This is a genomic window from Pseudomonas sp. SAS7 (genome assembly GCF_052112345.1).
GTDB lineage: Bacteria > Pseudomonadota > Gammaproteobacteria > Pseudomonadales > Pseudomonadaceae > Aquipseudomonas > Aquipseudomonas putida_Q.
On record NZ_JBEGGO010000007.1, the window covers coordinates 1 to 57,671 of the forward strand.

The window sequence follows — 57,671 nt, forward strand, 5'->3', positions numbered from 1 at the left end:
TCGCGAAAGGGCTGCGCAGCAGCCCCAGGGTTGTGCCACATTCGATGCTTCTGGGGCTGCTGCGCAGCCCTTTCGCGACACAAGGCCGCTCCTACACTGATCGCGTCACCTTTATGTCTTTAGCCGCTGACACAATCAGCTGGTAATCAACCGCTCGCGCAGCTGGGTAATCTCGTCGCGCAGCTGCGCCGCAGCTTCGAACTCCAGGTCGCGGGCGAACTGCATCATCTTCTCTTCAAGCTGCTTGATACGCTTGGTGATCTCGCCCGGCGTACGCAGCTCGGCCTCGTAACGGGCGCTCTCTTCTGCCGCCTTGGCCATGCCCTTGCGCTTTTTGCTGCGCGCGCCAGGCACGGTGGCGCCTTCCATGATGTCGGTGATGTCCTTGACCACGCCCTTGGGCACGATACCGTTGGCTTCGTTGAAGGCGACCTGCTTTTCACGGCGTCGCTCGGTTTCGTCAATCGCCCGCTGCATCGAGCCGGTGATGTTGTCGGCGTACAGGATCGCCCGGCCATTGAGGTTACGCGCAGCGCGGCCGATGGTCTGGATCAGCGAGCGCTCGGAGCGCAGGAAGCCCTCCTTGTCGGCATCGAGGATGGCTACCAGCGAAACCTCCGGCATGTCCAGGCCTTCGCGCAGCAGGTTGATGCCCACCAGCACGTCGAAGGTGCCCAGGCGCAGGTCGCGGATGATCTCTACCCGCTCCACCGTGTCGATGTCCGAGTGCAGGTAGCGCACCCGCACATCGTGGTCGGCCAGGTAATCAGAGAGGTCCTCGGCCATGCGCTTGGTCAGCGTAGTGGCCAGCACCCGCTCGCCCAGCGCCACGCGCTTGCGGATTTCCGACAGCAAGTCGTCCACCTGGGTCAGTGCCGGGCGTATCTCGACCTGCGGGTCTACCAGGCCGGTCGGGCGCACCACCTGCTCTACCACGCGCCCGGAATGCTCGGCTTCGTAGGGGCCCGGGGTAGCGGACACGAAGATGGTCTGCGGGCTGACATCCTCCCATTCGTCGAAGCGCATCGGCCGGTTGTCCAGTGCCGAGGGCATGCGGAAGCCGTATTCGACCAGTGTTTCCTTGCGTGAACGGTCGCCCTTGTACATGGCCCCGACCTGCGGAACGCTGACGTGTGATTCGTCGATCACCAGCAGTGCATCGGCTGGCAGGTAGTCGTACAGGGTGGGCGGTGGCGCACCGGCCGGGCGGCCGGACAGGTAGCGCGAGTAGTTCTCGATGCCGTTGCAGTAACCCAGCTCCATGATCATTTCCAGATCGAAACGGGTGCGCTGCTCCAGGCGCTGCGCTTCCACCAGCTTGTTGGCCTTGTGCAGGTACTCCAAGCGCTCCTTCAACTCTTCCTTGATGCCCTCCACGGCCTCCAGCAGGGTTTCCCGCGGGGTAACGTAGTGGCTCTTGGGGTAGAAGGTGAAACGTGGCAACTTGCGGAAAACCTCGCCGGTGAGCGGGTCGAAGGCGGCGATGTTCTCCACCTCGTCATCGAACAGTTCGATGCGGATGGCTTCAAGGTCGGACTCTGCCGGGAAGATATCGATCACATCACCGCGCACGCGGAAGGTGGCACGGGCAAAGTCCATTTCGTTGCGGGTGTACTGCAGGTCGGCCAGCCGGCGCAGCAGTGCGCGCTGGTCGAGCTTGTCGCCGCGGTCCACATGCAGGACCATTTTCAGGTAGGACTCGGGGCTGCCCAGGCCATAGATGCACGACACGGTGGTGACGATGATTGCATCACGCCGCTCAAGCAGCGCCTTGGTCGCCGACAGGCGCATCTGCTCGATGTGGTCGTTGATCGAGGCGTCCTTCTCGATGAAGGTGTCCGACGACGGCACGTAGGCCTCGGGCTGGTAGTAGTCGTAGTAGGAAACGAAATACTCCACCGCGTTGTTGGGGAAGAAGGCCTTGAACTCGCCGTACAACTGCGCGGCCAGGGTCTTGTTCGGTGCCAGCACCAGCGTCGGACGCTGCACCTGGGCGATGACGTTGGCGATGCTGAAGGTCTTGCCCGAGCCAGTTACGCCGAGCAGCGTCTGGTGCGACAGCCCCGCCTCGATGCCTTCGACCATCTGGCGGATGGCCTCGGGCTGGTCGCCGGCCGGCTGAAAACGGGTGACGAGCTGGAACTCGGACATGTTTGACCTCGCGGTGTTGCAGCAACTGTAAATTTAGCCAGTAGTCTATACCCAAATGCGGTTATCCGGGGGCGCTTTCAAGGCCAGGCTGTGAGCGCCTGTTACAGTGGACCCGGCATTTAGACCAATGGTCGAAAAATATTTGCGCAAATAGCTGGAAAAGCTGTGCCAGAGTGTCGCAGTGACCGGGCGGTATCACTATACTGACTCCCCGTTTGTGCACCGCTTCAGTGCATTCGGCTGGAGCGTGTACGTCCTATCACTCTCCAATCAGAGCCAAGGTAACAATGAGCCTGTTTTCCGCTGTCGAGCTGGCACCCCGCGACCCTATCCTGGGCCTCAACGAAGCATTCAACGCCGACCCACGTACCGACAAGGTCAATCTGGGCGTTGGCGTGTACTGCAATGAGGAAGGCCGCATTCCGCTGCTGCGCGCCGTGATCGAAGCCGAAACCCAGCGTGCCGCCCAGCACGCCTCGCGCGGCTACCTGCCGATCGACGGCATCGCCACTTACGACCAGGCCGTGCAAAAACTGATCTTCGGCGCCGAGTCGCCACTGCTGGCCGCTGGCCGCGTGGTCACCGTGCAGGCCGTTGGCGGCACCGGCGCGCTGAAGATCGGCGCCGACTTCCTCAAGCGCCTGTCGCCCAATGCCGTGGTTGCCATCAGCGACCCGAGCTGGGAAAACCACCGCGCGCTGTTCGAGACCGCCGGTTTCCCGGTCCAGAACTACCGCTACTACGACGCGCCGAGCAACGACGTCAACCGTGCCGGCATGCTCGAAGACCTGAACAACCTGCCGTCCGGCTCGATCGTCGTGCTGCATGCCTGCTGCCACAACCCGACTGGCGTCGACCTGGGCCTGGACGACTGGAAAAACGTCCTGGAAGTGGTCAAGGCCAAGGGCCATGTGCCGTTCCTCGACATGGCCTACCAGGGCTTTGGTGACGGCATCGCCGAAGACGCCTTCGCCGTGCGCCTGTTCGCCGAATCGGGCCTGGAGTTCTTCGTTTCCAGCTCGTTCTCCAAGTCGTTCTCACTGTACGGCGAGCGCGTTGGCGCACTGTCGATCGTCACCGCCTCGAAGGACGAGAGCACGCGCGTGCTGTCGCAGGTCAAGCGCGTAATCCGCACCACCTACTCCAACCCGCCGACCCACGGTGCAACCATCGTCGCTACCGTGCTGAACAGCGATGAACTGCGCCAGATGTGGGAAGCCGAGCTGGGCGAGATGCGCCAGCGCATCCACGGCATGCGCCAGCAAATGGTCAGCCTGCTGGCTGAATATGGCGCCAAGCGCGACTTCAGCTTCGTTGGCCGCCAGGCGGGCATGTTCTCCTACTCGGGCCTGACCGTTGAACAAGTGGCGCGCCTGAAGAACGAGTTTGGCATCTACGCGCTGGACACCGGCCGCATCGCGGTTGCCGCGCTGAACCAGAGCAACATCCACGTGGTGACCAAGGCCATCGTCGAAGTGCTGTAACCTGTTGATTTACCTGGGAGAGGCTTGACTTCTTCCAGGCAATCAGTAAGATACGCGCAGATTCCGCGATAGCTCAGTCGGTAGAGCAAATGACTGTTAATCATTGGGTCCCTGGTTCGAGTCCAGGTCGCGGAGCCAAACATTGAAAAGCCCCCGGGTGCGCAAGCAACCGGGGGCTTTTTCATTGCATCGGATTTACTGGCCCAGCGGCTCGGTCACTGGCTTGCCCTCGTCCACCAGGCTCCAGACCAGCAGCTTGGCGGGCTGGGTCTTGCTGGCGTTGCGTGACACGCTGTGCACGGTGCCAGGCGCTTCGTACCAATACTCACCGGCCTTGTAGGTCTTTTCCTGATCATTGTTGAGCTTCGACACCACTGCCCCCTCCAGAACATAGGCCATCACTGCGCCGGGGTGCTGATGCGCCGGCGATGCCTCGCCAGGGGCATAGCTCACCGTAAGCATGACAGCCGTTTTGCCCGGGGCGTTCGAGGGTTGTTGCTGCTGCAGGACTTTGACCTGGTCAGCAACGTCGCCGTGGGCCCAGGCGGGGGTTTGGGCGGCGAGCAGGGCAAAAAGGACGATGGCCAAGGGTTTCATGGTGGGCTTCTCCTGGATGGCTAATGCCAGCAGGTTAGGCCTTCGTTGGCTGAAGACAAATGGCCAATTCGAGGTAAAAGCAGGGGGCCGATTTTACCTGTGCCGCCCTCTTCGCGGGCACGCCCGCTCCCACAAGTTCATTCGCCACAGGTGCTGTACCTGTGGGAGTGGGCATGCCCGCGAAGAGGCCGGTACAGGCAACCAAGAGCTCAGCTGCTACGCCCAATCGGGTAGAACACGCCCTGGCTCCACACCCCCAGCCATTCCTCGCCGTCAATCTCACGCGGCACCGCCAGCTCTACCAACTGATAGAACACATTGCGGTGAATCAGCGCCTCAAGGTTGCTGCGCATCAGCACATAGGGCGATGGTTCTTGCGTCACCGGGTCGATGACCACACGCAGGGGGTTGTCCGGCCCGGCGTCAACCTGGTCCTCGACATTGCTGGTGAAGCGCAGCACCTGCTGCTCCCCCTCCCCCAGCACCTCCAGCGCCACTGCCACGAATGGCGCATCGTCGACGCGGATGCCAACCTTTTCTACCGGGGTAATCAGGAAGTAGTCATCGCCATCGCGGCGAATGATCGTGGAAAACAACCGCACCATCGGCTTGCGCCCGATCGGCGTGCCCAGGTAATACCAGGTGCCATCGCGGGCAATGCGCATGTCGATGTCACCGCAAAAATCCGGGTTCCACAGATGCACCGGCGGCAGGCCCTTGGCCTTGGGGATCTGTGCCAGAAGATCATTGGCCTTGCCGGAATCACTCATCACGCCTGCCTCATTCGCTCATACCCAGAAGGCTACGAGCGTACTCGCGCATCGGCGCACCAAGCAAATCCGCCGGGGTGTTGTCGTGGAACGTCAACAAACCGCCACGGCTCTTGATGCGTGCGGTGTCGATCAGGTAGCGGGTATTGGTTTCGATCAACATCATCTGCACCACGCCAGTGTCCCAGCCCAGCCGATCCACGGCCTGTTCGTCATACCACTCATCGCCATTGCCGATGCGATCGTCGGTACGGGCGAAGCGGGTGTACAGGACGTAGTCGGCACCCACCGAACGCGCCTGGGCAATGGCCTCTTCCAGGCCCAGCGGGCCTTGGGCGCGGCGCACCATCGGGAAATACTCGACAAAGCTCTTGAATGCCTCGTCAGCCACCGCGTTCTGCCGTGGCACCGGCCCCTTGCCCGGCGGCACGAATGCACCCTGGCCGATGAAGATGAACGAGTCGGGCTGCAGGCGGATCGACAGGGTACGCCGGGTATCGCTGTGGTCCAGCAGACCGGCATCGCTCATGTGGTAGCGAACGCCCTCGCCCATATCGCTGACATTCATGCAGCCGCCCAGCGCCATCAGCGCCAGCAGCAAGACCAGGCTACGCATCTTTCCTCCAGTGGCCGGCGACGAAAAACCGGCGAATAGCCGGCGGATGCAGCTTTTGCGCCAGCTTCAGCCGCCAATCACCTTCATCACCATCACGTCCCCGGAAAACGCCAGGTCCTGTTTGTCCGCCAGCGCCTTGACCAACAGGCGCTGCAGGGCCGGCAGGGCCTGATGACGCGGCTTTTCCAGCAGGTCACCGACGAAGTGGCGATTGCCCGAAGACAGGCAGCCATGCAACCAGCCGGTGGAGGACAGGCGCAAGCGCGAGCAGGTACGGCAAAACGGTACGCTCTCGTTGGCGATGATGCCGAAGTGGCCAATGCCCGGGATTTCATAGCGCAGGGCTGTGGCGTCCAGCGGCGCATCGACCTGGACATAGGCATGCTTGCCGCCGATCAGCGCCAGCAACTGGTCGAGCCCGACGAACTGCTGCACAAAGGCATTGTGCTCACGGGCCAGGTGGCCCATGCGCATGAGTTCGATGAAGCGCAACTCGAAGCCGCGCTCCAGGCAGTAATCCAGCAGCGGCAATACCTGGTCGAGGTTGTGCCCGCGCATTGGCACCATGTTCACCTTGATTCGCATGCCCAGTGCACTGGCCTGCTCCATCCCCGCCAACACACTGGCCAGGTCACCGCCCCGGGCAATGCGGCGGAAGGCGTGGGGGTCGAGAGTGTCGAGGGAAACATTCAGGCGTCGGATACCCGCCGCTTGCAGCTGGGGCAACTTGCGCGCCAACAGCTGGCCATTGGTGGTCAGCGAAATATCGTCGAGGTCGAGCTTGGCCACGGCGGCCAGAAAGGCATCCAGGCGCGGACTGACCAGCGGCTCACCCCCTGTGATGCGCAAGCGCTCGATACCGGCCGCTTCGATAAGGTAGGCCACGCCGCGGGCCAGAGCATCTGCCGAGAGTTCGTCTTGCGCCGCCACCAGGCGTTTGCCGTCTGGCACGCAGTAGGTGCAGGCATAGTTGCAAGCAGCCGTCAGGCTGACACGCAGGTTGCGAAAGCGCCTGCCTTGACGATCGACAATCATGAATGACTCCGGCATGGATGATAAGGGGCAGGCGAAACCTGACTCATAAATCAGGTTTTTGCAAGCCCCCGCACCCTGCCGGCTTCAGCGTTAAATGACGGAACGCTTCAGTTGGTCGGTTCCGGGTCACGTTTGCGCTTGTTGCCCATGCGCACACCGATGTCCATCAGGAACTGGAAGAAGCCTTCCTGATCCTCCAGCACATTGCTCCAGAACGGCGAGTGGTACAGCGCCACGGCGCCGTGCACCAGCGCCCAGGCGGCGCAGTAATGGAAATACGGCGGTACGTCTTCGAGCTTGCCTTCGCTGATGCGGCCCTTGATCAGCTGAGTCAGGCGATCGAAGTTGGAGGCACGGATACTGTGCAGTTGCTCGACCATTTCCGGCACCTGGTTGCCCTTGACCACCTTCTCTTCCAAGCGGTCGAACAGCCGGTAACGTTGCGGGTCGCGCATGCGGAACTCGAAGTAGGCGCGTGACAGGGCTTCCTTGTCACGGTCGACGTCGGCCGAGTGCAACAGTTCGTTCAGGTCGCGCTCATAGTCGAGCATCAGGCGCAGGTAGATTTCCGCCTTGGACTTGAAATGCTTGTAGATCGTGCCTTTGCCGATACCCACGGCGTCGGCGATCATTTCGACGGTGACGCTGTCCTCACCCTGTTCGAGAAACAGCTTGAGCGCGGTGTCGAGGATTTCCTGTTCGCGACGGCGAAACTCACGGACCTTACGAGGTTCTTTCTGCATGGGAAGGACTGGATGACAATCGAAGCGGTTTATTATGCCTAACTTGCGAGAAATTGCACGGATCATCCACGCATGTCTGTGTTTCACCATGCTTACTGCCATGCGCTGCGGGAGGATTGAAACCTCGGCGTATTCCAAATTTGTTTAAAAAACGACCAATATAGGCTGGCACTGCGCCAAAGCTGACCAATACTTGAAGTGTTGGCGCGGCGCATCCCCCCCAAGTGGCGCGCCGATAAAGGTGCTCAGGGACCGCGTACCTTTGTTTTACTCCTAATGGTCTTAACCCGGATTCCCCCCCCAGAACCCGGGTTTTTTTTGTGTGTTTCCAGAAGAAGCCGGTCTCAAGTTTTGCAGCGCCTGTGAGATCCAGCGCCGCGCGGGCGGCGCTCGATCTCACAGGCGCTGAAAATGCTATGCCAGGCACTTTGCGGCCCTCACATAACTCCAGTCGCCGAGAATCAAGCCACCCGCGCCAACGGGAACAACCGCTTGAAGTTGGCAGTAGTCTGCTCAGCCAGTTGCTCATAACTGGCGCCCCGCAGCGAAGCCACATACTCCGCCACTTCCCGCACATACTGCGGCAAGTTCGGTTTGCCACGGTACGGAATGGGTGCCAGATACGGCGAATCGGTCTCGACCAGCAAACGATCGACCGGCACCTGCCGAGCCACTTCGCGCAGGGCATCGGCATTGCGGAAGGTGACGATGCCAGACAGCGATATGTAATACCCAAGGTCCAGCGCGGCCTTGGCCATCTCCCAATCTTCGGTAAAGCAATGCAGCACGCCGGCCTGCGGCAGGTTGGCCTCACGCAGCAGTGCCAGGGTATCGGCACGTGCCGCCCGGGTGTGCACGATGACCGGCTTGCCGGTCTGCCGCGAGGCTTCCAGGTGCAGGCGGAACGAAGCCTGCTGCAGCTCGGCAGCTTCCGGCTCATAGTGGTAGTCAAGCCCGGTTTCGCCAATCGCCACCACATGGGGGTGGGCCAGCTCGCGCAGCAGCCATTCCAGCGCAGGGGTTTCACCCGGTGCCAGGTCCAACGGGTGCACACCCACCGAGCAATCGACATCGGCGTACTGCTCGCTCAACGCCTTCACCGCGCCGGCGTTTTCGGCACTGACGCCAATACACAGAAAATGCCCGACCCCCCGCTCACGCGCCGCCTGCAAGGCAGCATCGAGGGAGCCCTGGTGGGCGCTCAGGTCAAGACGGTCAAGGTGGCAATGGGAATCTACGAGCATGGGATAACGGCACACATGAAAAAATGAAAATCAGCGGGTACCCGGCAGTTGCAGCCAGTGAGCCAGCAACGATTCGAGCAGCAGGGCGCGGTTGAGGTTGGCCTTGCCCAGCACCTTCTGGCGCTGCTCCAGGATCCAGGCCTGCACCTCCAGCACCTTGGCCTGGCGGCTCTTCTGCGCCAGGTATTGCACAACCTTGCGCATATCGGCCAAGCCTAAACCCTCCTCGTCCTGGGTCAACTGGTAGCGCAGGATCAGGTGCGCCCAGTCGCAGAACCAGTCGAACAGCAACAGCAGTGGCACGCCGTTCCAGGCATCGGCCAGCTGGCTGGGCGATTGCTGCTGCTTGATCAGCTTCTTCACCCCGTCAGTAACCAGCGCACGTTGCTCGCGCACACCTTGTGCCTGCAGGCTGACCGCCATCAATGGCGAACCGGCGGCCAGCGTCAGTAGCTCGTCACGCTCGGCCTCGCCACTGTCAGGCAACGCACCCGCCAGCCAGGCCTGGCTCTGGGCCAGGCTTGGCTGCGGGCACGCCACCTGCTGGCAGCGGCTCTTGATAGTCGGCAACAAGCGGCTGGGCTGGTGCGTGACCAGCAGCAGCACCGTATTGCCAGATGGCTCTTCGAGGCTTTTGAGCAGCGCGTTGGAGGCGTTGACGTTCATCGCCTCGACAGGCTCGATCAACACCACCTTGCGCCCACCCAATTGCGCGGTTTGCACCACGAACGCCACCAGCTCGCGCACCTGGTCGACCTTGATCGGCTTGTCGGCCTCTTCAGGCTCAAGCACAAAGTTGTCCGGGTGGCTGCCGGCCTTGAGCAACAGGCAGGACTTGCACCCGCCGCAGGCATCCAGCCCTTGGGGCTGCTGGCACAGCAGGCGGGCCATCAGCCGCTCGGCCATGGCCCGCTTGCCGATACCCTGCGGCCCGTGCAGCAGGTAGGCGTGCGCGTGCTGGCTGCGGCCGGCCAGTTGCTGCCAAAGGGCCTGCTGCCAGGGGTAGGCGTCAGCCACGGCAACGCTCCACAATCGCCGGCACCAGCAAGTCGATGGCGCGCTGCACGGCCTCCAGCGATTGTGCGGCATCGAGCAGGCTGTAGCGCTGAGGCTCACGGCGGGCGCGCTGCAGGTAAGCCTGGCGCACCGCTTCGAAGAACGCCTGGCCCTCCTGCTCGAAACGGTCCAGGCGACCGCGTGCCGCAGCGCGGGCCAGGCCCACCTCCACCGGCAGGTCGAAGACCAAAGTCAGGTCCGGGCGCAGGTCACCCTGGACGAATTGCTCCAGGGTAGCGATGCGCTCGACCGACAAACCGCGCCCACCGCCCTGGTAGGCATAAGTGGCGTCGGTGAAGCGGTCACACAGCACCACGGCGCCGCGGGCCAGCGCCGGGCGGATTACCTGTGCCAGGTGTTGGGCGCGCGCCGCGAACACCAGCAACAGCTCGGTGTCGGCCGCCATGCTTTCATCGGTGGGGGCCAGCAGCAGCTCGCGCACTTTTTCGGCCAGCGGCGTACCACCCGGCTCACGGGTCAGCACTACATCCAGGCCCTGCTCGCGCAAGCGCGCAGCCAGGTAGTCGCGGTTGGTGCTCTTGCCCGCGCCTTCGGGGCCTTCCAGCGTAATAAACAAGCCGCTCACAGGCAGTCCTTAATGTTGTTCGTCAGGCGTCGGCCGCTCGGCCGCTTGCGCGCCACCAGCAGGGGCATCCTGCGCAGGCGGCGCTTCGGGTGCTGGCTGTGCAGCCGGCTCGTCAGTCGCAGGCACCTGGGGCTGGGCGTCGTCAGTACCCGGCTGTGCCTCTTGCTGCGGCGCAGGGCTGGAGCGGTAGTCTGTACGACGCTTGAGCTGGAACTCGCGCACCGCCGAGTTGTGGTCGTCGAGGTCGTCGGAGAACACATGGCTGCCATCGCCGCGGGCGACGAAGTAAAGGCTGGTGCCATTGGACGGGTTGAGCGCCGCGTGAATCGCTTCGCGGCCGACCATGGCAATCGGCGTGGGTGGCAGCCCGGTCATGGTATAGGTGTTGTAGGGCGTCGGTTCGCGCAGGTCAGCGCGGGTAATCCTGCCGTTATAGCGCTCACCCATGCCGTAGATCACCGTCGGGTCGGTCTGCAGCATCATGCCCAGGCGCAGGCGCCGTACAAATACGCCGGCAATCTGCCCACGCTCCTGGGGGATACCGGTTTCCTTTTCCACCAGCGAGGCCATGATCAGCGCCTGGTACGGGTCGCGATACGGCAGGTCGGTGGTGCGCTCCGCCCACTCCTTTGCCAGCACTTCGTCCAGGCGCATGTAGGCCTGCTGCAGCAACTCGACATCGCTCATGCCACGCACGAAGCGGTAGGTGTCCGGGAAGAAGCGCCCTTCGGGGAACACGCCGGTATGGCCGAGCTTGTCCATCACTTCGGAATCCGACAGGCCGTCCAGGGTGTGCTTGATCTTTTCATGCTTGGCAACAGCCGAGCGCACCTGACGGAAGGTCCAGCCTTCGACCAGGGTGAGGTTGTACTGCACCACATCGGCCCGGCGCCAGGCGTCGAACAACTGCTCGACCGTCATACCAGGTGTGAGGCGGTATTCGCCGGTGTGCAGGGCGGTGCCAGCCATGTTGAAGCGCCAGTACAGGCGCAACCAGACGGCGTCGTCTAGCAACCCTTCTTGTTGCATGCGATAGAACATGCGGTTCGGGTTGGTGCCATTAGGCACGTCGAGCAGGCGCTCCTGCGTCACGTGCAAGGGCTGCTCCAGCACCGAGTTGACCTTCCAGGCTGACCAGCCAAGCGCCAGCCCGGCAAGTATCAAGCCCATTTCCAGCAGTAGCAGGAATTTACGTCTCACGAATTCAGGTTTCCAGTAACGTACGGGCAACGGCCTGCAGTTTACGGGTGAGCGGGCCAGGCGACCAGTTTAGCGCGGCTACGCCCCGCACGGGCCAGATGCCGTAAACACTATTGCAAACAAATACTTCATCTGCCTGCTCCAGCGCGTCAAACGGCAGGTCAGCGACCTGCGCCGGGATGCCCAGCAGCGCGGCCTGTTCCAGCAATGCAGCACGCATCACCCCGGCCACCCCACAACGGCTGAGGTCGGCAGTGAGCAGCACGCCATCGCGCACCAGGAACAGATTGCTGTACACGCCTTCGATCACCCTGCCCTGCCCGTCACGCATCAGGCCTTCGGCATGCTCGCTGTCCTGCCATTCGGCACGGGCCAGCACCTGCTCCAGGCGGTTGAGGTGTTTGAGGCCGGCCAGCAGCGGTTGCTCCCCAAGCCGGGTCTGGCACGGAAACAAGCGCACGCCGTGCTCGGCATGCTCCACAGGATAGCTGGGTAACGGGCTGCCCTGCAGGATTCGCCGCGGTACGGCACCGGCAACTGGCGCATAGCCACGCTGGCTGTCACCACGGGTAAGGATGAGTTTGGCTACACCTTCACCGAGCTGGCTGGCATAACGCAGGAGCTCGTCGCGCACCAGCGCCAGGTCGGCACTGATCGCCAGGCGCTGACAACCCAGCGCCAGGCGTGCGAGGTGGCCGTCCAGCAAGCTGGGCTGGCCGCCGCGCACGGCAATGGTCTCGAACAGGCCATCGCCGTAGGCCAGGCCGCGGTTCTGCAGGTTGACTGCAACCGCGGGCTGGCCATCGACCCAGCTGTGCATCAACCGGCGAACCGGCGGAACACCAGCGAGCCGTTGGTGCCGCCAAAGCCGAACGAGTTGGACAACACCACGTCTATCGGCATGCTGCGCGCCTGGTGCGGCACGAAGTCGAGGTCGCAGCCTTCGTCCGGCTCGTCCAGATTGATGGTGGGCGGGGCCATCTGGCTGTTGATCGCCAGCACGCTGAAGATCGCTTCCACCGCACCCGCAGCGCCCAGCAGATGGCCGGTCATCGACTTGGTCGAACTGACGGCCAGCTTGTAGGCATGCTGACCAAACACGCGCTTGATCGCGGCCACTTCGGCCACGTCGCCCGCAGGGGTCGAGGTACCGTGGGCGTTGATGTAGCTGACCTCTTCTGGCTGTATGCCGGCATCGCGCAGGGCGTTGGCCATGCAGCGGGCAGCGCCTTCACCGGTATCAGGTGGCGAAGTCATGTGGTAGGCGTCGCCGCTCATGCCAAAGCCGACCAGCTCGGCATAGATGGTCGCACCACGGGCCTTGGCGTGTTCCAGCTCTTCGAGTACCAGGGCACCGGCACCGTCCGACAATACAAAGCCATCACGGCCCTTGTCCCACGGGCGGCTGGCCCGGCTGGGCTCGTCGTTGCGCGTGGACAGCGCACGGGAGGCACCGAAGCCGCCCATGCCCAGGCCACAGGCAGCCATCTCTGCGCCACCTGCAATCATCACGTCAGCTTCACCGTAGGCGATATTGCGCGCGGCCATGCCGATGCAATGAGTGCCAGTGGTGCAGGCAGTGGCAATGGCGTAGTTCGGCCCCTGCAGCCCCAGATGGATCGACAGGAACCCGGAGATCATGTTGATGATCGAGCCCGGCACGAAGAACGGCGAAATGCGACGCGGCCCCGAATCGTGCAGCGTACGGCTGGTTTCCTCGATGTTGGTCAGGCCGCCGATCCCCGAGCCCATGGCCACGCCAATGCGCTCACGGTTGGCGTCGGTAACCTCCAGGCCGGCACTGCGCACCGCCTGGAAACCGGCCGCCAGGCCGTACTGGATGAACAGGTCAAGCTTGCGGGCCTCTTTGGCCGACAGGTATTGCTCGACCTCGAAGCCTTTCACCGAGCCGCCAAAACGGGTGGAGTAGGCAGACAGGTCCGTGTGTTTGATCGGACCAATGCCACTGCGGCCAGCCAGAATGCCCTGCCAGGTGCTCGGTACATCGGTACCCAGTGGTGACAGCATACCCATACCGGTGACCACGACGCGTCTACGCGACACAGTACTCTCCTTTTCTAATAACAGAGTCTCTTGCGATTACATTCAAGCGCAGGAATGGAATGGCAACAGGCTCTTGGTGCGCGGTGAACGAAGCGGCCTGGAAAATGCGAGGCGCTCGCAAAGAAAAAACCGCACGCCGGCGAAGGCAGTGCGGTTTTCCCCGACAAGAAACGTCGACTGAAGCGTCTTAGGCCGAGTGGGCTTGGACGTAGTCGATAGCAGCTTGAACGGTAGTGATTTTCTCGGCTTCTTCGTCAGGGATTTCGGTCTCGAATTCCTCTTCCAGAGCCATCACCAGTTCAACGGTGTCAAGCGAATCGGCACCCAGGTCATCGACGAAGGACTTGGTATTAGTCACTTCTTCTTCTTTGACGCCCAGTTGCTCGGCGACGATTTTCTTGACGCGTTCTTCGATGGTGCTCATACCTAGTTTTCACTCCTAATGGACATATGTCAGGCAGCTGGCCGGTGGCCAATTTTATAGAAAGACGTTCGCTTTTCAAGCTAAACGCACTTTCAGGCTAGACACCCTACCCACTGCCTGGAATCTGGTTGCAGCTTTATAACGGATTTTAGGCTCGCAGTATGACTCTTTTTTTACGAAATCCGTCACATTGAGTTGCGGTGTTACATGTACATCCCGCCGTTGACCGGCACGGTAGCACCGGTCACATAGGCTGCACCGTCGGACGCCAGGAACGAAACCACCTTGGCGATTTCATCGGCCTGGCCCAGGCGGCCCAGCGGAATCTGGGTTTGCAAGGCTTCACGCTGCGCTTCTGGCAGTTCGCGGGTCATGTCGGTGTCGATGAAGCCCGGCGTTACCGAGTTTACGGTGATCCCACGCGAGCCCACTTCACGCGCCAGGGCGCGGCTGAAGCCTTCCAGGCCAGCCTTGGCGGCGGCGTAGTTGGCCTGGCCAGCGTTACCCATGGCACCGACGACCGAGCCGATGCTGATGATACGACCCCAACGTGCCTTGGTCATGCCACGCAGCACGCCCTTGGACAGACGGTAGAGGCTGTTCAGGTTGGTGTCGATCACGTCGAACCACTCGTCGTCCTTCATGCGCAGCATGAGGTTGTCGCGGGTGATACCGGCGTTGTTGACCAGGATGGCCGGCGCGCCAAACTGTTCGGCGATGGCGCCCAGAACAGTTTCAACGGACTCGGCGCTGGTCACGTTCAGCTCCATGCCGGTACCGGTGATGCCGTGCTCTTTCAGCGTGGCGGCGATGCGCTCGGCGCCGGAGGCCGAAGTGGCGGTGCCGATCACGGTCGCGCCCTGGCGGCCCAGCTCGAGGGCGATGGCCTGGCCAATGCCACGGCTGGCGCCGGTGACCAGTGCAACTTTACCTTGCAGGCTCATGCAAGCTTCTCCAAATCAGGCCAGTGCCGCGCGGGTGGCGGCAACGGCGTCAGGGGTATTGAGGTTGTAGGTGGTCACGCCGTCGGCGCAACGCTTGTTCAGGCCAGCCAGGACCTTGCCCGGGCCGCACTCGACCAGGTTGACTGCACCGTTGGCAGCCAGGGTCTGCACGCACTCGACCCAGCGCACAGGCTGATACAGCTGTGCCAGCAGGTCATGCTTGAGGGCATCGAGGTCAGGGGCAATGGCAGCGGTGACGTTCTGTACCACCGGAATTTGTGGCGCCTTCCATTCGATGGCGTTCACGTTCTCGGCGAAACGCTCGGCGGCCGGTTTCATCAGGGCACAGTGCGACGGTACGCTGACCGCCAATGGCAGGGCGCGCTTGGCACCAGCCTCTTTGCACAGCTCCATGGCACGGTCCACCGCAGCCTTGTTGCCAGCAATCACCACCTGGCCCGGCGAGTTGAAGTTCACCGCGCTGACCACTTCATCTTCGGCCGCCCTGGCACAGATCTCGACCACCACGGCGTCATCCAGGCCGAGGATCGCGGCCATGGCGCCATGGCCGGCCGGGACGGCTTCCTGCATCAGCTGGCCGCGACGCTCGACCAAGCGCACGGCATCTTTCAGCGACAGGCTGCCTGCGGCAACCAGGGCGCTGTATTCACCAAGGCTGTGACCAGAAACGAAAGCCGGCTTGGCGCCGCCCTCCTCCAGCCACAGGCGCCACAGCGCGATGGAAGCGGTGAGGATCGCAGGCTGAGTCTTGTCGGTTTGATTGAGTTGTTCTTCCGGGCCTTCCTGGACCAGCTTCCACAGGTCGTAACCCAGAGCGTCGGAGGCCTCCTTGAAGGTCTCAACGATCACCGGCTTTTCGGCGCCCAGTTCCTTGAGCATGCCCAGCGACTGGGAACCTTGACCGGGAAAGACGAATGCGAGGGATGCAGACATTGAACAAGCCCTTATGATCTTGTCGTCGAATGGGGTGCGCCGAGCCGTGGGCTGGACGCAGAATCTGAAAACTTGGATGAATACGCAGACCAAGCGGTCACATTTAAGCACTTCATCGGCGAAATGCCTAAGGCAACAAATCTTCGAGGCGGCCATGCAGCCGCTGCGGCAGGTTTTCCTGAATTTCGATCAACGCCCGCTGGATGGCGCTCTGGAAGCCCTGCACGCCCGCCGAGCCATGGCTCTTGATGACGATACCCTGCAACCCCAGAAAGCTCGCACCGTTGTGCCGCGCCGGCGCCAGGTCGGCCTGCAGGCGCTTGAGCAACGGCATGGCCATGGCCCCGGCAACGCGGGCAAAAGCACCGCCCTTGAACAGTTTTTCGATGCGCGCACCGATCATCGTCGCCAGGCCCTCGCTGGACTTGAGCAGGATGTTGCCGACAAAACCGTCGCACACCACCACGTCCGCCTCACCCCTGTACAGGCCATCCCCCTCGACGAAACCGACATAGTTAAGGCCGCGAGCGTTCTGCAACAGCGTGGCCGCCAGCTTGACCTGCTGGTTACCCTTGATGTCCTCGGTGCCGATGTTAAGCAATGCCACACGCGGCCGATGCACACCCAGGGCCTGGGCGGCCACCGAGCCCATCACCGCGAACTGAAAGAGGTTCTCGGCGCTGCAATCGACATTGGCACCCAGGTCCAGCAGCTGGCAGTAACCCGCCTGGGTCGGGATCGCCGCCACCATGGCTGGCCGATCGATACCCGGCAAGGTCTTGAGCACGAAGCGAGATAGCGCCATCAGCGCCCCGGTGTTGCCGGCACTGACGCAGGCCTGGGCCTTGCCGTCACGCACCAGTTCGAGGGCGATGCGCATCGACGAGTCCGGTTTGCCGCGCAACGCCTGGGAGGGCCGCTCGTCCATACCGATCACCTCACTGGCGGCGACAATTTTCAGGCGCGCGCGATCCGCAGCCGCAAGGCCGCTGACAAGATCTTCTAGGAGGGAGGGTTGACCGACGAGGGTCAGGTGCAGCGAGGGGGTAGCCGAAAGGCAGGCAATGCTAGCCTGGACAATGCTGCGGGGACCGAAGTCCCCGCCCATTGCGTCGATCGCGATGATCTGAGCGGACAAGGATTACTCGTCAGCGCCCTTATCGATCACTTTACGACCACGGTATACGCCTTCTGGCGAAACGTGGTGGCGCAGGTGAATTTCACCGGTGGTTTTCTCTACCGACAGCGCGTTTTCCGACAGGGCGTCGTGCGAACGGCGCATGTCACGGGCAGAGCGGGATTTTTTGTTCTGCTGAACAGCCATAATTGATTAACTCCTAAACGTTTGGGTCACGCTTTAACTGCGCCAAAACACTGAACGGGTTGGACCGCGATACCTCGTCCTTGCTCGATTCGGGCTCGTCTGCGCCCGCCGGCTGCTGGCATTCTTCCGGATGGTGAGCAGGCACAATTGGCAAGGCGAGCAGAAGCTCCTCCTCGACCAATGCCTGCAGATCCAAAGGATCTTCGCCCAGTTCCAGCACGTCATAGCCTTTCGGCAACGACTGGGTATTCGCACCCTCCTTCACCACAGCGTATGTACATTCGCTGTAGATCGGCAGGGTGACCAGCTCAAGACAACGCTGGCAAACCATCTTGACCTCGACGTTCAGCTCGGTGTGGATAACCACTACGTGCTGTTCATCTCGTTCAAAATCGAACTTCGCCTGCACCGTACCGACATTGTCGGAAAGCGGGTCGCAGAGTCTTTCCAAATCAGCGAGTTGCAGCGAACCGTTAAGGGTTACGCCACGATCGGCTAATTTGCGCGGGTCAACGTGAGGTGGAATCGGGTCATTCAACATAGGCGCAGCATTCTAGGGATGCCCCCCGTCCCTGTCAAAGGAAATTCGGCGGCATCGTGCGTGATAGGATTGGTTCAACCGAAACGGAGTCTACCATGCTTCCTTTGTTACTGGCTTCCAGCTCTGCCTATCGCCGCGAACTGCTGACACGCCTGCGCCTGCCCTTCACCTGGGCAAGCCCCGACATAGACGAACAGCGACGGGATGACGAGCCCGCCGTGGAACTGGTGCGCCGGCTGGCGAGGCAAAAGGCCGAGGCATTGGCGGGCAGCCACCCCGGGCACCTGATTATCGGTTCGGACCAGGTTGCAGTACTGGGCGAACAGGTGCTGGGCAAACCACACACGTTCGAGCGGGCTTGCGAGCAACTGCTGGAGTGCAGCGGGCAGCAGGTGAGCTTTCTGACCGGATTGGCATTGCTCAATAGCGCGACCGGGCACTGCCAGGTGGACTGCGTGCCGTTTACGGTGACGCTTCGCGAATTGAGCCGGGAGCGGGTGGAGCGCTATGTGACGGCGGAACAGCCACTGGATTGCGCAGGGAGCTTCAAGGCAGAGGGCTTGGGTGTGAGTTTATTTCAGAGCACCCACGGGTGCGATGCGACCAGCCTGATCGGCCTGCCGCTGATTCGGTTGGTGGATATGCTGACCAAGGAAGGGGTTGTCATCCCTTGATATTTGGGGGCCGCGTTGCGGCCCATCGCGACACAAGGCCGCTCCTACAGGATCGCGCCGCGCCAAGCCTGACGCGCCCCCTGTAGGAGCGGCCTTGTGTCGCTATCGGGGCGCAAAGCGCCCCCAGCAGTTTCAGCGTAACTGAGGCCCCTGGAACCCCATCCACATCGCCAGGTGCTCAGCCACGCTGGCACCCACGCGCTTGGAGAAGCGATCGAAAGGCGACTCCTGAACAGTGAAGTCCACCAGCTCTTTCTCGCCGACAATCTCACGCGCCACATAGCTGGCACTGCCCAGTCCATCTACCAGCCCCAACGCCTTGGCCTGCTCGCCGGACCAGATCAGGCCGCTGAACAACTCAGGATGCTCCTTGTCCTTCAGCCGCTCGCCCCGCCCCTGCTTGACCATGGCAATGAACTGCTGGTGAGTGGTATCCAGCACACCCTGCCAGAACCGGGTTTCTTCGGGCTTTTCAGGCGAGAACGGATCGAGGAAGGCCTTGTGCTCGCCCGAGGTATAGGCACGCCGCTCAACCCCCAGCTTCTCCATGGTGCCGACAAAGCCATAACCGGCCGCCGTCACACCAATGGAACCCACCAGGCTGGCTTTATCGGCGTAGATCTCATCCGCTGCACTGGCAATGTAATAGGCACCAGAAGCGCCGAGATCCGCGATGACTGCATACAGCTTGATAGCCGGGTATTCAGCACGCAGGCGGCGGATTTCGTCGTACACGTAACCTGCCTGCACCGGGCTGCCGCCCGGGCTGTTGATGCGCATCACCACGGCCTTGGTCTTGCTGTCCTTGAACGCCTCGCGCAGGCTCTTGACGATGTTGTCGGCACTGGCGCCCTCCTGGTCGGCAATCACCCCGCGCACCTCGACCAGCGCGGTATGGCTGGCACTGCGCGATGCCGCCTTGTCCATGTCCATCAGCGGCGTGAACAAAGCCAGGAAGCCGAAGAGATAGATGAAAGTCAGCAGCTTGAAGAAGATCCCCCAGCGCCGCGCCCTGCGCTGCTCCTGCACACTGGCCAGCAAGGTCTTTTCCAGCAGCTGCCAGCTCTTGCGCTCTTCGCGCCCTTCGCGCTCCTCGGGTTCGGCCTCAGGGGCTTTCCATTCGTCTGCCATGCTTACCTACCTTGGAAGTGGAATTGCGGAACCAGCCAGCCACTCGCGCAGCTGGGAAAAGTGGTCGATGCATACCTGCGGACCAAACTCGGCCAGCGCCTGCAGCGACATAGCACCATAGCCCACCGCCACCGAATGCATGCCGGCATTGCTGGCCATCTGCAGGTCGAATGCCGAGTCTCCGACCATCAGCGCACGCCCCGGTTCGACACCGCAATGACCGAGAATTTCCTCGAGCATCAGCGGGTGCGGCTTGCCACGGGTCTCGTCGGCTGCGCGGGTGATGTCGAAGAACTGCTCCCAGCCATTGGCCTTGAGCACCCGGTCCAGCCCGCGACGCGCCTTGCCCGTGGCCACCGCCAGGCGGTAACCCTCGGCACGGAAGGCATCCAGCGACTCGACCACGCCCTCGAACAGCGGCGAAGGCTGCTGGTCCAGCGCCATGTAGATATCGGCATAGTGCTGACGGAAGCGCTCGACCTGCTCAGGCGCCAGGTGCGGGTACAGGGTATGGATCGCCTCACCCAGAGCCAGACCGATGATGCCCTTGACCGCGTCGTCGCTGCTGGGCGCCTCGCCGGCACGCTCGGCGGCGGCATTCATGGCCTCGACAATACGCCCGATGGAATCGGCCAGGGTACCGTCCCAGTCGAAGATCAGTAGCTCATAGCCTTTATTCATGGATCAGGACGCACTCAGACGTTCAATGGTTTTCGCCCAGACTTCATCCACAGGCGCTTCAAGCTTCAGCTCACCACCGTCCGGCAGCGGCACGGTCAGCGCATAGGCATGCAGGAACAGGCGCTTGCCCCCCAAATCACGAATTTCGCGACTGAAGTCTTCGTCACCGTACTTGCTGTCACCGGCAATCATGTGCCCGGCATGCAGGGTGTGCACGCGGATCTGGTGGGTACGGCCAGTGATCGGACGGGCCTCGACAATGGTGGCAAACTCGCCAAAACGGCGCAGCACCCGGAACAGGGTCAACGCTTCCTTGCCCTCTTCGTTCACTTCGACCATGCGCTCGCCGGAGCGCAGGTTGCTCTTGAGCAACGGGGCGTTTACCTGCTTCTTCGAGGTCGGCCAGTGGCCGCGCACCAGCGCCATGTAGCGCTTGTCGACACCATCGCCACGCAGGGCGGCATGCAGGTGGCGCAGCATGCTGCGCTTCTTGGCGATCATCAGCAGGCCGGAGGTGTCGCGGTCCAGGCGGTGTACCAGCTCCAGCTCCTTGGCGTCCGGGCGCAGCTGGCGCAGCGCTTCGATCACGCCAAAGCTCAGGCCGCTGCCGCCATGCACTGCAATGCCGGACGGCTTGTTCATCACGATCAGCGCCTTGTCTTCGTAGACAATGGCCGCCTCAAGCCGCTGCAGCAGGCCCTGGGCCACCGGCGCCGGCTCGTCACGCTCCGGCAGGCGGACGGGCGGTACCCGCACGATGTCGCCGGCCTGGATCTTGTACTCAGGCTTTACCCGACCTTTGTTCACCCGCACTTCGCCCTTGCGCAGGATGCGGTAGACCAAAGTCTTGGGCACGCCCTTGAGGGCCGTGATGAGGAAATTATCGATGCGTTGGCCGGCAAGCTCCGGCGCGACTTCGATCAGCTGTACGCCGGAAGTCGGAGGGGTATTGGTCGTCATTGCGGGATCATAACAATTTTTTATGGAATTGAAGCACTTAATCATTGCTGCTATAGTCGCGAACGCCGCCAAAAGCGGCAGGCCAGCGGCACCAGGCTTTCAGCCGGCCCTGACCAACGCAATTCTCCAGGACGCGAGGCCGTCCTACGGGGTTTTCGCCAGTTTACCGAATTGCCTGGAATCGCCACCAGCGCTGTGTAGAGAAGAGCGAAAAAAAACGACAAGCGCGGTGTTACACCTGCTTACCCGATTCTTTTCGCAGTACCTCTGCCCGCGAGTCGCTTCCACGCAACGCACGGCGAATGCTTCGGAAATACCTGCCTTGGACATGAATGGCGCCAGTGCAGTACCTGCAGTGGCGAAAAATGCAACCCGTTGCGGATTCAGCGCGCGGCAGCACCCGAATTATCAGGGATACGTGCAGGGTGGAGATGCACAGCCCTCGGACCGTGTAGCACCGCGTCCGGCCACCAGCCACTGACGGCTGGCGAGCGGATAAGGTCCTGAACAGATGCCCCCGGGCGTCCACGGCTGAAGGTTGATTCCTCCTCCTGACTGAGTGCACAAGGCCCGCTTGGTTGATTCGATATCCATTCGAAGCCACCGGGGCCTTGTTGGCACCGCAGCAAACAGGACGCGTCGTCGCGACAACGGCAGGCTGGGCAACCGGCTGGTGCCGAACGTCGCTCGACACGGGGGTGGCCCGGCCACCCTTTGCGCACCTTGGCACCGACCATGAGACGTCGTGTGTGCCGAACGCCGTTTCCGGCAGCCCGGAAACCGACGGTACAACATGAAAAGAATGCTGATTAACGCAACTCAACCCGAAGAGTTGCGTGTAGCCCTGGTGGACGGCCAACGCCTCTACGACCTGGACATCGAGTCCGGCGCACGTGAGCAGAAAAAGGCCAACATCTACAAAGGCAAGATCACCCGCATCGAACCCAGCCTCGAAGCCGCCTTCGTCGACTTCGGTTCCGAACGTCACGGCTTCCTGCCGCTGAAAGAAATCTCCCGCGAATACTTCAAGAAAGCCCCCGAAGGCCGGGTGAACATCAAGGAAGTGCTCAGCGAAGGCCAGGAAGTCATCGTCCAGGTCGAGAAGGAAGAGCGCGGCAACAAAGGCGCCGCCCTCACCACCTTCATCAGCCTGGCTGGCCGCTACCTGGTGCTGATGCCCAACAACCCGCGTGCTGGCGGCATCTCCCGCCGCATCGAAGGCGAAGAGCGCAACGAACTGCGCGAAGCCCTGAACGGCCTGACCGTGCCGGGCGACATGGGCCTGATCGTACGCACTGCCGGCCTTGGCCGCAGCAGCGAAGAAATGCAGTGGGACCTCGACTACCTGCTGCAGCTGTGGACCGCCATCAAGGAAGCGTCCCTGGACCGCGCCGCGCCATTCCTGATCTACCAGGAAAGCAACGTCATCATCCGCGCCATCCGCGACTACCTGCGCCAGGACATCGGTGAAGTGCTGATCGACAGCATCGACGCCCAGGAAGAAGCCCTGACTTTCATCCGCCAGGTGATGCCGCAGTACGCCAGCAAGGTAAAACTGTACGAAGACAGTGTACCGCTGTTCAACCGCTTCCAGATCGAAAGCCAGATCGAAACCGCCTTCCAGCGCGTGGTCGACCTGCCGTCCGGTGGCTCTATCGTGATCGACCCGACCGAAGCTCTGGTGTCCATCGACATCAACTCGGCGCGCGCCACCAAAGGCAGCGATATCGAAGAAACCGCCCTGCAGACCAACCTGGAAGCGGCCGAGGAAATCGCCCGCCAGCTGCGCCTGCGTGACATCGGCGGGCTGATCGTCATCGACTTCATCGACATGACCCCGGCGAAAAACCAGCGCGCCGTTGAAGAACGCGTGCGCGAATGCCTGGAAGCGGACCGTGCCCGCGTGCAGGTGGGCCGCATCTCGCGCTTCGGCCTGCTGGAAATGTCCCGTCAGCGCCTGCGCCCATCGCTGGGCGAAAGCAGCGGCATCGTCTGCCCACGCTGCTCCGGCACCGGCATCATCCGTGACGTCGAGTCGCTGTCGCTGGCCATCCTGCGCCTGATCGAAGAAGAAGCCCTGAAGGACCGCACCGCCGAAGTCCGCGCACAAGTACCGATCCCGGTGGCCGCGTTCCTGCTCAACGAGAAGCGCAACTCGATCACCAAGATCGAACTGCGCACCCGTGCCCGCATCATCATCCTGCCGAACGATCACCTGGAAACCCCGCACTTCGAAGTCCAGCGCCTGCGCGATGACAACCCGGAAGTGCTGAACAACCAGTCCAGCTACGAGATCGCCACCACCGAAGCCGAAGAGGCACCGCAGCAGACCGCCACCCGCACCCTGGTTCGCCAGGAAGCAGCGGTCAAGACCGCCCCGGCCCGTACCAACGCGCCAGTACCGGTTGCTGAAGAGCCTCAGGCTGCTGCCCCGGCCGCCCCGGCCCCGAGCGCCCCGGAGCCAAGCCTGTTCAAAGGCCTGGTGAAGTCGCTGGTCAGCCTCTTCGCCGGCAAGGACGAACCTGCCGCTGCTGCACCGGTCGTCGCCGAGAAACCGGCCGCCGAGCGCAGCCCGCGCAATGAGGAGCGCCGCAACGGCCGTCAACAGAGCCGCAACCGCAACGGCCGCCGCGACGAAGAGCGCAAGCCGCGTGAAGAACGTGCCGAGCGCGCCCCGCGCGAAGAGCGCCAGCCACGCGAGGAGCGTGCACCGCGCGAAGAGCGTGCGCCACGTGAAGAGCGTGCACCTCGTGAAGAACGCGCCCCACGCGAAGAACGCGCCCCGCGCCAGCCACGCGAAGACCGCCGCAGCAACCGCGGCGAAGAGCGCGTGCGCGAACTGCGTGAGCCGCTGGATGCCACCCCGCCAGCCGAACGCGAAGAGCGCCAGCCACGTGAAGAGCGTGTAGCCCGTGAAGAACGCGCCCCACGTGAAGAGCGTGCACCTCGCGAAGAACGTGCTCCGCGTGAAGAGCGCGCACCTCGCGAAGAACGCGCTCCGCGTGAAGAGCGTGCCCCACGCGAAGAACGTGCTCCTCGCGAAGAACGTGCTCCTCGCGAAGAGCGTGCGCCACGCGAAGAACGTGCCCCGCGCCCACCACGCGAAGAGCGCCAGCCACGCGTAGCCGAAGAAGCGGCCGAGCAGGCTGCCGAACTGACCGAAGAGCAACTGCCGAACGAAGAGCTGCTGCAAGACGAACAGGAAGGCACCGATGGCGAGCGTCCGCGCCGCCGCTCCCGTGGCCAGCGTCGTCGCAGCAACCGTCGTGAACGCCAGCGCAACGCCAATGGCGAGCTGATCGACGGTGGCGAAGAGGAAGAAGGCAGCGAAGAGCAGCCACAACAGCACCAGGCCACCGAGCTGGGTGCCGAACTGGCCGCCGGCCTGGCCGTGACCGCCGCTGTTGCCAGCAGCAACATCAGCGCCGACGCCGAAGCCCAGGCCAACCAGCAGGCCGAACTGGCCACCGCCGAAGTCGCTGCCACAGCAGAGATCGACAACAGCCAAGCCGCCCAGCCGGTCGAGAAGGCTGAAAAGGTGGAGCAGGTTGCAGCCGAAGCCAAGGCTGAAGAAGTTGCCGTAGCCCCTGTGGTGGAGCAGCCTGTCAGCGAGCCGGTTGTCGTGGCCGAGGTCACTGCCCAGCCTGTGGTCGAAGTCGCTCCGCAACCCGTGGTTGAAGAAGCGCCTGTTGCCGAGCCGGTGATCGTCGCCGAAGCCCCTGTTGAAACGCCTGCCGTCGAAGCGGGCGAAATCGAACAGGCTCCGGCCGTGGTTGAAAACGCTCCGGTTGCCGAACAGCCTGCACCGGTTGTCGAAGCCCTGCCAGAAGTAGTGGCCGAGCCTGCACCTGTGGTCGTCGAGCCCGCCCCGGTCGAAGCCCCGGTGGAGGCAGAAGCTGCCACCGTCATGCTGGCCAACGGCCGTGCGCCGAACGACCCGCGTGAAGTGCGCCGCCGCAAGCGTGAGGCCGAGGCCGCCGCCAAAGCCGCGCAGGAAGCTGCTGCAGCGACCGAGGAGCCAGCCCTGGCAGCCGCCGATGAGCACAAGCCTCATCACGGTTGATAGCCAAGGCTGAATGAAAAAGCCCCGCCAGTGCGAACTGGCGGGGCTTTTTCTTTTGTTCGTCGCTACTGCGGCATCGCCTATGAGATCGAGCGCCGCAACTCCAAAGTCGAACGCTCAGTAGAGGTTAGGCTCCATCTCCAGCACCACTCCGAAACGCTCCAGGATATCCGCCTGGATCTGCTGCGCCAGCGTATGCATCTGTGCCCCGCTCGCCTGACCGTAATTGACCAGCACCAGCGACTGCAAGCGATGCACGCCCGCATCACCGTCGCGATGCCCCTTCCAGCCCGCCTGCTCGATCAACCAGCCCGCCGCCAGCTTCACTTGGCCATTGGCCTGAGGATAAGCCACCACTGCCGGGTATTGCGCACGAATACGCTCAACCAGCTCAGCCGACACCACCGGGTTCTTGAAAAAGCTCCCGGCATTGCCGAGCTCAACCGGGTCTGGCAGCTTTTCGCGGCGAATGCTGCAAATGGCATCACTGATCGCCTGCGCAGTCGGCTCGGCCACGCCCTGCTCCGCCAAGCGCTGACGCACCGGGCCATAGTCCAGGTGGGCCTGCAAGGTACGGCTCAAGGCAAAACGCACGCGCAGGATCAACCAGCGCCCGGGGTTGCGCTTGAACAGGCTGTCGCGATAACCGAAAGCACATTCTGCCAAACCGAAGTCATGCAGTTCGCCCGTCTCGCGGTCCAGGGCGGTCAGGCCGGCAAACACGTCCTTGATCTCCACCCCATAGGCGCCCACGTTCTGCATCGGCGCGGCGCCCACGGTGCCGGGGATCAGGCTGAGGTTTTCCAGCCCGCAATAGCCCTGCGCCAGTGTCCACTGCACAAATCCATGCCACGGCTCACCGGCCTCGGCTTCGACCACGACTTGTTCACCATCGTCGCTGAGCACACGGCGGCCACGGCTGGCCATGTGCAGCACCAGCGCGTCGATATCGCGGGTGAGCAGCAGGTTGCTACCACCACCGATGACCAACACCGGCAGCCCGCGCTGCTGCGCCTGGCCCAGTGCCTGACGCACCTGCTGGTCATCCTGCGCCTGGCTGAAGTAACGCGCCTTCACGTCGATGCCGAAGGTGTTGTACGGCTTGAGCGATACCTGCTCCTGCCACTGCCCTGTCATAGCCGCCCCTTGATTTCCAGCACCAGCGCCTGGCAGGCCGCCTCGACCAGGTCGAGCACCTGCTCGAAGCCGTCAGCACCGCCGTAGTACGGGTCAGGTACCTCATCCAGCACCGAGCCATAGCGACGCAGGAACAGGTCGAGTTCGCCCACTGCGGTGTGCGGGCGCAGGGCGCGCAGATCGCGCAGGTTGCTCTCGTCCATGGCCAGGACCAGGTCGTACTCGGCAAAATGCGCCGCCTTGACCTGCTGGGCACGCTGCGCCGACAGGTCGTAACCGCGTGCCAGCGCAGCCTTGCAGGTGCGGCTGTCTGGCGCCTTGCCGACATGCCAGTCGCCGGTGCCGGCAGAAGCCACTTGCACCCGGTCGGCAAGCCCGGCGGCCTGTAATTGATGGCGCAGCACGCCTTCGGCGGTAGGCGAGCGGCAGATGTTGCCCAGGCAGACGAACAGGACGCGCATCAAGCCTCCAGCAAGCGCCTTACGCGCTCCAGGTCTTCAGGAGTATCAACGCCCACGGCAGGCGCCTCGATGGCGTCCTCGACGTGAATGCGCACGCCGTGCCACAAGGCACGCAGCTGCTCCAGCGCTTCGGTCTGTTCGAGCCCGCATGGGCCCCAACCGACAAAGTCCTGCAGGAAGCCGACGCGGTAGGCGTACATGCCGATATGGCGGCGATACGGCACGCCTTCTGGCAGCACGTTGCGGTCCCTGGCAAAAGCATCGCGGGCCCAGGGCAGAGGCGCGCGGCTGAACGTCAGGGCCAGGCCGTTCTTGTCGCTCACCACCTTGACTGCGTTGGGGTTGAACACGGTTTCCGGCTCATGAATCGGCTCGGCCAGGGTGGCGATGCCAGCTTCCGGGTGCGCAGCCAGGTTGGCCGCCACCTGGTCGATGATCACCGGCGGGATCAGCGGCTCGTCGCCCTGCACGTTGACCACGATGGCGTCAGCCGGCAAGCCCAGGTGCGCAGCCACTTCGGCCAGGCGGTCGGTGCCCGATTCATGGTCGGCACGGGTCATCAGCACTTCGGCGCCGAAAGCCTGGCAGGCTTCCAGGATACTGGCGTCGTCGGTGGCGATGACCACACGGCTGGCAGCACTTTTGCGCGCCTGCTCCCACACATGCTGCACCATCGGCTTGCCGGCAATCGCCAGCAACGGCTTGCCTGGCAGGCGTGTGGAGCGCAGCCGGGCGGGGATCACCACGGTGAAGTCCAGGCTCATTTGTCCAGACGCTCGTCGTCAGTCAGGGTGCGCGCCTCGCTTTCCAGCATGACCGGGATGCCGTCGCGGATCGGGTAGGCCAGGCCAGCGCCCTTGCTGATCAGCTCGGTCTTGTCGGCGCTGAGCTTGAGCGGGCCCTTGGTGATCGGGCAGGCCAGGATATCGAGCAGTTTGGTGTCCATTGGAGGCTTCCTTTAGGCCAGGTGGCCGAAAATTGAAAACGGGCTCAGGGCTTGCGCAGCAGACGCTGCAGCTGGTTGTCGAACCAGGCGCTGAAAGCCGGCGTGGGCTGCGCCTCGACGGCCAGGTACCACCAGTCGTCAGCGGCGAAGGCCCGGCATTTCACCGCATCCTTCTCGGTCATCACCAGCGGTAGCGGCGGGCTGAAGGCCAGGCTTTGGACACTGAACTGTGCATGGTCGGCGAAGGGGTGCGGCACCGGCTGCCAGTTTAGCCCCAGCAGGGTATTGAAGAAACGTTGCGGGTTGCCAATACCGGCCACCGCGTGCAGGCGCTGGCCTGCGGGGAAATGGTCGAGGGCACGGCGCTCGCCACTGCGCAGGTTGACCAGGGCGGACGGCTGCAGGCAGAAGCCAAAACCATCGGCGCGGTCGGCACTGGCACCGTTGAACAGCACCGCGTCAGCATCCTTCAGGCGTTCGGCGGGCTCGCGCAAAGGGCCGGCTGGCACGCAGCGGCCATTGCCCAGGCCGCGGGCGGCATCGATCAGCACCAGTTCGAGGTCGCGGGCCAGGCGGTAGTGCTGCATGCCGTCATCGCACAGGATCAGGTCGAGCGGTTCGCTGGCCAGCAACGCCTGCACAGCGCGGGAACGGTCGGGGTCGATCATCAGCGGTACGCCGGTGCGCTGCACGATCAGCAGCGGTTCATCGCCCGCCTGGTCGGCCGGCTGGTCGGCCTGCACCCGCCAGGGCAGCTGCGGCGGTTTGGCACCATAGCCACGGCTGACCACGCCCACCTTCAGCCCCTGCTGGCGGCAGTGCTCGATCAGCCAGAGAATCATCGGCGTCTTGCCGGTGCCGCCCACGGTGATGTTGCCCACCACGATGATTGGCACCGGCGCCCGGTAGCTGGCACTTTCGCCACTGAGAAAACGCGCCCGCTTGCGCGTGACCACGCGGCGGTACAACGCCTCCAGCGGGCGGAGCAGCACCAGCGCTGGGTGCCCGGCGTACCAGGCGGCGAGCAAACGGTCGGCGAAAGCCATCAAGGCGTGCCCTGGGCCGCCTCGACGGTGGTCATGCGCAACTGGCTGAAACCGAGCTTGCCGGCGGCGTCCATTGCGGTGACCACAGCCTGGTGCGGGGTCTTGCCGTCGGCGCTGATCGCCAGCGGCAGCTTGTTGTCGCCGCCCGACTCACGCTCGATCGCTTCGCTCAAGGTGGCTAGGTCGCTTTTGGGCAGGAGGTGGTTGTTCACCGAATACACGCCTTCGGCGCTGATGGTGATTTCCACCAGCTTGTCCTGGTCGGCCGGCGCCTTCTCGGCGCTGGCAGCTTCGGGCAGCTCGACGCGCAGCTGGGTCTCGCGGGTGAAGGTGGTGGTGACCACGAAGAACAGCAGCAGGACGAACACCACGTCAATCAACGACGCCAGGTTGATGTCGACGTTCTCCCGCTGGCGATTGCGCCGGAACTTCACGCCTTGCCTCCGGCCACTTCCACTTCACGGTCGCCCTGGATCACTTCCACCAGCTTGATCGCCTCTTGCTCCATGCCCACTACCAGCTCATCGATGCGGCGCAGCAGGAAGCGGTGGAAGAACACCGCCGGGATACCGACCATCAGGCCGGCCGCAGTGGTGACCAGGGCCTTGGAGATACCACCGGCCAGCACGGACGCATTGGCAGTCATCTGCGAGCCCATGAAGGCGCTGAAGATGTCGATCATGCCCAGCACGGTGCCCAGCAGGCCCAGCAGCGGGGCCATGGCGGCGATGGTGCCGAGCGTGCTGATGTAGCGCTCCAGTTCGTGAATGACGCGCGAGGCGGCTTCCTCGATGCACTCTTTCATGATTTCGCGGCCATGGCGCGAATTGGCCAGGCCTGCGGCAAGGATTTCGCCCAATGGCGAATCGGCGCGCAGGGCCTTGAGCTTGTCACTGGTCAGTTGCTTGTCCTTGATCCACATCCACACCTGGCCCAGCAGGTGCGGCGGGGTGACGCGACTGGCGCGCAGGGTCCACAGCCGCTCGACGACGATAGCCATGGCGGCGATGGAACTCAGAATGATCGGCAGCATCATCCAACCACCGGACTTGACCAATTCCCACACAGTAAACGCCCCTTCGCAAAAAGGCCGCCACTCTACCATAGGCGCGCCGAGGGCTCATCTGCCGGAGGTCAGGGAATTGGGGTGCAGGGCTGGGAGGCGTACACCGTTACAAGTGTGGTGCCTGGGCGATCGAGCGCCGCCCGCGCGGCGCTCGATCTCACAGGCGCTGAAAATGTCATGGCATGCACCTGCCTGCCTCCCTCTCACTCAGCTCGAACCCGCCAGAACCGCCACTGCCCCCTCATCCCCTCAACCTCTCCCTGCCGCCCCAACACCAACCGCAACGCCCCCTCCACCGCCGTGTCATGCACCGCCAGCCCATGCCGCTGATAACGCTCCATCACCTGAACATGCGGATGCCCGAAGCTGTTGTTGCGCCCTCGCGAAATCAATACCCCACGCGGCGCAGTAGCCCGGATGAACGCCTCGGTCGACGAACTGCGGCTGCCATGGTGCGGTGACTGCAACCAGTCGATACGCGGTGTTTCATGGTCCGCCAGCCAGGCGCGTTCGGCAGCAGCTTCCATATCCCCCGCCAGCAGCAAGCGCTCGCCCTGCGCCTCTACCAACAGCACACAGGAACGGTCATTGCTGCTCTGCCCGGCCGCCCAACGCCACAGCGAAAAACGCACGCCATCCCAGTCCCATTGTTCGCCACTGGCACAAGGCTGCAATGGCACATCATCCAGCGCTTCCCCGCCGATCAGCCGCCTGACCGGCAGACCACGCTGTATGGCCGCAGCACCACCCGCATGGTCGGCATGCGCATGGCTGATCACCATCGTGTCCAGGCTGCCCACCCCCAGCTTGCGCAACGTCGGTAGCACCACCCGCTCCCCCAGGTCGCTTTCGCCCCGGGCGGGCCCTGCGTCGTACAGCAGGCTGTGATGCCGGGTGCGCAACAGCACCGCCAGCCCTTGGCCAACGTCCAGTTGCCAGACCTCGACCTGCCCGTGGGGCACCGGCTCCCTGGGCACCCACAAGGCCAGCAGCATCACCCCGCCCAACCCGCGCAGCGGCACACCACGGGGCAGCAAAACCAACAGAGCGCCCAGGCTCACCAATAGCCAGGCCCATAATGGCAGGGCCGGCGCCACCCACGCCGGACGCTGCTGCGCCACCAGCGCCAGCAGCCGGAACAGCCCATCCAGCAGGCCACCCGCCAGCCATAGCAAAGCCTCCCCTACCCCGCCCAGTGGCAGCAGCAACGTACCCAGCAGTGCCAAAGGCAGCACCGCCACGCTCACCCAAGGCACTGCGACAAGATTGGCCAGCGGCGCACTCAGGCTCACCGGCAAGCCCGTGGCCAGCAACACCGGCAGCAGGCCGATGGCGATCACCCATTGCGCGCGCGTCCAGGCCTGCCAAGGCCGCCAGCCACCTAGCCGGGCACTGAAGCAATAGACAAGCGTGGCCACGGCCGTAAATGACAACCAGAACCCAGGCAGCAGCGCTGCCAGTGGTTCGACCAGCAGCACCGCGACCAGCGCCAGCAACAGCGGCAGCGTCGCACCGAGATGACGAAAGCGCAGCCGCCAGAGCAACACCACCGCCAGCATCAGGCAGGCGCGCTGCACCGGCACACCGGCACCGGCCAGCCAGCCGTAGGCCAGGGCCGCCGCCATGGCCAGGCCACACGCCCAGGGCAGCCACGGTAACCGAGCGGGCCACAGCCCCAAACGCGCCAGTCCGGCGACCAGGCCGTACAGCAAACCCGCCACCAGGCCGATATGCTGGCCAGAGATCACCAGCAGGTGCACCGTGCCGGTGGCCTGCAACGTCTGCCAGTCCTCCCGGGCCAGGCCTGTGCCGTCGCCAAGCACCAGTGCCACCAACGCTGCCTGCCGGCCATTGGCTTCAACCGCCAGCAAGCGCTGGCGCAGCACATCGCGCCAACCACCGGTTACCGGCGCCAGCAGCTGCCCGGCCTTTACCGTACCGGTGGCGCCCACCCGCCGCGCCAGCAGCTGCACCTCACGCTCGGGCCCATGTGGGTTGAGCAGCCCGGCCGGGCGCTGCAAGGTCACGGCCAGCCGCCACTGCTCACCGGCCCGCAGCGGCGGCCCTTCGAACCAGCTCAGTTGCAACCGTTGCGGCAGTTCGGCCCGCCGCGAGCGTGCCGCCTCCAGCTCGAAGCGCACGCCTTGCGCCGTGCGGGCGGGCAAACCGACCACCCGCCCCTCCAGCCACAAGGTCCGGCCATCCAGGCCAGCGGCCAGGCGATCATCCACGGCCTGCTGAGCAGACCAACATGCCCAACACAGGCCCAGCAAAAAACAGCCCAACGGCCAAACGCGGGTAAACAGAGTGACGACAGCGCACGCAGCAAGCGCTAGCAGCCATCCGACCGATGGCAATACGGGGAGAAAGCCCAGGCACAGCAGCCCGAGCGCGAGCGCAAACATCCCTGTGCGCATGAGGTAGAGCTCCAGAAGGTAAATCACCCCCTGAGGCATAGCTCAATTGCCGGCAAAGCTTGCTCAACAATTGTCACAAACTCTAAACGAGACAGCGCAGGATTAAGGGCATACTGCCCGGATCAACGCTCCGGGAGCCTACATGCCGCGCCGACTTTTCAAACGCTACATGCCGGACCCGACCAGCATTCGGGAACACAAGTCCTTACGCTTTTTCGGCAAGCTGCTGCACGACCCCAACCTCTGGCACCTGAACCGCCATTCGGTGGCACGGGCCATGGGCGTAGGCCTGTTCGCGGCGTTGATTCCCATCCCCATGCAGATGCTGCTGGCGGCGGCGCTGGCAATCCCGGTACGCGGCAACCTGCCGATCGCGGTCAGCCTGGTGTGGCTGACCAACCCGCTGACCATGCCGCCGGTGTTCTTCGTCACCTACATGACCGGCGCCTGGCTGATGCAGGTGCCGCCGCGAACATTGCCCGACGAACTGACCTTCGACTGGATCACCGACCAACTTGCCACCGTGTGGCAGCCGTTCCTGCTGGGGTCGGTGGTGTGCGGGGTGGTGCTGGGCATTGCCGCCTACTTCACCACCCTGCTGTACTGGCGCTGGTGGATTGGCCGGCAGTGGCGCCGGCGCAAGCTCAGATGTTCACAACAGGGCTCATGCCCGCATGCCGCGGCCGCTGACCAGCAGGCGGATGCACAACGTGTAGAGCACTGCGGTGGCCACCAGCATGAAGGTGATCGCCGTGCCAATGCTGATATCCGACACCCCTAGGATGCCGTAGCGGAACGAGTTGACCATGTGCAGCACCGGGTTGGCCAGCGACACGGTCTGCCAGAACGGCGGCAGCAGGTTGATCGAGTAGAACACCCCGCCCAGGTAGGTCAGCGGCGTCAGCACAAAGGTGGGGATGATCGAGATATCGTCGAAATTGCGTGCAAACACGGCGTTGACGAAGCCCAGCAGCGAGAAGATGGTGGCTGTCAGCAGTACCACGACCACGGTCACACCCAGGTGGTGCACCTGCAGGTCGGTAAAGAACATCGACAGGATGGTCACGATCACCCCGACCGCCAGACCGCGCAGCACGCCACCCAGTACATAGCCGACGAGAATGGTGTGCGGCGACACCGGTGACACCATCAGCTCTTCGATCGAGCGCTGGAACTTGCTACCGAAGAAGCTCGACACCACGTTGCCGTAGGAGTTGGTGATCACCGACATCATGATCAGCCCCGGCACGATGTACTGCATGTAGGTGAAACCACCCATGTCGCCGATCTGCCGGCCGATCAGGTTCCCGAAGATGACGAAGTACAGCACCATGGTAATTGCAGGCGGTAGCAACGTTTGCGGCCAGATGCGCAAGAAGCGCCGCACTTCACGGTAGACGATGGTGTTCAGGGCGACCCAGTTGGTGCGCAGTTCCACACTCATACGGCCACCTTCGACAGGTTTTTTTCCACCAGGGACACAAACAGCTCCTCGAGTCGGTTGGTCTTGTTGCGCAGGCTCTGCACCTCGATGTTCTGCAGCGCCAGCTGGCCAAACAGCGCGGTGATGCCGATGTCCTTGTCCACCTGCACCTCAAGGGTGTGCGGGGTCAGCAGCCGGCACGGGTAGCCTTGCAGCACCGGCGCACTGGCCAGGTCCTGCTTGATGTCGAGCACGAAGGTTTCCACATGCAGCTTGCCCAGCAACTGGCGCATGCTGGTGTTCTCGACGATGGTGCCGTGGTCGATGATGCCGATGTTGCGGCACAGCTGCTCAGCCTCTTCCAGGTAGTGGGTTGTGAGGATGATGGTGATGCCCTTCTGGTTCAGCTCGGTGAGAAAGCTCCACATCGAGCGGCGCAGTTCGATGTCCACACCTGCGGTAGGCTCGTCGAGGATCAGCAGGCGCGGCTCGTGAATCAGCGCGCGAGCAATCATCAAGCGGCGCTTCATGCCGCCAGACAACGAACGCGACTGCACATCACGCTTGTCCCACAGGCCTAGCTGGGTCAGGTACTGCTCGGCGCGTTCCTTGGCCAGCTTGGGCGGAATGCCGTAGTAACCGGCCTGGGTTACGACGATGTCGAAGGTTTTCTCGAACTGGTTGAAGTTGAATTCCTGCGGCACCACACCCAGGCAGCGCTTCAGCGCTGAAGGCTCGCGGTCCAGGTCATGGCCGAACACGTTCACCGTGCCGCTGGTCTTGTTTACCAGGGTGGAAAGAATGCCGATGGTGGTGGATTTGCCGGCGCCGTTGGGGCCGAGCAAGGCGAAGAAGTCGCCTTCGGCAACATCGAGGTCGATGCCTTTGAGGGCCTGGAAGCCGTTGCCGTAGGTCTTGGTGAGCTGTCTGATGGACAGGGCGGAACTCATAGCGGGTCATTTACCGAAAAAAGGTGCAGGACACGCCAGGTAAAGTCACTGGCGCAGTGAGTGCGGCCAATGGTGCAAGGCCAGGCCGCACAAGTACAGTCACATCTATTGATAATGACTATCGAAGCAGGTTCAAGTGAGCGCGGTCATCACCGCGGCCTGGTAGGCCGGGCGTTGCTTCAGGCGTTCATACCAGGCTTGCAGGTTGTACATGACCGGGCGCTCGATGGGCATTTCGAACCATGCATAGATGAAGCTGCCCAGTGGGATGTCGCCCATGCCGATCTGGTCACCGGACAGGTACGGCTGTTTGGCCAGGGTTTCATCGGCAATGGCCAGCAATTGGGCGCACTGCTTGTGGGCGGCATTGATCGCCACCCAGTCGCGCTGGTCTTCCGGGGTGCGCAGCAAGCCCCAGAACAGCGGGCGGAAGGGTGCGGCGAAGGACGAGGTGGTCCAGTCCATCCATTTGTCGGCCAGGGCGCGTTGGCGCGGGCCTTCCAGGTACCAGCCCTGCTCGGCGCCGTACTCGGCGCACAGGTAGCGGACGATGGTGTTGGACTCCCACAGGGTCAAGTCGCCGTCTTCGAGCATGGGGACCAGACCGTTGGGGTTACGGGCGCGGTAGTGCGGCTCGTTGACCACGCCGAAAGCGCCACCGGCGTCGATGGACTCGAAATCAAGGCCCAGTTCCTGGGCAATCCACAATGCCTTGCGCACATTGCTCGAATTCTTGCGGCCCCAGATCTTCAGCATGGCAACGTCCTTATGAAATGCGGTGGGGGTGCAGTCTACTCCAGACCTTCGCCGCCTGTACCGGCCCTTTCGCGGGCACGCCCGCTCCCCCAGGGATCACCACCGACCTGTAGGAGCGGGTTTACCCGCGAAGAGGCCGGTACAGGCGAACAATGAACTGAAACTCCCGCTGCCACACCCTGTCACTGTTCTGAAGCTGCCGTTCCCAGCATTGCGTCTAAGCTGTCTGGGACGGCTAAAGCCCCCTGGTTCCAAGGAGGACCGATTATGTTGCTGTTGTGGTTGGTAGTGCTGGTAATCGGCGCGGCGTACCTCACGAACCGGCGCCTGGCGCCCTTGCAGATTCTCGGCATCATGGCGGCCTATGTGCTGCTGATGAGCATATTCAGCGGTGCGCCCGGCTGGCTTCTGGCTGTGATCTGGATCGTACTGGCGTTGAAGATCGCCCTGGTTGCGCTGCCGGAGTGGCGCCGCAAGGTGTTCACCGGCCCGGTATTCAGCTGGTTCCAGCGCACCCTGCCGCCCATGTCGCAAACCGAGCGCGAAGCAATCGATGCAGGCACAGTGTGGTGGGATGGCGAACTGTTCAGCGGCCGCCCCGACTGGCGCACCTTGCTGGCCTACCCGGCACCGAAGCTGACCGAAGAAGAACAGGCCTTCATCGACGGCCCCACGGAAGACCTGTGTGCCATGGTCAGTGACTGGCAGATCGGCCAGGACCTGGACCTGCCGCCCGAAGCCTGGGATCACATCAAGCAGCATGGCTTCTTTGCGCTGATCATCCCCAAGGAATACGGCGGCAAAGGCTTCTCTGCCTACGCCCACTCGCAGGTTGCGATGAAACTGGCCACCCGCAGTGGCGACCTGGCTTCCACGGTAATGGTGCCCAACTCCCTCGGCCCGGCCGAACTGCTGCTGCATTACGGCACCGACGAACAACGTAACCACTACCTGCCACGCCTGGCTCGCGGCGACGAAATCCCCTGCTTTGCCCTGACCGGCCCGCTAGCCGGCTCCGATGCCGGCGCCATGCCCGACACCGGTATCATCTGCAAAGGCCAGTGGAATGGCGAAGAAGTACTGGGCCTGCGCCTGAACTGGGAAAAACGCTACATCACCCTGGGCCCGGTCGCGACCTTGCTGGGCCTGGCCTTCAAGGCCTACGACCCGGACCACCTGCTGGGCGAAGAGGAAGAATTGGGCATCAGCCTTGCGCTGATCCCCACCGACACCCCAGGTGTCGAAATCGGCAAACGCCACCTGCCCCTGGGCGCCGCTTTCATGAACGGCCCCAACAGCGGCAAGGACGTGTTCGTGCCGCTGGACTTCCTCATCGGCGGCCAGACCATGCTCGGCAAAGGCTGGATGATGCTGATGAACTGCCTGTCGGTAGGCCGTTCGATTTCCCTGCCTGCAGTTGGCACCGGCGCGGCCAAGTACACCAGCCTGGTGACCGGCCAGTACGCGAATATCCGCGAGCAGTTCAACGTGCCGCTGGCGGCCTTCGAGGGCATCCAGGAGTCGCTGGCACGCATCGGCGGCAACGCCTGGCTGATGGACAGCGCCCGCCTGCTGACCGCCAAGGCCGTGGACCTTGGCGAAAAGCCTTCGGTGCTGTCGGCCATTCTCAAGTACCACCTGACCGAGCGGGGCCGCGAATGCATCCAGCACGCCATGGATGTGCACGGCGGCAAGGGCATCATCATGGGCCCCAACAATTACCTGGGTCGCAACTGGCAAGGGGCGCCGATCTTCATCACGGTCGAAGGCGCCAACATCCTTTCGCGCAACCTGATGATCTTCGGCCAGGGCGCCATCCGCTGCCACCCGTTCGTGCTCAGGGAAATGGCCCTGGCCGGGCGTGAGGACCGTGACCAGGCGCTGAAGGAATTCGACGACCTGCTGATGAAACACATCATGTTCGCCGCCGGCAACGCCGCCAGCACGTTGGTCTTCAACCTGGGGCTAGGCCGTTTCGAGCCAGTACCCGGTGATGCCTTGAGCCAAGGTTACTTCCGCGCCCTCAATCGCCAGGCTGCCGCCTTCGCCCTGCTGGCCGACCTGTCGATGATGCTGCTCGGTGGTGCGCTCAAGCGCCGTGAACGCCTGAGTGCGCGCCTGGGCGATGTGCTCAGCTACCTGTACCTGTCCAGCGCTGCGCTCAAGCGCTACCACGACCTGGGCTCGCCCGAGCACATGCAGCCTTTGCTGCGCTGGGCCATGGAAGAAAGCCTGGGCCAGGCGGAAAAGGCGCTGGACCGGCTGCTCGACAACTTCCCCAACCGGTTTGTCGGTTGCGCACTGCGCGTGCTGGTATTCCCCTTCGGCCGCCGCCATACCGGGCCGAGCGATGAACTGGATGCCGAAGTGGCGGCGCTGATCGGCCGCAGCAAAGGCGACCCGGCGTTGGAGGAATTGCTTGCCGGGTGCTTCAGGCCACAAGCCGAGGGCGACCCGGTGGCGGCACTGCAACGGGCTTGTGATCTTCTGCACGAGGCTGCGCCACTGCACAAAGTGCTGCATCAGGCAATCAAGGAGGGCAAGGTACTGCCAGCACCTGGGCAGTCGGCCATCGATGCGGCCGTCGAGAGCGGTTCACTGCAAGCTGGCGAGGGGCAACGGTTGCATGCGGCGGAGCAGGCACGCCGGGCCGTGATCGATGTGGATGCGTTCGACAAGGCCCAACTGCTGCCGGAACAGGGCAAGGTGCGATGAAACCGGGGCCGTTTTGCGGCCCCTTCCCCAACCGGCGTATACTCCGCCCCCGTTTCGACCACCCCGAGGACCACCCCATGGCCAACCCCCACCTGGAATACCACCTGCAACTGCTGCACCACCTGCGCACCATCCTGGTGGCCCTGGGTGAAGCCGAGCAGGTACCGGAGGAAAGCCACGCCCTGTTTCTCGAACGCTTCGACGAACTGCTGACCCTGTTGCCGCAAAACCCGTTGGAAAGCCAGTACCTGGGCCAGGACCTGATCTGCCAGGTGATCCAGCGCTACCCGCAGGTCGCCCACCTGGTACCCCGCGATCTGTTGTGGTTCTTTGGCGGTGACTGCCTGCACTACATGCCCGACGAAGAGCTGGCCCTCTACCAACAACTGGAAGAACGCCGTTACGAGGCCGAGCAGAACGATGAGCCTTTTGACTGGCACGCCGAAAAGCAGTTGCTGAACCCGGCCGGCTCGACGCTGCGTCACTGACCCGAACAGGCACCTGGCCTTCAGCTGGCCGGGTGCCTGTCGAAATTTCCGCCCTCCTGCAGCACCTCGACCTACATCCCCCTCGCCCTTCCGTCCATACGCTATGCGCCGTTCCAAGTGATGCCTTGGCAATTTGGAGCACGCGTGCCCTGCACGCAGCTAGCCAACCTTTAAACGTATGGATTGAATAATGAAAAAGACTTTGATGGTGCTTGCCCTTGGCCTGGCAAGCAGCACAGCGTTTGCTGATGAACGAGGCCAGATCCTCTTCAAAGGCAACATCAACGGCGGCACTACCTGCCCGATCGAAATTGTCATACCAGGGGGCCCTGGGCCGATCGGTGCGGTTGACCTCGAGAACTACTCGGTCAAGTACTTCGCCGCAAACGCTACCACCCCCGACATCGCATTCGCGCTGCGGGTTGATGCGGATGATGCTACTTGCACAATCCCGCCAGGCTACAACGCCAAGGTCACCTTTGACTCTCTCAACGGCGATGCAGGCGCAAGCGGTGAGTACTATGCCATCCGCGATAGCAGACGCGGCCTCGCAGTGGCACTCAAGGATGATGCTTACGCACCTATCCCTCCACGTACCGCGTCCAAAGACTATCCCGTGGCCTCCACTGGCGTGACGGACCTGAGGTTTTATGGTTCCTATGTAAGAACCGGCGCAGCAGGTACGGTGACCGAAGGTTCTGCCAACGCAGACGTGAACTTCAGCATCACGCTGCCTTGATGCCCTGTCCAGGTGCCTTCGCGTACCTGGATCCCCCTGCCTCTTTCATTGGTCATTTTTCATGCTCCCCGTCACCCGCACCTCGACGTTGCTGGGCGGTTGCCTGCTGCTTCTGGCCTGCCTGCTGAACAGCGCTCACGCCGCCCTTACCATCAGCAGTACGCGCATCATCTACGAAAGCACCCAACGCAGTGCCTCGGTCGTAATCGCCAACCCCAGCCAACGCCCCTTCGCCGCCCAGACCTGGGTCAATACCCAAGCAGACGACACCACCACGCCCGTGCCGTTCATGACGTCCCCTGCCCTGTTCAGGCTTGCTGCCGGCAAGGACCAGTCGGTGCAGATCAGCGGCCTGCCAAACGATCTGCCACAAGACCGCGAATCGTTGTTCTTTTTCAACCTGCAGGAAATTCCCCAGGCAAGCAGCGATGCCAAAAACCAGCTCAACATTGCCTTGCGCACCCGGATCAAGCTGTTCTACCGACCGGCTCAGGTTCAAGGCAACCCGGAAAAGCGGCTCAAGGAACTGCACCTCACCACAACCCTGCGTAACGGTCGCCCACACCTTACCGTGCACAATCCCACTCCCTTCCACTTCACCTTCAATCGCCTGGACCTGGTCAAGGGCAAGCAGCAAAAAGCCCTGCCCGGTATCGACATGATGGCGCCGATGTCCCAGCTAGAGGTTGCACTGCCAAATGGCTTCGAAGGTGCCGGCGTGCAAGCCATCGTGACCGTGATCAATGACCATGGCGGTACCAGCAAGCCGCTGACCCTGCCCGTGCACGACACCCCCTGACCTGACTTCACGGCCACCGCCAAAGGACACTCAATGATCCTGCAACCCCCTGGGTGCAGGCGTTATCGCCTGCGCCTCGTTTGCCCGCTGGCCATCTGCCTGTCGACTGGCACGGCGCTGGCAACCCCTGCCCCTGCGCCGGGCCCAGAGTTCGAGGCCAGCTTCCTGTACCTGTCCCCCGGGCAGCCAAGAGCGAACGTTACCCACGCCCTGCATGCGCTGTCCGACCAGAAGGAACTGCCACCCGGGCGCTATCCAGTGCAACTATTGGTAAACCTTGGCCCGGCAGGTGTGCGCGAATTGCAGTTCGAGCTGAGCCCGGACGGCAGTCAATTGATGCCTTGCCTGGCCCCCAGCCTGATGGCCGAACTGGGCCTGCGCCTGGATGCCATCGCCGACCCCACTGCACTCGAACACGCCTGCCTGGACCTGCCACGCCTGGTACCAGGGGCACTTGTCGACTTCGATGCAAGCCAACTGCGGCTGGCCATTTCCATCCCGCAAATTGCCCTGCGCCGCGACATGGCAGGCCAGGTGGACCCGGCGCGCTGGGAAAACGGCATATCGGCTGCCTTCGTCAGTTACCAGGCCTCCATGCAACAAAGCGACAGCCGCGGGCGCGGCAGCCAGAACACCCAGGACCTGTACCTGACCAGCGGTATCAACCTGGCCGGCTGGCGGTTGCGCAGCAACCAGTCCTGGCGCCGCGATGACGAGGGCCAGCAAACCTGGAGCCGAGCGTACACCTATGCCCAGCACGATTTGCCGGGCACCTGGGGCAACATCACCCTGGGCGAAACATTCACAAGCAGCGATGTATTTCGCAGCGTGCCGGTTACCGGCGTACGCCTGGCCACTGATTTCGACATGTTGCCCGATGCGATGCGCAGTTACGCACCTACCCTGCGCGGCGTGGCACAGACACGCGCAAAACTGGAAGTGTGGCAGAACGGCTATCCGATCTACTCAACCTACGTCAGCCCTGGCCCCTACGCGATCGACGACCTGAACGTGGGCGCTACTGGCGAACTGGAGGTGGTACTCACCGAAGCCGATGGCCAGGTGAGGCGCTTCATCCAGCCCTATGCCAGCATCACCAACCTGCTACGCCCTGGGGTATGGCGCTACAGCACCACGCTGGGCCGTTACAACCCGGCCAATGGCGGTGAAAACCCACTGCTTTGGCAAGGCACAGTGGCCAGGGGCATGCCCTGGAATGCCACCCTGTATGGCGGCCTGATGGCCAGCGAGGGCTACACCGCCGGCGCCATGGGCATTGCCCGGGACCTGGGGGCAATCGGGGCGCTATCTTTCGATGTCACCCATGCACGCAGCGATATTACGCCAATAGAGCAACGCACTCTTCAGGGCATGAGCTACAGCGCCAGGTACAGCAAAGCCTTCAACAGCGGCACCCATTTGCGCTTTGCCGGGTACCGCTACTCGACCCAAGGTTACCGGGATTTCGACGAATGGATCAGCCAGCGCAGTAAGGACCGCCTGTTCCTTGGCAGCCGGCGCAGCCGGGTAGAAGGCTCGATCAACCAGCGTGTTGGCGAACGCAGCACGCTCAGCCTTACCCTGTCACAACAGGATTACTGGCAACGCCGCGATAGCCAACGCCAGTTCCAGCTCAATTTCAGCACGTCGCACAACGGCGTCAGCTACAGCCTGTATGGGTCGCAATCGCTGACGCAACACGCTGCGGGCAGTGACCGCCAGTTCGGCCTGACCGTATCGGTCCCGCTGGAATTCGGCCGCAGCAGCAGCTTGAGCCTGGACCTGCAACACGCCGCCCACGGCACCGCGCAGCGGGCAAGCTTGCACAGCCAGGTCGACCGCCTGAGTTACAACGCCACGCTCGCATCCAACGAGCAGCAGCAACAAAGCGCCGGCCTGGCCCTGGCCTACCAGGCACCACAGGCAACCTTCGGCGCCGGCCTGTCTGCAGCGGACGACTACCGCAGCCTGTCGCTGAACATGAGCGGGGCTGCGTTGCTGCATGCCAACGGTATGGAGCTGGGGCCTTACCTGGGTGAAACCATTGGCCTGGTACATGTTCCCGACACCGCTGACGTGGGATTGAAGAACCACGGCGCCATTCGCACCAACGCGAAAGGTTACGCCCTGGTTCCCCACTTGCGCCCGTACCGGCTCAACCAGCTGGTGCTGGACACCGACCAGCTGGACCCGGACGTAGAAATCATCAACGGCACCGCCGATGCCGTACCTCGCCGCGGCGCAGTCATCAAGAGCCGGTTCGAGGCCCGCCGCGCCAACCGTGTGGTACTCACCCTTGTCTCCAAGGATCAGCAGCCATTGCCCTTTGGCAGCCAGCTGCATGACGCCGACGGCAATGTGCTGGGTATGGTCGGCCCTGCAGGCCGCGTCATGGTGTCGGTAGCCGATGGTCTGCAGCGGCTCGAAGCACGCTGGGGCGAAGCGTTGGAAAACCGCTGCCGGTTCACGCTGGACCCGCAATCGGTTCCTCAACAGCAAGGTTATCGCCTGCAATCACTGGCTTGCGAATGACTTGACCCGCGCCCCTGCGCCATGAAACTCGCGCCCACAGCGGGCGCGCTCCACCAGGAATTACCAATGAAACGCCTCATGCCCTGGGCACTGCCCATTGCCCTGCTCAGCAGCTACCAAGCCCACGCGGGCGACCGCTGCAGTTGGAGCGTAGGCACCCAGCCGATGACCATCACACGCACACTCACCGGCGTGATGCATGTGCCCCTGAATGCCGAACTCGGCAGCTCCATCGGCACACCCAACCAACGGCAGTTCACCCCTTCCATGCCTCGGTCGGAACTGCATTGCTACAACGATGGGGATGTACTCTGGCGTTTCGACATGAACGCCAGGGATATCTTTCCCGATCCGCTTCCCCCAGTGGAAGGCGAGCCGTCTGACGGGTATATCCTGAAAACCAACATCGACGGCGTTGGCGCGCGTATCCGGCTTGAGGCACCCTTCAATGGCTCGGACCCTGCCTTCTTCATGCCTGAAAATGGCCCGCACAACCCCTTCATTCCAATGCGCTCGACCATGCAGTTCAACAACCAGCTCGGTGGATTCAGGCTGAGCACGCTGTGGAACCAGGTAACCCTGGTCAAGACGGGGGATATAGCACCCGGCCTGCACCGGGTCGACACTGAACTGTTCACCGGGCATTTCGACGCCACAGGCTTGGGGCTGGTACTGCGCTACCGGTTGCAGGCCGATGTACTGCAAACCCAGTGCAGCCTCATCGGCGACCCGATAAGCGACACCCCCGTAGACCTGCTGACATGGGACAAATCGCATTTCGCAGGCAAAGGCACCACAACGTCGACCGTGCCATTCACCATTACCCTGAGCAACTGCAAGACAGACCCTGGGGGCATGACCAGGGCGACGATCGAACTCGACCCCGCCAACAGTTCAGTGCCCGTACCTGGGCTGGACGGCGTATTCACGCTCACCCCTGACTCCACGGCTGAAGGAGTTGGCATCCAGGTACTGAAAGACGACGGCACCCCCCTGCCGCTGCGACGTGAAGAAGACCTTCAAGCAATCCAGGACGGCACTACCGTACTGAACTTTGGCGCTCGCTTCTACCAGACCGACGAGCCCAGCGCAGTCCGTGCTGGCGAAGCGAATGGCGCGTTGAACTTCACCCTTCGCTATCGCTGAAAACCTGGCAGACAAGCAATTGGGGCCGCTTCGCAGCCCCACTATGCTTGACTGAGCAGCACTAGCCCGCTTCAGTATCAGGCCTCGCTGTCAGTCGAACTCAGGATATTCTGCGGGTCATAGCCGTACAGGCATTCCCCCTTTTCAAGGTCCGTTACCTTGATCAGGCGGTTGAGCGCGTCATATTCCAGTTTACGACCTGCATCATCGAGTATCAGGTTGCCATTCTCATCGTATTCAAGCTTGATTTCTTCTGGGTACGGCTCGCCAAAGTTATTGGTAATGCGTGAAAGTTGAGCAGGGTCCGCCGGGTTCTCAAAACGATAAACCGCCATATTCTGCCCCCCCTCGAACCGGGTCAACACCTGGCTAATGTTATCGATCGGATCAAAGCGGAACACCTGGCTGGCTATCTGCTTGCCGTAAGGGTCGACCGGGCACAGCTCGCCCTCACAGGTATAGGTGGTCAGCCTGCCGCGCGTATCGTACTTGTACGTCTCTTTACGCAACTCCGTGCCACCTTCCGAAAGCGTGCGCTCAATGATGCGGTCAAATTCGTCGTACTGTTGGGCCAGTACTTGCTCGGGCGCGTTACTGAACGTAAATGTTCGTGAGCATTCACGCTCCAGGTCGTCGTACAGCAGCGTCGTTTTCAGCGAGTTGACAACAGCGCTGCCGCTTGCTGCTTCCGTGGTTTCATACGACTCGGTACGGCCCAGATCATCGTATTCGAATTTGCACGACAGCGCCCCCAGCGTAGTGACATCAAGGCGGCCAACACTATCGTACTCATTGACTTGGGTCTGCTTGAGCACATCCCGGTACGACTCCATGCGCCCACGGTAACTGTAGCCGTACTCCATGTCGTATTCGCCGCGGGTTTCAACGCGCACTTCACCCGTACTGTAGTACGTGCGGGAAAATGCTTGTCCGCCCACCTCGTCGCAGCTTTCCAGGCGTGCATTCTGCTTGTCGAATACATAATTGGCCTTTTTGCCGCCCAGGGTTCGCAGCACAGGTTCTTCGGTCAGGTAGGGGCGATATTCGTAATCAATTTCGCCCACGGGCGTGATGACCTTGCTCGGCTTGAGCTCACCCGGCTTGTATTGATAAACCTGCCTGCGACCACCGGTGATCGACCAGTCCATTAGGTCCAGGCCGTTGAAGTGCTGCTCACCCAGCAGTGCCAGCTGGTTCACCCGAATGGTGATTGGCAAATCCTTGTCGCTGTGCGCAGCAAAGGTTCTGTGAACCACCTCACCTGCACGCAGTTCATGGGCCAGCAGGCGATCAAACCCATCGTAGGTAAATTTTTCGATCTGCTTTTCAGATTCGCTACCAAGCCCAGACACTTCCTTGTGTTTGCGGCCGTACCCATCGTACTCGGTCAACACTTCGCTCTTGAGTTCCGTTTCCGTTTCATCAGCCGGCTTCTTCTTCACCCAGCGACGAACCTGAACCGGCAAATCAAAACGGTCAAGTTGGGTCTCGGTTACCCCGGTCTTGGCGCCGTTCTCCAGTTCATTGCCTGCGTCGTCAAGCAGCTTCTGCCGCCACTCACGCTTGATCGGGCCGGTTTCGCCATCACCGATAGGGTTTGTTTGCGCGAACTCAGCTACGCCATCAGGGCCGATGACACACAATTGTTCACCCCACTGGTCGTATCGGTACTGGCTGGTCAGGTGCAGGTCACGGTCTTTGAGCCAGTCGATTTCCGTCTCTTCCAGTGGCCTGCCCCATGCATCGAAACTGGCCGTGTAGATGGCTTTGGTATCGCCCTTTGCCAGGTCATGATCAGGGTCCTCCCGCTCTTCCCTGACGGTACGGTAAGCGCCGTCGAAATAGGCCACGGTCATTACACCCTTCACATCGTACCGCGTCTGGGTAGCCTGAACGTCGTCCGCGTCGCTCAGCTGGTACTCATAGCGCCGCAGCGCCTCTTCATCCTTGCCTGGGCTGACGATTTCCCGCTCGACGCGCAGCAGTGCATCCCACACGGTCATGATTTCCGTATCGGTGTCATCACGGTTGAGCACCGTTTCACCCGTGGCCAGCGAATGCTGCACTCTTGTTTCCTTGCTGGTGGCGTCGTAGCCGGTCAGCAACTGCTTGTCCTGTAGCACTTGCATGGAACCCTTGACCAACGGCCCTGGCGCCTTCGCTGTGTCCCAGGTGAGCGTCTCGAAGGTGTAGGTGTGCTCGATCAGGGTGTCGAGCGTTTCTGGCTGGTTCGGCTCCCCCTTGTTCGGGTTCGGGAAGCGCGTTTGCTGGCTCTTTAGCCGGCCGTGCTGGAGCGGCTCAGCCGCAACGGCTGTTTCATCCACTGCCTGCTCAAACGCATGGTGTGTGGTTTTTGTGTTGGCGCCGCTGGTATAGGTTTCAACATCCACCTCCAGCCAGTGTTGCTGCTGGGTCTGCGACTGAGCACTGGTCAGCGTTGGCAACTGCTGGTAGGTGTAATGCGTGGTTCGCTCCGGCGCGGTACCGGGGTTGCCGGGAGCAGGTTTCTGCGTTTTTACCTTCAGGTAGGTAACGAAGCCTTCCACATGGCCCGGGAAACCCGGCGCTTGTGCGCCATACCATTCGTAGGTCTCTTCAATGCCAGTCACTGCCTTGTGGGTCCGCAGGTTGCCGTGGTCGTCATACGTGCTGGTTTCGGCCAGTCTGAAGTTACTGGCAGGGTTGCTTTTCAGCCACCACCGCGTTTCGATGCCGTGGACCAACTGGCAATAATTGGGCTGCTCCCTGAATAACCCAGGCTTGAGGTTGTACTGCGTCTTCACCTCCTTGATCTGATTGCCGATGACTTCGGTTGCCCCACCATTCAACTCCTCACCCACATACGTGGTTTCGCTCGTGAGCAGGTGAAACTTGTTGAACGCCCGGACGACGCTGCGCACAGGTATGTCATCGACCCACAGGGTCTCGGTGGTGCCATAGTCATAGTCGATGGCCTGGCGGAACAGGTTGTCCAACCCGTCATTGATCCAGTCCAGCTGTATGTTGCCGCCGAGGAAATTGTGCCCATCAGCGGAGTAGGTGTAACGCGTATCGATCGCGGGTTGCCCATGGCCTGGATGCTGTACATGACGGGTCACCCGCGGCATCGGGTCAAGACCTGACCCGATCGGGAACAGGTGGCCGCCATCACGGTAGGCAATTTCCTCGAAACCGCCTGTAGGGGTGCGGACCGCACTGATGCAATCGACATTTCGCTCGCGGCTATAGGTAAAGCGCCAGCTGGCCAGGTTCTCGGTAGGCAGTTCGATACGATCTACACGGTTGTCGACGCCCAGCACCATGGTGTAAACGGCGCCGTCGGTATCCGTTGGTACCGTCAGCTTGACCCGGTTGCCATCGCGAACCACCTCCAGCAGGGTGTCGCCACGCATGTCGGTGATCTTGGTCAGCACCGGGTAGCTGGCATAAGTGCCGTACTCCAGGTTCAGCCAATGCCCCTGCGGGCTGAAGATACGGGTTGGCACGGCCCTGGCCTTGTCGCCGGTACCTTTTTTCTCAAGAATCTCCACCTTCAGGTTGCGATGTACCACGCGCCACTGGCTGTCGGTCACCTCTTCATAGAGATGGAACGTGTCGATTTTCTTTTCCGACATCGTCAGCTCTTTTGTGCCGGCGCTGCCATCGACCTTGAACGTTTCACCGCTGGCCAGGGAAATGATCCGGCGCTCGCGGGCCGGGTCGAACTCGGTAGTACGCAGATTCCAGCCTTTGCCATAACCACTGTCAGCAACATTGAGCGGGCTATAGTGGAGCAGCACGTCGAACTCGGGCCCCAACTGATCGTTGCCGGTAATACTGCGCAGGTTGGCAGAAAACGTATACAAGCCTGTACGTGAATCGACGCCGCCGGTCAGGTGGCTCATGAAATTGAAAGCGTTTGAGTGGACTGAACGATCATTCGACATCATTATTCTCCTTGATTCAGCGGGGCATCAATAGTCGATGGTCACGCAGGAAATTTTTCCGCCTATACCGCTGCCTTTTTTATAATGCCCTTCGTCATACATGAGGCCACGCGTAACAATATCCCCAGCCTTAAGATACTCAAGATCCGAAATCTTCTGCCAGCCGACTGTCACCGGATTAATATAAGTCCTGAGCGTGAAATACCAATCATCACCCCTTCTGCAATCATCCTCAGAATGCAAGGTAATCAGCGCAGCAGAAGGGGCATTATCAATTCGGTACCAATACATGTCATCATTGGTACAATCATTGTTACTGCCACCGTTAAACTTATATTCCCCAGCCTTAACCTCAAACGAACAAGTGTTCTGGTCAGGCTCGCCGCCCTTACCACCCGCAAAGTAAATTCTCGCCGTGTTCGTGGTCGCAGGGGGGGCACTTTCCTGCGCATGAATCAAAGCAGCCCCCCCGGCAAGCAGGGCCAGTGACATGGCAAAGCGTATAACAAACCTATTAAATTTCATGGTAACTCTCCAGCAAATGCTGTTGAACAGGGCCGCCCTCCGCGGAAGGCGGCAGACAAACTTCACACTGGCGTGAACAGGCTGTGTTCGATGTAATGCCGATGACCGGAAGTGCCGGCTGGCCTATAGGCAAATCGCCGGTAGTGCGCATTACCCTGTTGGTCACGCAGTAATACCACGACATCGCGTGCAAGGTGGTCACGCTCAGCTGTGCCCGATGGCCTGTAAGCGAAATCCGGCACCCGATGATTAGTGATTACCAAGCTGCCTTCTTCAAAGTTCGTCAGACTTACTTGGGTGCTGAGCTCCGGACGCCTGGCCATCAAGGTGGCAAGGTCATCATCAAACTGAATATTGACCTCCGCGGCTTGCCACTTCTCGTCGTCCTTGGCCAATTTGTCCCGGAAGATGGAACCGGTAAAACTGAACATGATCTCGTTACGGTGCTCGGACTCCCAACGTATTGCGGATTGGCTCACGTGCGGGTCCGATCTCTGCTGCTCCAGAAACTCGACGGTCTCGAAGCGGCTGCCCGCCAACTTGAACACCCAATAATCCAGCGTTCTTAACCAAAGGTCGAAAGCGGGGTCACCGGGGTCGTTCGGGTCACCCGTTCCGCCCTCCACACGTACACGCGTCAGCGTATAGTTTTCATTGCCGAAGCTAGGGGGCGCCTTGGGTATCACTTCGACCTTGTTCCCCACCGCATTGCTACCATCATCGGAAGACTCTGTTCCTCCGGCATCGACATAGAACGTGCTGTACAATTCGTTCGCCACCCCCGCCCGCTCGGCGCAGTGAAGATAAATGTCCTGTCGGGTAATGGCCTCTTCATTGGCTGGCTGGGCACCCCCGGCCAATTGTCCATAGGACAGCTCGAAACGGTTTGCTACTTTGCGGGTAGCCCATTTAAACGTGGAGTCCTTTTCTATGCCGCCGCTCGGGTTATCATCATTGAGCGCAACCAGTCGCTGTTTACTGATCAAGTTGTTCAAGCCGATGTAGGCGCGCTCATCTGCACTGAGCCGGTAGAACCTGCCGTCTACTGCTTCGGTTTCGATGACGGCTTGCAGGCGCAATGACTGGAAGCCGTTGTTCAGCAATTCCCCCTTGGCGCCCTGCTCGCCCCCGCCCGGTATGCTGATCTTGTAGCTGACCAACCGGAGCCAGGTGCCTTCCTCAGCCAGTTTTGCCTCACCAAACTCCAGCAGGCTGTAGCCGGCAGCCAGCACTACGCCGTTTTGTACCAACTCACAGGTCACCACGCTGGTGCCCTGTTCGTCGCCCGAAGGTGCCGTATAGTTACCCGCTTCATCCAGCGTACCTGGCCCAATCAGCTGCCAGCGCCGACGTGCGCCAGGCAGCAACGCCGGGTCTCGCTCCGCCAGTGTCACCACCTCGCCCGGCTCCAGGCCCTGGGCACGCACAGGGTCAATGACCATCGACTGCAAGCCATTGAGCATGACCAGCGCCGACATACGCTGCTGGCCCCCTTTGGCTTGCACCTGCTGAACACTCAGCTGGCGCCGGTTGGCAGCGTTCTCGGCGGTGAAGACGGTCCGGTTGCCGTGGGTCTGGGCAAGCTGACCACGCTCGGTGCCCAGCAGAGACCACTCGATATCATCTACCGGCATGGCGGCACCCAGGGCCATGGGTATACGCGAGGCAAACACACCCACCCGCGGCGCCACCTGCACTTGCTCGAACTGCACGATCACCTGCGCGCTCGCCTGATGGGTAGTGTTACCGACGGTAAGTTCTGCCGTAATCACGATCGTCAAGCTGTGATGGCCGATGCCCTCGACCCCGATGGCCTGGTACATACCGTTGGCGTCGATCTTGCCATCACCCACTGCCGCATGGCTCTGGCGACTCTGGGCAGACCATTTGGTGGCAGGCACTTCATCCCCTGCCTGGTCGCGCAAGGTAAATTTTACCGAGTCGCCCGCACGCACCGTTCTTGTCTGCGGGTCAACGCTGTACAGGGGGGGGACCGCTGCAATGTTGCCAAACACCGCAAGATCGTGTGGTGTATGCCGCTCACGCTCGACAAACTTGTGCGACGTGGCGAACAGTATCGATGCCAACACATCCAGCCGATCATCACGCACATGCTCAAGCAGGGCTTTGTCCACGACCATCGTCGCCGAGTAGCGCTCACTGCCATCGTCGTTGAGATCATCAGGAATCAGGTAGGGGAACGAATGCTCAGGCAGCTCGCCCGGGCCCGTGTTTGCGCGCAGTTGAATGAACGTCAGCACCGCGCCGTCACCGTAATTCGCTGCACCCAGGGTTTGGGCGCCTGGCGCCGGCTGCGTCAGGATACGAAATAGCTTGGGCGACAGTGGCGAATAGCCCGAAAAGTCAAGCATACCGAGTTCAAACTGGCCCCGGTGCGCGGGCAACTGTTCGAACTGTTCCTGCATGGCTGCAGCGATCAGGCCATTGACGTGCGGGTCTTCCCCAGCCAGGTTGCAGCTGAATTCGGACGCTTCAGCCAGGTCCAGGGTGACCCTGCCGCGACGGTCGACTTCACCGGTCACAAGGCGAAGCTCAACCGAAATCACCAGTGAGTAACCCATTGATTCATCGATGATGAAGCGCGTCAGCAGGTTCTCGGCCAATGGCGATTGCACACTGTAGACCCCCGCCAAAATGGGGAAGGTAAGCTGCGCCCTGGAATCGGTGAGCGACGCATTGGTAAACGACAGCAACGGCGCGCCAAACTCGATCTTGCGCAAAACGCTTCGGGTGCGGATATGGTCCTGGTGGTAGACGTCGGCATTGAACAGCGGCAGGAAGCTCAACGTACTCAGGCGCTGCCGGTACTGTTCATGCAGCAGGTCGTTCAGGCGCGAGCGGCTGAACGCCGCAACGGCGCCCCAACCTTGGGTAATGTTGCGCTTGTCCATACGCGCCAGCACATACTCGATAGGATTTACAGACATGACACTCTCCTGAAAATTAGCGCTCGTGGTCATACCGAGCGAGCCTTCGGCGCCAACATCTGGCGGCTCAAGCCGGTAAAGCGGATGGCCTGCAACGGCATGATCTGGTGCCCTTCGAACACACCGAAGTCACCTGAGTCGAAGGTTGCAAAAACCAGAATGCCCGGGGATTGCGCACCGCTCTGCGCAGGCTCATAAAGGCCAGTGTCGGGGTCGATTTGCCCCGTGCCCACGCCCAGCCTCCACTTGGCATCTACCGTTCTGCCATTCACATAGGCGACGAACTGCAGCTTGCCATCGGCCTTGGCTTCCTCGGCCAACGCCACAACCAGCCCCGGAGGCCTCTGGGTGACAAGCACATGCACGCTCTGTTTTGCAGAGGGCTCTTCAAGCTCCACCTCGAACGATTCCAACCAGTAGGTATCGTGGTTGCCAGGGTCGGCGGCCTTGGCCGTATAAAGGCAACGCCGTCCCTGGTCCTGTTCTTGCTGTTCACCGCTGTGGGCGGGGTCGTGATTGACCATCGTCCATTTCAAAGGCTTGGCACCAAGTGACGCACCGTCCAGCACGCCAGCCCTTAGTAGACGCTGCGTGCCGGCTTGCATCACGGTGATGTACGGGTTGGCCGACAATGCCTGACGCACCACCGTGACGACGGCAACGCTGCGCTGCCCCGCTTCATTGGAGGCGACCACCAACACCTGGCCCGAACGCCGTTCCAGGGTGTGCGCGGGCGGTGCCCGGTATTTGCCATCGACAAAAGTGCCCGGGTGCGAGGGCCCACCCGGGAGGGCTTCGGCCATCCAGCTCAGCGTCTGGTTCTGCGGGTTATCAACGTTGAACTCATGAAAGCCGCCCGCAGGCACGTTCACAGCATCGTCACGAATGACAAACCCGGCATCGCTCCCCAGCACCCCCGGTACCGACAAGGCCCCCGGAAACGCCAGGCCGGCAGGCTCGGGCTGAACTTTATGGGCAGCCCCGAACGCCAGCGCAGCCACCCAGCGCTCCGGTGCCTCAGCGTCAAGTTTTTGTGCAATGGCCAGCAATATGGCCCGCTTCACTGCGTAAGCGGCAAAATCTTCTGCCTGCGACCTGAGTTCTGCGTTCTCATCACCCTCGGGCAGACCACGCAGCAGATGTGCTTCTTGGGCTTCAGGCCAAGGCGAGAAAAACTGCCCTTCCAGCCAGCCCTGGCCGGCCTCGGCGGAGGCCAGCAAGTAGAAGCGATGGTGCAGGGACACCCTGAAATCTGCCGTATATTCATCCGGTACATCGGCACCTTGGGGCAGACAGCTGAACGTGACCGTGCAATCAGCGTTCCAGTGCTGGGTGGCCATGTCCCGCTCGAACGTGGCCTGGAACCCACCTGCCGCGTCCAGGCGGAAAGTCTCACCGGTAAAGGTGAACCCACTGCTTTGGTAAGTGGTAGCGGGTATCCGCAACGTGCCTGCATCGGCAACCACTTCTACCAGCCGTCCATCTTCCATGCGATGGCTGAAGCTTCCCCCCTCAAGCAGCTGGGTGAAGCCTGGCAGGAAGGCATTGCGATGCATCAGGCGTGAACTGATCAACTGCACCGCAGCATCAGGCAGGTGGGTGTCTGGCAAGAGCCTGGGGAAATCGCCATTCGCATTCGGGAAGTTACCTGAACTACCGTATTGCGAAGAGGCAAATACCACCAACGTATCGCCCTTGCCTTGAGCATCGGCTTGGCTGCCAAGGTAGGCGGTTTTCAACTCCAGTTCCGCCTGCCCCGGCACACCTTTGACCATGACGTAATCGAGTTTTTCGGCCTCTGCGGGTAGTTGCTCGCGCAACCACTCACCCGCCTGCCCCCGTACGCTCTCGTCATCGCTCACGGCCAGGCGCATGTTTTCGCCCTTGGACATATCCAGCACCAACGCGCCATCCTTGAAATCGGCGCGAACCTGTTGCCTCAGTTCAAGTCCCAGCAGCGGGTCATGCTCGGAAAGGCTGCGCACCTTGTAGGTGTCTTCGGTTTCGACGAGGGTTCCACCGTACAGGTTGGCGACCATGTCCAGCCTGGCGCTTTCGTAGGCCACGCGTGAAATGTCCACTTGCGGCCCAGACAACTGATAACCCGCAAAGTGAAAAACAATATCGCTCATGGGCATTTCAAGCTGGCCCGAAACACCCTCTATTTCATGCCCCTGGCTCAAATGGATTGCATGGGTTTGCCTTAGCGCGGTATTACCACCCGCCAGCGACAGGCCTGTGATGCTGTCCCAATTCAACAGGTCCGGGTTGGTGGGCAGCCAATCACTCAGTAACACTGGTTTGTTCTGGCTCATGACTTCACTCCCTCTGGATGTTTCTGCACCTCAAATGCACCCACCCCCTGCACCGCATCTTCCAGCCTCGCCGGGGGCAGGGTTTGCAGTACATAACCGTCGAAGATGCCAATGATCTGGGTGTCGAACGTTGCCGTAATCAGGGCAAATTGATCGGTGCTGGATTGATCGTGGGTATACACACCCGTGGCGGGATCAACAGCACCCGAGCCGTACTTCACGTCCCACTGAATCTTTGCAGGATCTTGGTCCCTGCCGTTGATTACGGCTGTCAACTTCACCGTGCCTGCGACAGGATCTACTTCCCGTAGAAGTTGCATCGGTTGTTTGATGGCGCTCTCAGTGATTACCAATGCGGTGTGACCCGAATTGTTCGCCCCGGCTTCGCTCAGCACAATTTCGTCGACGGTAAAGGCGGCAAGTTCATTCGGGAAGGCCGGGTCAAGGGGAGGCATTCCCGCCGGGGCGGTGTACACCGCGTTTTTGCCGCTTGCGTTCACTTCGCCATACGCGGGGTCTGCCCATCTCAAGTTGCTGGCATCGCCGAGGTAACCGGCTTGCAAATTGACAGTGCCGTTTACCTGCGTCACATAAGCCAACGGATTGATCTGCACGCGGGATTTCACCACGGTAATCAACGCTGAGCTTTTAAAACTGGTGTCCTTGTGCTCTGCGTGGATGCGCACCCGTACAAACGCCCCGTCAAAATCCTGCCCACGAGGCGGGGTATAAAGGCCCGTATCCGGGTTGATGTCGCCGATCTGATCGCTGGCTACAGTGTCCAGCACGGGCTCGCATGTCCAACGTAGCTTGCCGGGGTGCGCCGGGACCGTATTGAACTGTTTCGGTGTACTTGCCACCGCCAAGGTATGCTCCATAGGGTCGACGGCAAAGGCGGTGGCTGCCGGGTTCACAGCACCAAAGAGGGCGATTTCACGCGGTGCAAACTGATCCTGGCCGATCAGGGCATTGCCGAAGTAGAGTTTGATCGTTTCATCGACCAATTCCTTGAGGGACTGGGAGAACTGGAAGTTTTTCTCAAACGCGTCGCGCAAGATTGACTCGACACTGGGGAGTTCGGGGTTGTCACTTGCTTCGATAAGGGCCTGCAGCATCAGCGCGAGGGCAAACATCATGGGCAACATATAGAAGGCTAATAAACCCACGATGAGTTGATAGAATGGATCAAGCGGAGGGCTCGGATACTGTTTGATTTCCCCAATCTTTGGCGCGGGCGCCTTGTCCTCCCGCATTTCCATACCCTTGAACTTTAAAATGCCGCCATCGACATCCTCAAGGTCATACGAAGTCTTGAAGCTATATTCAAAATCATCCTCAGCACGCTTGTAAAATTCTGAAGTATCCATCCACAAGCGTATCGCTGGTCCTATCTTCCCCTCTTCATCATCCAGATCCAATGGCATAACGGCCATTACACCTGCAACCTTCCACGCGACCTCAACAGTCTGGTCATTTACCGACACTTCAAATACGTCGGTCATTTTCAAGACCATCTCATACACCTTGACCTTCAATATCATGTGGCGGGAAGGCCCCATCCCTGGGTCGGTGTCGAACTCATGGACCAGTGTCTGTTCGGGGATCACCATTTCCCCACCCGAAGCGACGGCCCCTATCGGCTTGCCCTTGTCGTCGCGAACCAGCCTGAACTCGACGTCGTTTGCAATGCTCTTCAAGGACTCAAGCAGCTGCGCCATCATGATTCGCGTGGGTTCAAACAAGACCGTAGCGTCATACGGCTTGTCTTTGGGTATCAGGTAACGAAAATCACGCCCGGGTATATTCCCTTGATCATCTCCCTCGTAGCACAGCAGCGCGAGTACCGCCCCCTCGTCATCTTCCGGGTCACGCCCGCGTGCCTGGGTGCGCAGGGCAAATGATGAGGCTCGCAGCAACGGGTTGCCGCCAGCTTCGATCTGGCCAAGCGGAAATACACGCTGTGCATCCGGCAAAGCCTCGAACTTTTGCTTGAAGTACTCCCCCACCAGCCTTTGCTCGCCAGCGTCGCTGGACACGTCCAACTTGAAGTCTGAACTTTCTTTCAGGTCGAGTCGCACACGTCCCTCTTCGCCGACCACGCCAGGTACATTGGCAAGCAGCAGGTCCAGGCTAAGTTCGGGCCCTTGCAGCGGGCTGGTTTCGCGGATTTCCCGCACTTGCCAGTCAGCTCCACTCAAGCGCAAACCCAGCTGTGTGCCCGACATGACCTGCATCATCAAACCCGCTTTGGAGTCATTGGCCTGCACGCCCGCAAAGCCTAACCGTGGCCAATCCAGTGTGAACTGGTTCAGGGCAAAGCGCCGGTCATCGCCATTTGGAATACTCCCGGTGATCGGTGGCAGGTAAGCGCTGGTTTTGAAGCGCTGTATGTAAGCCTGCAGCAGAAGAAGGTTCAACTTCTTCCGGTCCATGAAGGAAATCATCCCCCAATTCAGGGCGCGCGGTTGTTCTTTTAACCACGCATATAATTCACTAAAGTTATACTCTGCCATTTCGTCACCCTCGTAATATTTATCATCACCCACCGCGGTACGCCGCCGCGCCTATTCGCGACCGATACACGCAGCAATTAACAGCATCAGGGTACTAAATTAAACTCTGCCGACTTGCCTAGTACGAACGTGACCCCTTCATCAAAGCTGACTTCCACATACACATTGAAAGCCGTATTGAGTTCAAGCTTTTCCAGGTACGCCTTGCCCAGGTCCATCCTCAGCTCGTCATTGAACCATTCATCTTCAGAAACCGGCACATCATCCCGAATCACTTCGTCCGGCAGTGACGGCCCGCCAGGCTTTGCCTTGCCTTTTACATAAACACGCACTTGTTGTCCGATTGCGAAGAAGCGCCAACTGTTTGAGCTCAAATAAAACGTAACGTGTGTCGCCACCGCTGATAGCGAAATATTCCCATTCGGATAGTCCGGACACTGAACGGCTTCAAAATCAGTGTCCGTCAGTTTTTCAACTTTAAGGCCATACGCAGGTGAGGGCTGTATCACACCGTCGGCGTCTTCTACCGTGTAGAATACTTTGACGCGTCTGCCGAAGTTTGCAGGCACCGCGGTGCTAGGAATTTGGAACCTTAAATTATTGCCAGCGGTAGGCTTGTCTGTGCTGTACTTCCCGGTTGTACCAAACCCTTCCCAATGCATGGTGATCTTGCCGTTACCTGTGTCTGACTCAACAGGCACTTGGGCATAAGCCCCCTGCCTGAGCCGATCAGGGAACATGAAGCCGAACTGCACCATGTCCGGGTCCACTTCCTCATCATTCTCCGGATCCTTCGGTGTGGCGTTTTCAACGAATGGAACTTTCAGATCCAGCGGTTTACGCAACACCAGATCCAATGGCACGGAGTCCGCAGCCGCGCCCAGCCGGGCCCATTGCCAAGTCAGTTTTACTGGGTCTCCAACATGCTCCTGCAACCAATCACCCGGCACCCTGAAATGCAAGCGACCACTGTCCATTATCGAGCTATCAATGCGAAGCGTGGCGCGGCTAACGCGCTTACCGGCGGCTGTCAGCAACACTTCATCCCCGACCTGCGCACCATAGTCTTCCACTGTCACCGGCAAGCCCTGCAGGTACTGGCTTGGGTCGAGCATGCCGCCACTGTGGCCAGGTACTTCAGGTGCCGGCAGGCTGGGTAATTGCCCGCTCTCACTGGTTACGATAGCGAAGCGCTGCACAGGTGAATGGCTTTCCCCGCCGCTCTCATACTGGATGGAATACGCCAGTTCGCACCAGGCGCCAGCCATCTGCAAATAGGATGAATCAATCCGCCACACCAGAGGTTTGTCCAAATCTTCCTGAATTAGCGTTTTTGTGAAATTCTCTGGAAAACCAAATTCGTCATTCCATGAAAGCACCACTTTGTCATCCACCGCCATGAATGGATAATTGGAGGTAATGACCTGACCATCCCCACTCACTCGCTTCAAATCAATTTCAAGCCCATCACTTTCCACAAAGTGTGGCAATGGCACCGACAAAGCGGGCTCAACCTGCTTGTTTATATAAAATAACAACCGGGTAGAGGTTTCCTCCACGTGACGCAACGTGGATGGCTCT

At 61.5% G+C, this 57,671-nt stretch carries 48 protein-coding genes and 1 tRNA gene (1 of these 49 running past the window's edge); 11 read left to right on the forward strand and 38 right to left on the reverse strand.

Going from position 1 to position 57,671, the window contains the following annotated elements; translation table 11 throughout:
- Nucleotides 1-135 precede the first annotated feature (135 nt).
- Nucleotides 136-2,151 (reverse strand): excinuclease ABC subunit UvrB, encoded by a 2,016-nt coding sequence (uvrB, locus tag ABI582_RS12735; protein ID WP_016500881.1) that lies wholly within the window; start codon nt 2,149-2,151, stop codon nt 136-138.
- Nucleotides 2,152-2,438: 287 nt separating this feature from the next.
- Here uvrB and ABI582_RS12740 point away from each other — a divergent pair, with 287 nt between their 5' ends.
- On the forward strand, nt 2,439-3,635 hold the full coding sequence (locus ABI582_RS12740) for an amino acid aminotransferase (RefSeq protein WP_264387471.1): 1,197 nt from the start codon (nt 2,439-2,441) through the stop codon (nt 3,633-3,635).
- 62 nt (nt 3,636-3,697) lie between these two features.
- A tRNA-Asn gene (locus tag ABI582_RS12745) sits at nt 3,698-3,773 on the forward strand.
- Between the two features lie 57 nt (nt 3,774-3,830).
- Here ABI582_RS12745 and ABI582_RS12750 read toward each other — a convergent pair.
- The 17 genes from ABI582_RS12750 to ABI582_RS12830 form a co-directional block, all read right to left on the reverse strand.
- The gene (locus tag ABI582_RS12750; RefSeq protein ID WP_258655743.1) at nt 3,831-4,232 is read right to left on the reverse strand and encodes a cupin domain-containing protein; all 402 of its coding nucleotides are present in this window, start codon (nt 4,230-4,232) and stop codon (nt 3,831-3,833) included.
- A 209-nt stretch (nt 4,233-4,441) separates the two neighbouring features.
- Nucleotides 4,442-5,002 carry a DUF1285 domain-containing protein gene (locus ABI582_RS12755; RefSeq protein WP_338746522.1) on the reverse strand — a complete coding sequence of 187 codons (561 nt, stop codon included), beginning with the start codon at nt 5,000-5,002 and terminating at the stop codon, nt 4,442-4,444.
- A 10-nt stretch (nt 5,003-5,012) separates the two neighbouring features.
- Nucleotides 5,013-5,618 (reverse strand): DUF4823 domain-containing protein, encoded by a 606-nt coding sequence (locus ABI582_RS12760; protein WP_442119343.1) that lies wholly within the window; start codon nt 5,616-5,618, stop codon nt 5,013-5,015.
- A gap of 66 nt (nt 5,619-5,684) precedes the next feature.
- On the reverse strand, nt 5,685-6,653 hold the full coding sequence (locus tag ABI582_RS12765; protein ID WP_442119344.1) for a GTP 3',8-cyclase MoaA: 969 nt from the start codon (nt 6,651-6,653) through the stop codon (nt 5,685-5,687).
- 107 nt (nt 6,654-6,760) lie between these two features.
- Nucleotides 6,761-7,396, reverse strand: coding sequence for a TetR/AcrR family transcriptional regulator (locus ABI582_RS12770; RefSeq protein WP_016485495.1), 636 nt, complete (start codon nt 7,394-7,396; stop codon nt 6,761-6,763).
- Between the two features lie 461 nt (nt 7,397-7,857).
- Nucleotides 7,858-8,640, reverse strand: coding sequence for a TatD family hydrolase (locus ABI582_RS12775; protein ID WP_258655735.1), 783 nt, complete (start codon nt 8,638-8,640; stop codon nt 7,858-7,860).
- A gap of 30 nt (nt 8,641-8,670) precedes the next feature.
- Nucleotides 8,671-9,657: a DNA polymerase III subunit delta' gene (locus ABI582_RS12780; RefSeq protein ID WP_442119345.1), complete on the reverse strand. Its 987-nt coding sequence runs from the start codon at nt 9,655-9,657 to the stop codon at nt 8,671-8,673.
- Nucleotides 9,650-10,282, reverse strand: a complete 633-nt coding sequence (gene tmk, locus ABI582_RS12785) for a dTMP kinase (protein WP_442119346.1) — start codon at nt 10,280-10,282, stop codon at nt 9,650-9,652. Before tmk ends, ABI582_RS12780 begins: the two co-directional genes overlap by 8 nt.
- A gap of 9 nt (nt 10,283-10,291) precedes the next feature.
- Nucleotides 10,292-11,482: an endolytic transglycosylase MltG gene (gene mltG / locus ABI582_RS12790; protein WP_442119347.1), complete on the reverse strand. Its 1,191-nt coding sequence runs from the start codon at nt 11,480-11,482 to the stop codon at nt 10,292-10,294.
- 4 nt (nt 11,483-11,486) lie between these two features.
- On the reverse strand, nt 11,487-12,302 hold the full coding sequence (pabC, locus tag ABI582_RS12795) for an aminodeoxychorismate lyase (RefSeq protein WP_338746516.1): 816 nt from the start codon (nt 12,300-12,302) through the stop codon (nt 11,487-11,489).
- A complete protein-coding gene (gene fabF, locus ABI582_RS12800) occupies nt 12,302-13,546 on the reverse strand; it encodes a beta-ketoacyl-ACP synthase II (RefSeq protein ID WP_442119348.1) in 1,245 nt (414 codons plus the stop codon). Before fabF ends, pabC begins: the two co-directional genes overlap by 1 nt.
- 187 nt (nt 13,547-13,733) lie before the next feature.
- The gene (acpP, locus tag ABI582_RS12805) at nt 13,734-13,970 is read right to left on the reverse strand and encodes an acyl carrier protein (protein ID WP_274098233.1); all 237 of its coding nucleotides are present in this window, start codon (nt 13,968-13,970) and stop codon (nt 13,734-13,736) included.
- A 203-nt stretch (nt 13,971-14,173) separates the two neighbouring features.
- Nucleotides 14,174-14,914, reverse strand: a complete 741-nt coding sequence (gene fabG / locus ABI582_RS12810) for a 3-oxoacyl-ACP reductase FabG (protein ID WP_016485489.1) — start codon at nt 14,912-14,914, stop codon at nt 14,174-14,176.
- A gap of 15 nt (nt 14,915-14,929) precedes the next feature.
- Complete coding sequence (gene fabD, locus ABI582_RS12815; RefSeq protein WP_258655727.1) at nt 14,930-15,868, reverse strand: ACP S-malonyltransferase; 939 nt, start codon at nt 15,866-15,868, stop codon at nt 14,930-14,932.
- Between the two features lie 127 nt (nt 15,869-15,995).
- Entirely contained in the window at nt 15,996-17,006 is a 1,011-nt protein-coding gene (gene plsX, locus ABI582_RS12820; RefSeq protein ID WP_442119349.1) for a phosphate acyltransferase PlsX, read from the reverse strand.
- 3 nt (nt 17,007-17,009) lie between these two features.
- On the reverse strand, nt 17,010-17,192 hold the full coding sequence (rpmF, locus tag ABI582_RS12825) for a 50S ribosomal protein L32 (protein ID WP_016485486.1): 183 nt from the start codon (nt 17,190-17,192) through the stop codon (nt 17,010-17,012).
- Nucleotides 17,193-17,205: 13 nt separating this feature from the next.
- Nucleotides 17,206-17,733 carry a YceD family protein gene (locus ABI582_RS12830; RefSeq protein WP_016500896.1) on the reverse strand — a complete coding sequence of 176 codons (528 nt, stop codon included), beginning with the start codon at nt 17,731-17,733 and terminating at the stop codon, nt 17,206-17,208.
- A 95-nt stretch (nt 17,734-17,828) separates the two neighbouring features.
- On the opposite strand from ABI582_RS12830, the gene ABI582_RS12835 reads away from it, so the two are divergent.
- Nucleotides 17,829-18,407 carry a Maf family protein gene (locus tag ABI582_RS12835; RefSeq protein WP_442119350.1) on the forward strand — a complete coding sequence of 193 codons (579 nt, stop codon included), beginning with the start codon at nt 17,829-17,831 and terminating at the stop codon, nt 18,405-18,407.
- A gap of 132 nt (nt 18,408-18,539) precedes the next feature.
- On the opposite strand, the gene ABI582_RS12840 is transcribed toward ABI582_RS12835, so the two are convergent.
- Genes ABI582_RS12840 through rluC form a run of 3 tightly spaced genes read right to left on the reverse strand, consistent with a single transcriptional unit; the run spans nt 18,540 to nt 21,179 of the window.
- On the reverse strand, nt 18,540-19,538 hold the full coding sequence (locus ABI582_RS12840; protein ID WP_442119351.1) for a S49 family peptidase: 999 nt from the start codon (nt 19,536-19,538) through the stop codon (nt 18,540-18,542).
- 6 nt (nt 19,539-19,544) lie between these two features.
- A complete protein-coding gene (locus ABI582_RS12845) occupies nt 19,545-20,219 on the reverse strand; it encodes an HAD family hydrolase (protein ID WP_258655722.1) in 675 nt (224 codons plus the stop codon).
- Between the two features lie 3 nt (nt 20,220-20,222).
- Nucleotides 20,223-21,179, reverse strand: a complete 957-nt coding sequence (gene rluC / locus ABI582_RS12850) for a 23S rRNA pseudouridine(955/2504/2580) synthase RluC (protein ID WP_016500900.1) — start codon at nt 21,177-21,179, stop codon at nt 20,223-20,225.
- Between the two features lie 793 nt (nt 21,180-21,972).
- Between rluC and rne the strand changes: the two genes are divergently transcribed.
- Complete coding sequence (rne, locus tag ABI582_RS12855; RefSeq protein ID WP_442119352.1) at nt 21,973-25,242, forward strand: ribonuclease E; 3,270 nt, start codon at nt 21,973-21,975, stop codon at nt 25,240-25,242.
- 117 nt (nt 25,243-25,359) lie between these two features.
- Here the strand turns inward: rne and murB are convergent, their stop codons facing one another.
- The 8 genes from murB to ABI582_RS12895 form a co-directional block, all read right to left on the reverse strand.
- Nucleotides 25,360-26,379 (reverse strand): UDP-N-acetylmuramate dehydrogenase, encoded by a 1,020-nt coding sequence (murB, locus tag ABI582_RS12860; RefSeq protein ID WP_442119353.1) that lies wholly within the window; start codon nt 26,377-26,379, stop codon nt 25,360-25,362.
- Nucleotides 26,376-26,840, reverse strand: coding sequence for a low molecular weight protein-tyrosine-phosphatase (locus tag ABI582_RS12865; protein ID WP_442119354.1), 465 nt, complete (start codon nt 26,838-26,840; stop codon nt 26,376-26,378). Before ABI582_RS12865 ends, murB begins: the two co-directional genes overlap by 4 nt.
- Nucleotides 26,840-27,604, reverse strand: a complete 765-nt coding sequence (kdsB, locus tag ABI582_RS12870) for a 3-deoxy-manno-octulosonate cytidylyltransferase (protein ID WP_059395219.1) — start codon at nt 27,602-27,604, stop codon at nt 26,840-26,842. Before kdsB ends, ABI582_RS12865 begins: the two co-directional genes overlap by 1 nt.
- The gene (locus ABI582_RS12875) at nt 27,601-27,786 is read right to left on the reverse strand and encodes a Trm112 family protein (RefSeq protein ID WP_003247142.1); all 186 of its coding nucleotides are present in this window, start codon (nt 27,784-27,786) and stop codon (nt 27,601-27,603) included. The genes kdsB and ABI582_RS12875 overlap by 4 nt, the downstream gene beginning before the upstream one ends.
- Before the next feature lie 44 nt (nt 27,787-27,830).
- Nucleotides 27,831-28,832, reverse strand: a complete 1,002-nt coding sequence (gene lpxK, locus ABI582_RS12880; protein WP_442119355.1) for a tetraacyldisaccharide 4'-kinase — start codon at nt 28,830-28,832, stop codon at nt 27,831-27,833.
- Nucleotides 28,832-29,266: an ExbD/TolR family protein gene (locus tag ABI582_RS12885; protein ID WP_016500906.1), complete on the reverse strand. Its 435-nt coding sequence runs from the start codon at nt 29,264-29,266 to the stop codon at nt 28,832-28,834. Before ABI582_RS12885 ends, lpxK begins: the two co-directional genes overlap by 1 nt.
- Nucleotides 29,263-29,898, reverse strand: coding sequence for a MotA/TolQ/ExbB proton channel family protein (locus ABI582_RS12890; RefSeq protein ID WP_028614013.1), 636 nt, complete (start codon nt 29,896-29,898; stop codon nt 29,263-29,265). The genes ABI582_RS12885 and ABI582_RS12890 overlap by 4 nt, the downstream gene beginning before the upstream one ends.
- A gap of 203 nt (nt 29,899-30,101) precedes the next feature.
- Nucleotides 30,102-32,315 (reverse strand): DNA internalization-related competence protein ComEC/Rec2, encoded by a 2,214-nt coding sequence (locus ABI582_RS12895; RefSeq protein ID WP_442119356.1) that lies wholly within the window; start codon nt 32,313-32,315, stop codon nt 30,102-30,104.
- Between the two features lie 142 nt (nt 32,316-32,457).
- Between ABI582_RS12895 and ABI582_RS12900 the strand changes: the two genes are divergently transcribed.
- Entirely contained in the window at nt 32,458-33,096 is a 639-nt protein-coding gene (locus tag ABI582_RS12900; RefSeq protein ID WP_442119357.1) for a DUF2062 domain-containing protein, read from the forward strand.
- Here ABI582_RS12900 and ABI582_RS12905 read toward each other — a convergent pair.
- The 3 genes from ABI582_RS12905 to ABI582_RS12915 form a co-directional block, all read right to left on the reverse strand.
- A complete protein-coding gene (locus ABI582_RS12905) occupies nt 32,980-33,759 on the reverse strand; it encodes an ABC transporter permease (RefSeq protein ID WP_016500910.1) in 780 nt (259 codons plus the stop codon). The two genes, ABI582_RS12900 and ABI582_RS12905, sit on opposite strands and share 117 nt — an antisense overlap.
- Complete coding sequence (locus ABI582_RS12910; RefSeq protein WP_016500911.1) at nt 33,756-34,688, reverse strand: ABC transporter ATP-binding protein; 933 nt, start codon at nt 34,686-34,688, stop codon at nt 33,756-33,758. Before ABI582_RS12910 ends, ABI582_RS12905 begins: the two co-directional genes overlap by 4 nt.
- A gap of 132 nt (nt 34,689-34,820) precedes the next feature.
- Nucleotides 34,821-35,444 (reverse strand): glutathione S-transferase, encoded by a 624-nt coding sequence (locus tag ABI582_RS12915; RefSeq protein WP_442119358.1) that lies wholly within the window; start codon nt 35,442-35,444, stop codon nt 34,821-34,823.
- Between the two features lie 267 nt (nt 35,445-35,711).
- On the opposite strand from ABI582_RS12915, the gene ABI582_RS12920 reads away from it, so the two are divergent.
- The 6 genes from ABI582_RS12920 (at nt 35,712) to ABI582_RS12945 (ending at nt 43,863) form a co-directional block, all read left to right on the forward strand.
- Nucleotides 35,712-38,159 (forward strand): acyl-CoA dehydrogenase, encoded by a 2,448-nt coding sequence (locus ABI582_RS12920; RefSeq protein ID WP_442119359.1) that lies wholly within the window; start codon nt 35,712-35,714, stop codon nt 38,157-38,159.
- A 77-nt stretch (nt 38,160-38,236) separates the two neighbouring features.
- Nucleotides 38,237-38,647, forward strand: coding sequence for a PA2817 family protein (locus ABI582_RS12925; RefSeq protein WP_019470645.1), 411 nt, complete (start codon nt 38,237-38,239; stop codon nt 38,645-38,647).
- Nucleotides 38,648-38,837: 190 nt separating this feature from the next.
- On the forward strand, nt 38,838-39,386 hold the full coding sequence (locus ABI582_RS12930; protein ID WP_442119360.1) for a fimbrial protein: 549 nt from the start codon (nt 38,838-38,840) through the stop codon (nt 39,384-39,386).
- Nucleotides 39,387-39,447: 61 nt separating this feature from the next.
- Nucleotides 39,448-40,185, forward strand: a complete 738-nt coding sequence (locus ABI582_RS12935; RefSeq protein ID WP_442119361.1) for a fimbrial biogenesis chaperone — start codon at nt 39,448-39,450, stop codon at nt 40,183-40,185.
- Nucleotides 40,186-40,218: 33 nt separating this feature from the next.
- Nucleotides 40,219-42,717 carry a fimbria/pilus outer membrane usher protein gene (locus ABI582_RS12940; RefSeq protein ID WP_442119362.1) on the forward strand — a complete coding sequence of 833 codons (2,499 nt, stop codon included), beginning with the start codon at nt 40,219-40,221 and terminating at the stop codon, nt 42,715-42,717.
- Between the two features lie 66 nt (nt 42,718-42,783).
- A complete protein-coding gene (locus tag ABI582_RS12945) occupies nt 42,784-43,863 on the forward strand; it encodes a fimbrial protein (RefSeq protein WP_338746497.1) in 1,080 nt (359 codons plus the stop codon).
- 77 nt (nt 43,864-43,940) lie between these two features.
- On the opposite strand, the gene ABI582_RS12950 is transcribed toward ABI582_RS12945, so the two are convergent.
- The 6 genes from ABI582_RS12950 to ABI582_RS12975 all read right to left on the reverse strand — a co-directional run.
- Complete coding sequence (locus ABI582_RS12950; RefSeq protein WP_442119363.1) at nt 43,941-47,789, reverse strand: RHS repeat domain-containing protein; 3,849 nt, start codon at nt 47,787-47,789, stop codon at nt 43,941-43,943.
- A 27-nt stretch (nt 47,790-47,816) separates the two neighbouring features.
- Nucleotides 47,817-48,314: a hypothetical protein gene (locus tag ABI582_RS12955; protein WP_442119364.1), complete on the reverse strand. Its 498-nt coding sequence runs from the start codon at nt 48,312-48,314 to the stop codon at nt 47,817-47,819.
- A gap of 62 nt (nt 48,315-48,376) precedes the next feature.
- A complete protein-coding gene (locus ABI582_RS12960) occupies nt 48,377-51,262 on the reverse strand; it encodes a hypothetical protein (RefSeq protein WP_442119365.1) in 2,886 nt (961 codons plus the stop codon).
- A 29-nt stretch (nt 51,263-51,291) separates the two neighbouring features.
- Nucleotides 51,292-53,577 (reverse strand): hypothetical protein, encoded by a 2,286-nt coding sequence (locus ABI582_RS12965; RefSeq protein ID WP_442119366.1) that lies wholly within the window; start codon nt 53,575-53,577, stop codon nt 51,292-51,294.
- Nucleotides 53,574-56,123, reverse strand: a complete 2,550-nt coding sequence (locus ABI582_RS12970; RefSeq protein WP_442119367.1) for a hypothetical protein — start codon at nt 56,121-56,123, stop codon at nt 53,574-53,576. Before ABI582_RS12970 ends, ABI582_RS12965 begins: the two co-directional genes overlap by 4 nt.
- A 53-nt stretch (nt 56,124-56,176) precedes the next feature.
- A protein-coding gene (locus ABI582_RS12975) for a hypothetical protein (RefSeq protein ID WP_442119368.1) crosses the window boundary here: on the reverse strand, nt 56,177-57,671 show its 3' portion. Its footprint extends 359 nt past the window's final position; 1,495 of the gene's 1,854 nt are visible here — the last part of the coding sequence; its start codon lies beyond the right edge, outside the window; its stop codon occupies nt 56,177-56,179.

Bases quoted from the DNA above. Each gene is read 5' to 3' on its own strand.
- uvrB (WP_016500881.1), bottom strand. From the start codon at position 2,151: ATGTCCGAGTTCCAGCTCGTCACCCGTTTTCAGCCGGCCGGCGACCAG.
- ABI582_RS12740 (WP_264387471.1), top strand. From the start codon at position 2,439: ATGAGCCTGTTTTCCGCTGTCGAGCTGGCACCCCGCGACCCTATCCTG.
- ABI582_RS12750 (WP_258655743.1), bottom strand. From the start codon at position 4,232: ATGAAACCCTTGGCCATCGTCCTTTTTGCCCTGCTCGCCGCCCAAACC.
- ABI582_RS12755 (WP_338746522.1), bottom strand. From the start codon at position 5,002: ATGAGTGATTCCGGCAAGGCCAATGATCTTCTGGCACAGATCCCCAAG.
- ABI582_RS12760 (WP_442119343.1), bottom strand. From the start codon at position 5,618: ATGCGTAGCCTGGTCTTGCTGCTGGCGCTGATGGCGCTGGGCGGCTGC.
- ABI582_RS12765 (WP_442119344.1), bottom strand. From the start codon at position 6,653: ATGATTGTCGATCGTCAAGGCAGGCGCTTTCGCAACCTGCGTGTCAGC.
- ABI582_RS12770 (WP_016485495.1), bottom strand. From the start codon at position 7,396: ATGCAGAAAGAACCTCGTAAGGTCCGTGAGTTTCGCCGTCGCGAACAG.
- ABI582_RS12775 (WP_258655735.1), bottom strand. From the start codon at position 8,640: ATGCTCGTAGATTCCCATTGCCACCTTGACCGTCTTGACCTGAGCGCC.
- pabC (WP_338746516.1), bottom strand. From the start codon at position 12,302: ATGCACAGCTGGGTCGATGGCCAGCCCGCGGTTGCAGTCAACCTGCAG.
- acpP (WP_274098233.1), bottom strand. From the start codon at position 13,970: ATGAGCACCATCGAAGAACGCGTCAAGAAAATCGTCGCCGAGCAACTG.
- fabG (WP_016485489.1), bottom strand. From the start codon at position 14,914: ATGAGCCTGCAAGGTAAAGTTGCACTGGTCACCGGCGCCAGCCGTGGC.
- fabD (WP_258655727.1), bottom strand. From the start codon at position 15,868: ATGTCTGCATCCCTCGCATTCGTCTTTCCCGGTCAAGGTTCCCAGTCG.
- rpmF (WP_016485486.1), bottom strand. From the start codon at position 17,192: ATGGCTGTTCAGCAGAACAAAAAATCCCGCTCTGCCCGTGACATGCGC.
- ABI582_RS12830 (WP_016500896.1), bottom strand. From the start codon at position 17,733: ATGTTGAATGACCCGATTCCACCTCACGTTGACCCGCGCAAATTAGCC.
- ABI582_RS12835 (WP_442119350.1), top strand. From the start codon at position 17,829: ATGCTTCCTTTGTTACTGGCTTCCAGCTCTGCCTATCGCCGCGAACTG.
- ABI582_RS12840 (WP_442119351.1), bottom strand. From the start codon at position 19,538: ATGGCAGACGAATGGAAAGCCCCTGAGGCCGAACCCGAGGAGCGCGAA.
- ABI582_RS12845 (WP_258655722.1), bottom strand. From the start codon at position 20,219: ATGAATAAAGGCTATGAGCTACTGATCTTCGACTGGGACGGTACCCTG.
- rluC (WP_016500900.1), bottom strand. From the start codon at position 21,179: ATGACGACCAATACCCCTCCGACTTCCGGCGTACAGCTGATCGAAGTC.
- rne (WP_442119352.1), top strand. From the start codon at position 21,973: ATGAAAAGAATGCTGATTAACGCAACTCAACCCGAAGAGTTGCGTGTA.
- murB (WP_442119353.1), bottom strand. From the start codon at position 26,379: ATGACAGGGCAGTGGCAGGAGCAGGTATCGCTCAAGCCGTACAACACC.
- ABI582_RS12865 (WP_442119354.1), bottom strand. From the start codon at position 26,840: ATGCGCGTCCTGTTCGTCTGCCTGGGCAACATCTGCCGCTCGCCTACC.
- kdsB (WP_059395219.1), bottom strand. From the start codon at position 27,604: ATGAGCCTGGACTTCACCGTGGTGATCCCCGCCCGGCTGCGCTCCACA.
- ABI582_RS12875 (WP_003247142.1), bottom strand. From the start codon at position 27,786: ATGGACACCAAACTGCTCGATATCCTGGCCTGCCCGATCACCAAGGGC.
- lpxK (WP_442119355.1), bottom strand. From the start codon at position 28,832: ATGGCTTTCGCCGACCGTTTGCTCGCCGCCTGGTACGCCGGGCACCCA.
- ABI582_RS12895 (WP_442119356.1), bottom strand. From the start codon at position 32,315: ATGCGCACAGGGATGTTTGCGCTCGCGCTCGGGCTGCTGTGCCTGGGC.
- ABI582_RS12900 (WP_442119357.1), top strand. From the start codon at position 32,458: ATGCCGCGCCGACTTTTCAAACGCTACATGCCGGACCCGACCAGCATT.
- ABI582_RS12905 (WP_016500910.1), bottom strand. From the start codon at position 33,759: ATGAGTGTGGAACTGCGCACCAACTGGGTCGCCCTGAACACCATCGTC.
- ABI582_RS12910 (WP_016500911.1), bottom strand. From the start codon at position 34,688: ATGAGTTCCGCCCTGTCCATCAGACAGCTCACCAAGACCTACGGCAAC.
- ABI582_RS12915 (WP_442119358.1), bottom strand. From the start codon at position 35,444: ATGCTGAAGATCTGGGGCCGCAAGAATTCGAGCAATGTGCGCAAGGCA.
- ABI582_RS12920 (WP_442119359.1), top strand. From the start codon at position 35,712: ATGTTGCTGTTGTGGTTGGTAGTGCTGGTAATCGGCGCGGCGTACCTC.
- ABI582_RS12925 (WP_019470645.1), top strand. From the start codon at position 38,237: ATGGCCAACCCCCACCTGGAATACCACCTGCAACTGCTGCACCACCTG.
- ABI582_RS12930 (WP_442119360.1), top strand. From the start codon at position 38,838: ATGAAAAAGACTTTGATGGTGCTTGCCCTTGGCCTGGCAAGCAGCACA.
- ABI582_RS12935 (WP_442119361.1), top strand. From the start codon at position 39,448: ATGCTCCCCGTCACCCGCACCTCGACGTTGCTGGGCGGTTGCCTGCTG.
- ABI582_RS12940 (WP_442119362.1), top strand. From the start codon at position 40,219: ATGATCCTGCAACCCCCTGGGTGCAGGCGTTATCGCCTGCGCCTCGTT.
- ABI582_RS12945 (WP_338746497.1), top strand. From the start codon at position 42,784: ATGAAACGCCTCATGCCCTGGGCACTGCCCATTGCCCTGCTCAGCAGC.
- ABI582_RS12950 (WP_442119363.1), bottom strand. From the start codon at position 47,789: ATGTCGAATGATCGTTCAGTCCACTCAAACGCTTTCAATTTCATGAGC.
- ABI582_RS12955 (WP_442119364.1), bottom strand. From the start codon at position 48,314: ATGAAATTTAATAGGTTTGTTATACGCTTTGCCATGTCACTGGCCCTG.
- ABI582_RS12960 (WP_442119365.1), bottom strand. From the start codon at position 51,262: ATGTCTGTAAATCCTATCGAGTATGTGCTGGCGCGTATGGACAAGCGC.
- ABI582_RS12965 (WP_442119366.1), bottom strand. From the start codon at position 53,577: ATGAGCCAGAACAAACCAGTGTTACTGAGTGATTGGCTGCCCACCAAC.